The organism is Neisseria sp. 19428wB4_WF04, assembly GCF_015235335.1.
Taxonomy (GTDB): Bacteria; Pseudomonadota; Gammaproteobacteria; order Burkholderiales; family Neisseriaceae; genus Neisseria; species Neisseria musculi.
In genome coordinates, this window is the sequence record NZ_JADGLG010000013.1 from 1 (window position 1) to 50,047 (window position 50,047).

Here is a 50,047-nt window from a genome sequence, read left to right on the forward strand (position 1 = left end):
GTTTGCCGACCGACACAACCATATCAACGGCATTGAGAATTTTTGGAATCAGGCGAAACGTGTCTTGCGCAAATACAACGGAATCGACCGAAAATCTTTTCCTCTGTTCTTGAAAGAATGTGAGTTTCGTTTTAACTTCGGGACACCAAAGCAGCAGTTAAAAACTTTGCGGCTTTGGTGTGGTGTTTAGGGCTAATCTACTTCAGCCCCTAAATTTTTCTGCCGTATCGGCCGTGCCGCCGTAATGAACCCGTGATGTGATACGGGCTTTTGTCGGGCGGAATACTCCGAGGGCGGAATCGGTAGGGTCGGTTGCGGGCTTTTCAGACGGCCTATTGCCCAAATCGGCAGTTTCTCCTGGCGGGCAGATAAATTATTTTTATCTTTTGCAGTTGCCGGCGCGGAATCATGCTGAATGTGGGTGATTTTTTACCCCCGCGCCAACAGCAAAACAGTGGTTGCCCCGCCAATCAACCCGTCCGTTTGATACGGGATACAGATATTTCGCGGTGATTATGGTGAATTTGCAGAGGTTCTGTATATGGAAACAGGCCGTCTGAACATGCCTGCTGTCATCGGCTTGCGCAAATGTGCTGCGGCGGTGCAGTTACCAACGTAAAATGGCCTTTTTGGGTGTTTTCGGATTCTGCAAAGGGCAATCTGCTGTTTTCCTTTACCGTGCCGCAACGTTTTCCACTCCGTTTTATTGCTATGAATTTGTCTAAACCTATTGCTGCTCTGTTGCTTGTGCTGCCGCTCGGTTTTCTTGCCGTGATGGTGGTTGCGCCTTTGTTTGCCTTGGCGTTTTATGAAGGCGGCGCGGCGGCATGGCAGGTGCTGCAGGACGGATACATACAGTGGCGTATCGGCTGGACCACGCTTCAGGCGGCGGCTACCTGCGCGTTGGTGCTGCCGGCTGGGGTGTCGGCGGCTTGGGTTTTGGCGCGGCTGGAGTTTCGCGGGCGGCTTTGGATTCTGCGCCTGCTGATGCTGCCGTTTGTGATGCCTACGCTGGTGGCCGGCATGGGCGTGCTGGCGTTGTTCGGCCCGCACGGCCTGTTGTGGGCGGGCTGGGAAGACACGCCCTATCTGCTGCTTTACGGCAATGTATTTTTCAATCTGCCCGTGCTGGTGCGCGCGGCGTATCAGGGGTTGGTGCAGGTGCCTGCGGCGCGGCTGTACACGGCGCAGACTTTGGGTGCAAACACATGGCAGCGTTTTTGGCATGTCGAACGCCCCGTGTTGCAGCCGTGGCTGGCAGGCGGCGTGTGTTTGGTGTTTTTATATTGTTTTTCGGGTTTCGGGCTGGCACTGCTGCTGGGCGGCAGCCGTTATGCCACGGTAGAAGTGGAAATCTACCAACTGATTGCCTATGAGCTCGATATGGCGCAGGCTTCGGTGTTGGTGTGGCTGGTGTTGGCGGTTACTGCGCTGGCGGGGGTGCTGTATGCGCGTTTCAGCCGCCTGACTGCTTCGGGCCGCACCATCCGGCCGCTGCCGCCCTCTCCGCCGCGCACGCCGGCTGCCAAAGCCCTGCTGGCAGGTTCGCTGCTGCTTTTGGCCGTCTGCTGCGCCCTGCCGCTGGTGGCCGTGTGGTGGCGGGCAGCGCAGGCAGGGGATGCCTGGCAGGTGTGGCGGCAGGCCGACACGCTGCACGCGTTGTGGAACACTTTGCGCTTCACTTTCGGCGCAATGTTGTCGGCCTTGCTGCTGGGCGTGCTGCACGCGGCTTTGGCCCGCCGCGCCGCATGGGTGCGCACGCTGACGTTTCTGCCGTTTATGGTGTCGCCCGTGTGCGTGGCCTTCGGGCTGCTGCTGCTTTACCCCGAATGGACGGCATCGCTGCCGCTGTTGGTGGCCGCTTATGCCCTGCTGGCCTATCCCTTTATCGCCAAAGACCTGCTCGCTGCGTGGGACGCACTGCCCGCCGGTTATGCCGCCGCCGCCCGCAGCTTGGGCGCCACGCCGTTTCAGACGGCCTTAACCGTTACCGCTCCGCTGCTGCTGCCCGCTTTAAGGCGAGGGCTGGCTTTGGCCGCTGCCACCTGTGTGGGCGAATTTGCCGCCACTCTGTTTCTGTCGCGCCCCGAATGGCAAACGCTCACCACCCTGATTTACCGCTATCTCGGTACGGCGGGCGCAGAAAACCACGACAGCGCGATGGTACTCACGGCGGGGCTGATGTTGTCGGCTTTGCTGGTGTTTGTATTGCTGGATGCCGCCGATAAACAGGAGAAGGCCGTCTGAAAACCACGCAGCCGGAGGACTTGGCAAAATGCGTTTTCATCCTGAATTGATTTATGTTCCGTCATACCCGGGCTTGACGCGGGTATCTGATATTTCTTTTGAAACGAAAAGATGCTCGGGTCAAGCCCGAGCATGGCGCAGAGGTTTTAAGATGCTGAAAGGGATTTTGCAAAGATCTCAGGCGACAAGTTGACTTGAAAGGCAAAGGCCGTCTGAAAGCTGTTTCAGACGACCCCCAACGGTTTTTGGCATTATTGAACCCGCGCCCCTCCGCTGCACACGGCGGCGGCAGGATCCGTGCCGAACAGCGCGCTGATGTCGGTTTCGTCAAACACATAGCGGGCGCTGCAGAAATCGCAGTCGATTTCCACGCTGCCTTGTTCTTCCAAAACCGAGCCGACTTCTTCGCCGCCCAGCATCAGCAGCATATCGCTGACCTTGCCGCGCGAGCAGGTGCAGGCAAATTCGATGGGCTCGGCATCAAACACGCGCGGCGGGGTTTGGTGGAACAGGCGGTAAAGCAGGCTGTGCGCGTCTAACTGCACCAGCTCTTTTGCGCTCACGGTTTGCACGAGCGTGCCAACGTGTTCCCAAGATTCGGGATCGGGGGCGGACTCGGGCAGACGCTGCACCAGCAGGCCGCCGCAGGCTTCATCGGAAGCGGCCAGCGTGATGTAGGTGTCGAGCTGTTCCGAGCGTTTCATATAGTTCATCAGCATTTGCGCAATGCCCTCGCCCTCGAGCGGCACCACCCCCTGCCACGGTTCGCCCTCTTGCGGTTGCAGGGTAATCGCAAAAATGCCGTTTCCGCCCAGCAGGCTGTGCAGGTTTTCATCATTGTTTATGGCCGACTGCGTGTCCCATCGGGCAGTGGCGCGGCAGGTGCCGGCAGATGTGGCTTCCACCACCAGCATTTTCAGGCGGCCCTGCCCCTGCACCTGCATAATCAGCGTGCCTTCGGTTTTCAGGTTGCTCGAAAGCAGCGCACCGGCAGCCAGCAGCTCGCCCAAGGCGCGGCGGATGGCGGTAGGGTAGCGTTTCTGGCCGGCGATGTGCCGCCACACGCCCTCCAGGCGCACGTGCTGGCCGCGTACGGCCATATTGTCGAAAATAAAACGGGTGCGGCAATCGGCGCTGCGGGCAGTTGCGGCAGAGGGTAGGGTTGTCATGAAAACGTTTCCTGATCGGTTTTTCAGATGGCCCCAATATGGTTACAGGCCGTCTGAAATCAAGACCGGTGTTCGAACATGCGCCCCCGCCCGGTGAAGCCGCACGTTTTTGCTGCGGGTGCTGCACTTTGCGTATCGGACGGCATTGCCCGGCCTTATCGGAAATATGCAGATTCACGGTTATGCTAAAATAGCGGCCTTTAAAAATAACCGGCCGCCACCGGCCGGTTGCAAAAATTGAGAAACTGAAAGGAAAATCATGGCCGGCCACAGCAAATGGGCGAATATCCAACACCGTAAAAGCCGTCAGGATGCCAAACGCGGCAAAATCTTCACGCGCTTGATCAAAGAAATCACCGTTGCCGCCAGAATGGGCGGCGGCGACCCTGCATCCAACCCGCGCTTGCGCTTGGCGGTGGACAAGGCCACCGGCAACAATATGCCCAAAGACAACATCCAACGCGCCATCGACAAAGGCACCGGCAATCTGGAAGGCGTGGAATACACCGAGCTGCGCTACGAGGGCTACGGTATCGGCGGTGCCGCGCTGATGGTGGACTGCCTCACCGACAACAAAACCCGTACCGTGGCCGATGTGCGCCATGCTTTCAACAAAAACGGCGGCAACCTCGGCACAGACGGCTGCGTGGCCTTCAATTTCGTGCATCAGGGCTATCTGCTGTTTGCGCCGGAAACAGACGAAGATGCGCTGATGGAAGCTGCGCTGGAAGCCGGTGCGCAAGACGTGGTGACCAACGATGACGGCTCCATCGAAGTCATCACCGCCCCCAACGATTGGGCGGGCGTGAAAGCCGCGCTCGAAGGGGCAGGATTCCAATCGGAAGACGGCGACGTTACCATGCGCGCGCAAAACGAAACCGAGCTGAGCGGCGAAGATGCCGATAAAATGCAGAAGCTCATCGATGCGCTCGAAGATTTGGACGATGTGCAAAACGTTTACACTTCTGCCGTGTTGAATTTCGAATAAGCGGGCAGGCCTGCCGTTGTTTTTACAGACAAGGCCGTCTGAAAGGTTCAGACGGCCTTGAAAGCGCATCATATAACCATACTGTTTTTTCAACGTATCCGACATCATGATTTACCCCAAAACCTACGATGTAATCGTGGTCGGCGGCGGCCATGCCGGCACCGAAGCCGCGCTGGCTGCCGCCCGCATGGGCGCGCAAACCCTGCTGCTCACCCACAATATCGAAACCCTCGGCCAAATGTCGTGCAACCCCTCTGTCGGCGGCATCGGCAAAGGCCATTTGGTGCGCGAAGTCGATGCGCTGGGCGGCGCAATGGCGCTGGCTGCCGATAAGAGCGGCATCCAGTTCCGCCGCCTTAACGCCAGCAAAGGCGCGGCGGTGCGCGCCACCCGCGTGCAGGCCGACCGCATTCTCTATAAAGCGGCCATACGCGGTATGCTCGAAAACCAGCCGAATCTCGAAATTTTCCAACAGTCGGTGGAAGACATCACGCTGGAGGGCAGCCGCGCAGCGGGCGTGAAAACCGAGATGGGCGTGGAATTCAAAGCCCGCGCGGTGGTATTGACCGCCGGCACGTTTCTGGCCGGCAAAATCCATATCGGCCTGCAAAACTATGCCGGCGGCCGCGCCGGCGACCCTGCCGCGCAGGGGTTGTCGGGCCGTCTGAAAGAGCTTAGCCTGCCGCAGGGCCGTCTGAAAACCGGCACGCCGCCGCGCATAGACGGGCGCACCATCGATTTCTCACAACTCGCCGAACAGCCCGGTGATACGCCTGTGCCGGTGTTTTCCGTGCGCGGCAGCGCTGCCATGCATCCGCGCCAGGTTTCCTGCTGGATTACCCACACCAATCTGCACACCCACGAGATTATCCGCTCGGGTTTCAGCCGCAGCCCGATGTTTACCGGCAAAATCGAAGGCGCCGGGCCGCGTTACTGCCCCTCGATAGAAGACAAAATCAACCGCTTTGCCGATAAAGAAAGCCACCAGATTTTTCTCGAGCCCGAAGGGCTCGCCACTCACGAATACTACCCCAACGGCATCTCCACCAGCCTGCCGTTCGACATCCAACTGGCGCTGGTGCGCAGCATGAAAGGCTTGGAAAAAGCCCATATCCTGCGCCCCGGCTACGCCATCGAATACGATTATTTCGACCCGCGCAACCTCAAAGCCAGCCTGGAAACCAAAACCGTTGCCGGCCTGTTTTTCGCCGGCCAGATCAACGGCACCACCGGCTACGAAGAAGCGGCGGCACAAGGCCTGCTGGCCGGCGCAAACGCCGTGCAGTATGTGCGCGAACAAGAGCCGCTGCTGCTGCAGCGCGGGCAGGCTTATTTGGGCGTGTTGGTGGACGATTTGATTACCCAAGGCGTAAACGAGCCTTACCGCATGTTTACCAGCCGCGCCGAATACCGCCTGCAGTTGCGCGAAGACAATGCCGATATGCGGCTCACGGAAACCGGCCGCCGCCTCGGGCTGGTTTGCGAAGCCCAGTGGCGGGCGTTTAACGAAAAGCGCGAACAGCTCGAGCGCGAAATCCAGCGGCTGAAAAACACATGGTACACGCCGCAGAAACTGCCCGAAAGCGAGCAGCTGCGCGTGTTCGGCCAAACACTGTCGCGCGAGGCCAGCCTGCACGATCTGCTGCGCCGCCCCAATATCGGTTACGCCGATCTGATGACGCTGGCGGGCGCGCGGCCGTCTGAAAACCTGGCCGCCGATGTAGCGGAGCAGGTGGAAATCCAAGTGAAATACCAGGGCTATATCGACCGCCAAAACGAAGAAATCGGCAGCCGCAAAGATTTGGAGCAGCTCAGGCTGCCCGCACATATCGACTACGGCAAAGTGAAAGGCCTCTCGGCAGAAGTGCAGCAGAAGCTCAACCTGCACCGCCCCGAAACCGTGGGGCAGGCCGGCCGCATTTCCGGCGTAACCCCCGCAGCGGTGGCATTATTGATGGTGCATTTGAAGCGCGGTTTTAAAGACGCAGAATAAGGAGTCCGAAAGGGGGGAGCGAACGGTTGAAACCGGCATCAGGCAGGGAAAACCGGAACCGGATGGCTGTGGCGGATTCATAGGTTAGGCATCAGGCAGGCTGCAGGCCGGCATTTAAGATGCAGCCGAACTGTAACGGAGCAGGTGGTTTGCGGCAATAGGGCAGTGCTGCTGTGTTTCCAAGCCTTTATCAACCGTCAGGCCGTCTGAATGTTTTCAGACGGCCTGACGGTTTGTCAAACCAACCGCGCATCAGCGTTTCATCTCGGCCTGAATGGCGCGGATGCTGGCTTCGCGGTCGCGGATTTCCTGCTGCAGGCGTGAGGTTTTGGCTTTGTCGCCTTTTTTCTTGGCAATGCTCAACTGGGCGTTGGCGCGCACCAGTGCGGCTTGCTCGTTGCGGATTTCGTTTTGCAGAATCTGATGGCGCGAAAGCTGCTGTTTGGCAGGGGCGGCTGTAATGTGCGGCACCACAATCGGTTTGCGCGGCGTCTGCTTTTTCGCTTTATTGTTGCGGATTTTCACCTGCAGCGAAGGCGAAGCGGCTTCGGCAGTGTTGGTAACGGTGGTGTCGCGCGCGGAAGGCGCGATTTTGATGTCGTGGGCAGGCTGCTCGGATTCCCAAGCGTTTTCGGATTGGCCGGGGAGCGCGATGCTGCCGGCGGGCAGGGTTACGGTGCCGTCCATCTGCGAGAGTGTGCAGCCGGCATTGAGCCGTATGGTGGAGTAAACGGCGCGGCCGCCGTCTTTGCAGATATAGGTTGCCGCCTGCGCGGGAAGGGCGGCCGATGCAGTGAAAACTGCGGCGATGCAGCAGAGAAACGGTTTCATGTAATGTGTTGTGATGGAATACGGAAACAGCAGGGTGCGGATTATAACCATATTGTCTGTAAAAGTGTTTTATGGCCGGTTGGCGGCCAACAAACGGCGGCAATTCCGCTCTGAGCGGTTTGATCCGCCTCTATAGTGATGTAAAGTTTTCACAATCAGGCGCACGGGCCGTCTGAAACATTCGGCGGAGAAGGGCAACACTATGTGTTCGGCAGGGGGCAAAATTGAGGGCGCAACCGGCAATCATCAGGAAAATATTGTTCAGACGGCCTTTATTGCAGGGAAATGCCGCCGCCGGCCAGGGTTGCCGCGCCCAAAATGCAGAAAAGGGCGCAGGCAGACAGGCGCACGGCTTTGGGAGGGATTTTTTTCATCAGTGTTTCGCCCAGATACACCGCCGGCAGGCTGGCGAGCATCAGGCCGAGTGTGCTGCCTGCCACCACCCCGAACATTTCTTGGTATCGGGCAGCCAAAAGCACGGTGGCAATCTGCGTTTTATCACCGATTTCGGCCAGAAAAAACAGCGCCGCAGTGGCGCCGAACGCGCCGTATTTCAGCCAGCGGTTGTCGGGGCCGCCGGGAGGGTCGGGCAAAAGCAGCCACAGGCCGACCGCAATAAAGCTCAGGCCGACAATCCATTTCATCACTTCGGGCGGCACGGTTTGTGCCAGCCACACGCCGAACACGGCAGAAACGGCATGGTTGAGCAGGGTTGCGGTGAAAATGCCCGCCGCAATCGCGTTTTTGCGGGCGAAACGGGCGGCGAGAAACAAGGCCAGCAGTTGGGTTTTATCGCCGATTTCGGCGATGGCCACGCCTAGGGCAGAAGAGAAAAAGGCTTCCATTGAAACACCCCAAACCGTTGCGGGCAGACCGAAAGCACGGCAAACACCGCCCGCGCGGGGGTTTGCGTGCCTTAAGTCTTGCCTGTCTCCGGTTGCGGGCGGAGATACCGCTGCCACGCCTGCAAGGCAATTGTGTTGACAGCGGTTCCGGCCGCCTGAACGGGCCGGATGGCTACTCCCTTAAGGGATGGCGCAGGCGGCAGGCGCTTGCGCAGTGCGGATTATAAGGCGGCCTGCCCGGAGGCTCAAGGCTGAAAAACCCTGCCTGCCGCAAGGTTACAGACCGTCTGAAACCTTTCAGACGGCCTTTTCCTTTATAATCCCCTCTGTTTTTTCTATTTTTCAGACGGCCTGAATATCATGATTCCAACCCTGCTTCTCGTTGATGGTTCTTCCTATCTCTACCGCGCTTTTCACGCGATGGCCCCCTTAACCGCACCTGACGGCACGCCCACCGGCGCGCTCTACGGCGTGCTCAATATGCTGCGCCGCCTGCGCGCCGATTATGCGCACGACTATTGCGCGGTGGTGTTTGATGCTAAAGGAAAAAACTTCCGCCACCAAATGTTTCCCGACTACAAAGCCACCCGCCCGCCGATGCCCGATGAGTTGCGCCCGCAGGCGGAAATGCTGCCGGAAATGGTGCGGCTGATGGGCTGGCCGGTGCTGGTGGTACCCGATGTGGAAGCCGATGATGTTATCGGCACCTTGGCCAAACAGGGAGAAGCAGCGGGCTGGAAGGTGGTGGTGTCCACCGGTGATAAAGATATGGCGCAGTTGGTGGGCGGACACGTTACGCTGGTGAACACCATGAGCAACGAAACGCTGGATATTGACGGCGTAAAAGCCAAATTCGGTGTGCACCCGGGCCAAATCACCGACTATCTCGCGCTGATGGGCGACAAGGTGGACAACGTGCCGGGGGTGGAGAAATGCGGCCCGAAAACGGCGGCGAAATGGCTGGAGCAATACGGAACGCTCGAAAACGTGATGGCGCACGCGGGCGAAATCAAAGGCAAGGTGGGCGAAAACCTGCAAGCCGCGCTGCCGCAACTGCCCTTGTCTTACCGGCTGGTTACCATCAAAACCGATGTCGATCTGCACGCCGAGCTTTCAGACGGCCTCGAAAGCCTGCGCCGCCGCCCGCCGCAATGGGCGCAGCTGGCGGTGGAATTCAAACGCCTGAATTTCCGCAGCTGGCTGAAAGAAGCCCAAGAGCGTATGCACGAAGGCAGCGGAGATTTGTTGGACACCGCCCATATCGGCGGACAGGCAGCGTTGGCGGCTGAGAGGCCGTCTGAAAACCTTTCAGACGGCTTGCCGCAAACTGCCCCCGCGCCTGCCGTGTTGGATTACCAAGCGGTTACCGCCGAAGCCCAGTTCGCCGCCCTGCTGGACAGATTATCCCAAGCCGAAGCCATCGGCATCGACACCGAAACCACCTCGCTCAACCCGATGGATGCGCGGCTGGTGGGCGTCAGCATCGCTTTTGCGCCGGGCGATGCGGTGTATATCCCGCTCGGGCACAGCCCCACCGCTGCGCCAGAGCAACTTGATTTAAATAATGTTTTAGGCCGTCTGAAACCGCATTTGGAGAATGCCGCGCTCAAAAAAACCGGTCAAAACCTTAAATACGACCAACATATTTTCGCCAACTACGGCATTACCTTGAACGGCATTGCCGGCGATGCCATGCTCGCCTCTTATATTCTCGAAAGCCATTTGGGGCACGGCCTCGATGAATTGGCCTCCCGCTGGCTCGGCTTGCCCACCATCACTTATGAATCGCTGTGCGGCAAAGGCGCGAAGCAGATTTCTTTTGCCGATGTGGCGTTGGAGCAGGCCGCCGAATATGCCGCCCAAGATGCCGATTTCGCCCTGCGCATCGAAAGCTGGCTCAAAGCGCGCATGGATGCCGAACAGCTTGAAATGTATGAAAATATGGAGCTGCCGGTGGCGCAGGTGTTGTTTGAGATGGAGCGCAACGGCGTATTGATCGACCCGGGCGAACTCGCCCGCCAAAGCCGCGAACTCGGCAGCGGACTGTTGCAGCTCGAGCAGCAGGCCTACCAAATCGCCGGCCAGCCTTTCAACCTCAACTCGCCCAAACAATTGCAGGAAATTCTGTTTCACACCATGGGCATTCCCACCAAAGGGCTGAAAAAAACCGCTTCCGGCGGCATTTCCACCAACGAGGCCGTACTCGAACAGCTCGCGCCCGACTACCCGCTGCCGAAAATCATTCTGCAAAACCGCGGCCTGGCCAAACTCAAATCCACCTACACCGACAAACTGCCTGAAATGATTAACCCGCAAACCGGCCGCGTACACACCACTTATGCCCAGGCCGTTGCCATCACCGGCCGGCTCGCCAGCAGCAACCCCAACCTGCAAAACATTCCCATCCGCACTGCCGAAGGCCGCCGCGTGCGCCGCGCTTTCACCGTCCCCGCCGGCAGCGTAATCGTATCCGCCGACTATTCGCAAATCGAACTGCGCATCATGGCGCACCTCTCCGGCGACAAAACCCTGCTGGCCGCCTTTCAAAACGGCGAAGATGTACACCGCCGCACCGCCGCCGAAGTGTTCGGTGTGGCTCACGAAAGCGTCAGCAGCGAGCAGCGCCGCTACGCCAAAACCATCAACTTCGGCCTGATCTACGGCATGGGGCAATACGGGCTGGCTAAATCGCTGGGCATCGATAATCTCTCTGCCAAAAACTTTATCGACCGCTACTTCGCCCGCTACCCCGGCGTGGCCGACTATATGCAGCGCACCAAAGAGCAGGCCGCCGCGCAGGGCTATGTAGAAACCCTGTTCGGCCGCCGCCTCTACCTGCCCGACATCCGCGCCGCCAACGCCAACCAGCGCGCCGGCGCCGAACGCGCTGCCATCAACGCCCCCATGCAGGGCACCGCCTCCGACCTCATCAAACGCGCCATGATAAACGTGCGCAACTGGCTCGTTTCAGACGGCCTGCAAAGCCGCCTGATTATGCAGGTGCACGATGAGTTGGTGCTAGAAGTGCCCGAAGCGGAATTGGAATTGGTGAAGCAGAAACTGCCCGAAATCATGGCTGACGTGGCAGACGGCCGGCTAAACGTGCCGCTGGCCGCCGAAGTGGGCGTGGGAGAGAATTGGGAAGAGGCGCATTGATTTGAGATTGTCTAAGAGCAGCTGGAGAATTTTATAGATACATAACAACTGATATAAAAATTAATCATCTTAATATCAAAGAGAAATCCATGGCAAAACTGAGAAAAAACCTTTCTAGAAATATTTTTAGAACTAAGAAAGTGGCCCTTAACCGAAAATCAGTTAAGATTTATTGTTATGATGGGAATAAAAATATACTGACCGATATAGTTCAAATAGTTTCGTTAAGTACGATTTTTGGAATGGTATTGGGCGGCATTATTTCATTTCTTTATCTCAATACCATAGGATTTCGCAGCATATTCGCTGAAATTATCAACCAGCCGTCAAGCTTAACTGCTGTTATTTTTGTGTTTGGAATATTTATATTGCTGGTATTTACCAGTTTTGCGGCTCCTTGCTTTATCTTTAATTTTTGGGATGATTTTAAAGAAGCAGCATTAATATTGAATTTTATGAAAAGCCGATGGTATAAAGCTCCATTACTGTTTTGGTCGCTGGTGCCGCCATTGGTATTTATATAATATTTGTTATTTCAATATGGATAAGCGATTCTTTCCCTAAGGTTTTTTTAAAATATATGATATTTATAACAATGATATTGTCAATTGTTATTCCCTTATATTTTTTAAAATCCATTTCTAAATCTTTTTGGAAGGAATGGAAAATTTGTCTCTTATTTATACCGCTTCTCTTTATTATCTCTGCTTTTATGGCACTTTACCCATTATTAATTTTTATTTTATTAATAAGCTGGATGCCTGAAAGTAATTTTCAGCTTTTTTATCTCTGTGCAGTTGGGTTGTTATTAATTTTAAATCTATGGTTGGTTGCAAATTTTGCAACCAACCATACGAAAGTACGGCAATATAAGCATTACGTGATTCCAACCGGCTGTACGCTGTTTTTATTTGTATTCACTTTGTTTTTTGTGCCTTTTCACAATAACTTTTTAGCATATACTCTCAATGTCGTTAGATTTGTCGAGCTGCCTCAAAATGCTTCCTGGTATCTGTTGCATAATAACTTTCAAAAAAATGATGGTTCTCAAGAGAGTAGTGGAATTGGGCCTAAAGATTTGCAACGTTTGAAACAGATATTCGAGGCACCCAACCGCTGTGCCATAGCTGAGTATAGAAATAATGCACTCTATGGTTATATGGCTTGGAATTTAGGCAGCACCAAAGTTTTTTGTCCTGTTGAAGTAAGTAACATAACTAAAAAAGAAACTGAACATAAAAAATTATCCGAGCTGTCTGAGAAGTGTTTAGTAATAAACTCTCAATTCCTCCAACCTATATCAAAAAACTATATTTGTATAAATTAGACAGTTGGAAAATAGCCTAACATCAGTACATATGGCAAAATTAGCCTGTCTGTATAGTGTGTGCGTACAAATGGCACGCACTCCACAGAAGAAGCAAGGCGAATATAGTTAAAAACCAATATTTTTTTAAACTTTAATCAAATTCAAATCTCTCAGGCCGTCTGAAAGCTGTTTTTCAGACGGCTTTCTGACAAAACCAAAACCCGTTCTCTTTAATTTTCTTTAAACTGAGGCTCAGCAACGCGGTAACGGAAATAAAGTGGATTGGCTATGAGATACAGTGAGGCAGAGACGGATGTGGCGGAATACGGATATCTGCAATGCTTTCAGGCAGTTTTTTTAGGGATTGGAGCCTTAAGGCCGTGGCCGTTTTGCGGTTTCGGTCAATGCTAAAATTGTGGTTCTGCATATTGCAAATCCCGAAAAAATCCTGTTTTTAAATTTAAGCGGAATGTTATGAACCCTGTTTTTATTGTGTTGCCGGTTTTGCTGTTACTGATGTTCGGCTTGGGCTTGTCGTTCAAGCCTGCGGATTTTGCGGTGCCGGTGAGGCAGCCGAAGGCGGTGTTGGCGGGGGTATCGGCGCAGATTGTGCTGTTGCCGCTGCTGGCCGGGCTGGTGGTGTGGCTGTTTCGGCCTGAGCCTTATCTGATGGTGGGGCTGGTGCTGATTGCCTGCTCGCCGGGCGGCTCGTCATCGAATATTTTCACGGCATTGGCCAAAGGCGATGTGCCGCTTTCGATTGTGCTTACGGTGGCAAGCAGCATTATCACGGTGTTTACCATTCCGCCGGTGCTGCTGTATGCGCTGGATGCGGCAGGGTTGGGCGGTGCGGCGGTGAAGTTGCCGGTGGGGCAGCTTTTGGTGCAGAACGTGGTGTTGGTGCTGCTGCCGCTGCTTTTGGGTATGGTGGTGCGCTATGCCCGGCCTGATTTCGCGCAAAAGGCGAAAAAGGGTTTGGATAAGGCGGCGTTTCCGGCGTTGGTGGTGTTGGCGGCGGTGTTTTTTGCGGCGAACCGGCAGATTATCGTGCAGCATTTTGCCGCGCTGGCGGGCATGGTGTCGCTGTTGATTGTGGCGGCGATGGGGCTGGGCGGGCTGTTGGCGGCAGGGTTGGGGCTGCCGGGCAGGCAGCGGCGCACGATTGTGATTGAGGTGGGGATGCAGAATGCGGCGCAGGCGATTGCCGTTGCCGGCAGCCCGTTTGTGTTAAACAATGAGGCGTTTGCGCTGCCGGCGGTGATCTATGCGCTGATGATGAATGTGGTTCTGACGGCTTATCTGGGGCTTTGCCGGCTGGTGAAAGGGTAGCGGAGCGGTATGGTGTTTCTGCATACTTTGGCCGTCTGAAAATGCAGCCGTTTTTATCAAGGCCGGGATCTGCAAAATTTAAAAACATCGCAAGAAGTTTGTTGCCACATTTCTGCTTGGGCGGTAATGCGGTAGATAAGCCTTTCAGACGGCCTAAGGTGGGCTTATCCGGGTATCGGGCTGCAAGAATGGAAGCGGGTCGGGGCGTATGTGGTGAACCTGTTTATTCTGTTGCGGCGTTCTATCTGGGGCTTTGCCGGCTGGTGAAAGGGTAGTGGAGCGGTATGGTGGTTCTGCATATTTCGGCCGTCTGAAAATGCAGCCGTTTATTTATAGAGGCCGAAATCATTTAAAAATATTCAAGTGATTTGCCGTTATTTCCGACTGCACGGGAATAACGGCAAATAAGCTTTTCAGACGGCCTTAAGGTGTTTTTGCAAAGGCATCAGAGTGCAAGAATATGAGCCGGGCGTACCGTATAGGGTGAGCCCGCTTTATTTGCGTTGCAGCATTACTGCGCCGGGTTCGAGAGAACGGTTTTGCCGGCCACCCAAGCGGCAGCAGAGCCGGTTTGTATTGTCTGTATGGTTTTCGGTTTGTTGCCTTGTGCCGCGAAAATGAAAGGGAGCCGCTATCAGAAACGTGTAAGACAGGCAAAAGCCAAACTGCCTGCATTGTCAGCCCCGGAACACCGGAACCAGCTCGAAACGGCTCAGCAGTTGTGCGGCAATATTGGCTGCGCCAAACAGCAGCACCCAGGCAATCAGCAACCTGCCGCCGCCGATGCGGTAGCTTGCCGGTTTGGGAAACTTACGGCGGGCGCGCCACAGCAGCAGCGCGGGCGTGAACGCCGTCCACACGGTGGCGGCCAGCCCCACATAGCCGATAACGGTTACAAAGCCCGTGGGGTAAAGCAGGCAGCAGACCAGCGGCGGCAGAAAGGTGAGCGCGGCGGTTTTGGCGCGCCCCGGGGCATTGTCGCCCCATTTGAACATATCGGCCAGAAAATCAAACAGGCCGAGGGTAACGCCCAGAAACGAAGTGGCAATGGCCATATAGGCAAACCACGACAGCGCGGTTTCCATGCTGCCCGTGTCGGTAAAGCGCGAAAGCTCCGCAATCAGCACCGATACCTGCCCTTCTGCTTCAATCACCGGCGCAAAGGCATGACGCGGCAGGTTGCCGTGTACCGCCAACTGCCACAGCACATACACTGCCAGCGCAATCAGGGTGCCTGCTTTGAGCGCACGCGCCACTTTGGGCGCATCGCCGTTGAAATATTTCAGCAGGCTCGACACATTGCCGTGAAAGCCGAACGAGGCCAGGCACACCGGCAGCGCGGCGGCGGCATAAATCCAGTAGCGCGTGTTTTCGGCGGCCTGAGTGTCGAATAAAACCGGCAGTTTCACATCGCCCAAGAGACCGCCCGTTGCCCAGAAAAACGTTAATATCATGCCGCCGATTAAAATGCCGGTGATTCTGTCTACCAGCCGCGTGGAGAGCCACACGCAAAGTGCCAGCGCGGCAAAAAACACCAGTTGCCCCGCCGCCGCGCCCACGCTTTCTCCCGCCAGCTGCGACAAACCTTTGGTGGTCAGGTCGCCGCCCACAAAAATATAGGCATAGGTGAGCAGGTAAAGCACAAACGCCACAGCCAGATTATTGACCGTGTTCCAGCTTTTGCCGAGCAAATCTTTCACCATGGTGTCGAAGCTGGCACCGTGGGGATAGTGTGTGTTTACTTCGAGCAGCATCAGGCCGGAGGCAAGCATGGAAAACCAGGTGTAAACCAGCACCGCCAGCGAGCCGGCAAACCAAATGCCGGCGGTGGCCGTGGGGTTGGCAAACATACCTGCACCGATCACCGTGCCGGTGATAATCAGCGCGCCGCCTATCAGCGTTGGGGGTTTGGCAGACATAGTTTTATGTTCCTGTTTACAGAATTTTTCAATTATGCAGAAAAATGCGGCGGCAAACAATCACCGCAGGCTGGGCGAGGTGGTCTGCGGGCTGTGATGCAGCGGCTTTTACCCTGAGCGGTTTTATCGGGCAGACGGGCGGCCGTTTCGGCAGGCTGCGCCCATCAGGCCTGCGGCCGTCTGAAAGCATTGCAGCGGTGGCGGATGCGGTGGAAGCCCTCCGAAAAAACCAGCCGGGGATACGCCGTCTGAAAAAGCGGCAAACTGATGCGGCGTACCTGCAAGGGCGGCGGCAAATCTGTGTTGAAAAATATACAAACTGATGATTGTTCAGGAAAAATCCGGTGCGGGCGTTGTGCCTGAAAATCCAAGCGGGGCAGTTTTGCCGCCCGGTTTTGCCATCGCCGAAAGCCACTGTTTGCTTGGTGTTGCAGGGTTCCCTTTACAGGCACCGCTATCGTGAGCCGCTTAATCTCCGTTGCTGCGCCTTGATTCAAAAGGGAACGGTTTTGCCGGCCACCCGAGCAGCAGAGTCGGCTCCGTATGGTTTGCAGCCTGTTGCCTTGTGCCGGAATATAGGGAGGATTCGCAATATAGGCCGTCTGAACGGCAGGCAGTTTTGTTTAGGGGTATAATACCGCCGTTTGGCAGGAGTGCGCCCGCCAAACCGGACAATGCCTGATACTGCGTCTGCCCAAGGCATGACAAAACTTCTACCCATATCAGGAGTTTTACCATGAGCGAACCGAGCAAAGCCCCCACACCCGACCACGCCGAATACAATGCTTATTTTCCCTCCCCTTACTCCCTGAGCCGCTACACCGCGCCGAAAACCGATTTTGCCGGCCTTCGGTTCGACCAACCCTACACCGGCGGCAAATACAGGGTTTTGATGATAGGCACCGATGAGCGTTATCTGCAAATGCAGAACGGCAAACTGTTTTCCACCGGCAACCACCCTGTAGAAACCCTGCTGCCGATGCTGCACATTCACGAAGCGGGCTTTGAAATCGATGTGTGCACCCTTTCGGGCAATTCGGTCAAATTCGAAATGTGGGCGATGCCCCAAGAAGACGAAGCGGTGCAGAAGATTTTTGCAACCTATCTGCCCAAATTCCAAAAGCCGCTGAAACTGGCCGATGTGCTGGAGCGCGCCACCGCCTCCGATTCGCCCTATATCGGTGTGTTGATACCCGGCGGACACGGCGCGTTTACCGCCATCCCCCACAGCCGCGAAGTGGCGCAGGTTCTCAACTGGGCCGTGGCGCAGCAGCGCAGCATCATCACACTCTGCCACGGCCCCGCCGCGCTGGTTGCCGCTGCCGAACACGGCGCGTTTCCCTTTGCCGGCTACAATCTGGCCGTGTTCCCCGATGCGCTTGACGAAGGCGCCAATATCGACATCGGTTATATGCCCGGCCGCCTGCCGTGGCTGGTGGCCGAGCGTTTGCAGCAGCTGGGCATGAACGTGGTCAACAGCGGCATCAGCGGCGAAGTATGCCGCGACCGTGAGCTGCTCACCGGCGACAGCTCGCTGGCAGCCAACAACTTGGGCATACTGGCCGCCGATGTATTGCTGCAAGCCGCAGCAGAGTTGGGCTGAGCCGTCTGATGCAGGCCGAGGCCTTTGCAAAATCTTGAGGCCGTCTGAAAACAGAAATACCGCATTCCCGCGCAAACAGAAGTCCGAATAAAAATATTGGCGAAGCAAATCATTGGATGCCGAAGGCCGGGGTTTCCGGCTGCGCGGGAATGAAGGCAAATAACGCGCTGGCGGTATTTTTAAATTTTGCAAATACCTCAGGCTGTTAGGTTTGACTGTCGGAGAATACCGTTTAAATTATGAGAGCCGTTATCCAGAAAGTTACCCGTGCCGCCGTAGATGTGGTAAACGGTAGCGGGCGCGAAACCGTAGGCAGTATCGGACACGGCCTGGTGGTGCTGCTTGGCGTAGGCCGCAGCGACACCGAGGGCGATGCCCGCTACATTGCCGATAAAACCGCCAACCTGCGCATTTTTGAAGACGGTGCGGGCAAATTGAACCTTTCATTGAAAGACACCGGCGGTGCGGTTTTGCTGGTGTCGCAATTCACGCTTTATGCCGATGCCCGCAACGGCAGACGGCCGTCTTTTTCGGAAGCCGCCCCGCCGCAGCAGGCCGGCGCACTCTACGGGCAGGTGGCCGCCATGTTGCGAAGACACGGCATTGCGGTGGAAACCGGCCGCTTTCAAACCCATATGCAGGTAGATTTGTGCAACAACGGGCCGGTAACACTGCTGCTGGATTCTCAAAAAATGTTTTAACGGCTGCCATATACTTGCCGGTAACACTGCTGCTTTTACCGCAACCGGCCGAAACCTCAAGCGCGTTTCTTGCTTCAACGCCATACTCGGGCTTGGTTCCAAGTTTCTTTTTATAGAGAAAAGGCTATTCAGGCGCAACCCGATTATGGCAGCGGCAAGCATCTTTTCAGACGGCAGGGGCGGGTTCTGCCCCTAAGGTCTGCTGCCGTCTGAATACCCCTGCCGCCGTTCCCGGCAAGCGCAGGCCTGTATTTTAAAACCAACCGATATCGTCATGCCGGCTGCCTTGAATCATGACGGCACCAACCCGCGCTGCGGTATGGTTTTCGTATGGTTCCCGGTCTGCCTTGTGTTGGCTGGAGTGGCAGGCGGTATAAAAACATCAGGCCGTCTGAACATGGTTCAGACGGCCTGATGCTGCCCCGCAGCCATCAATCGGCCAGCAGGCTTTCGTCCAGCGTTAAGTCTTCACTTTTGTTTACGCCTACCTTGCGCTCGATCACGTTGCGGGCGATAGCCTGCGCCTCGGCCAGCGAGTGCATTCGATAAGTGCCGCATTGGTATTCGTTCAACTCGGGGATTTCGTTCTGATTCTGCACGTTTAACACGTCCTGCATCGAAGCGAGCCACGCATCGGCCACACGGGCTTCGTCGGGCATACCGATTAAGCTCATATAAAAGCCGGTGCGGCAGCCCATCGGCGAAATATCGATAATTTCCACACCGGCGCCGTTCAGGTGTTCACGCATGAAACCGGCAAACAGATGTTCCAGCGTGTGTATGCCTTTTTCGGGCAGGATTTCCCGATTGGGCACACAAAAGCGCAGATCATAAACGGTAATATCATCGCCTTTGGGCGTGCGCATGGTTTTGGCCACCCGCACCGCAGGCGCGTGCATACGGGTATGGTCCACTTTAAAACTGTCGAGCAGCGGCATCATCGTTCCTTTGGAAAATTGCAGCAAACCCGAATCATAGCATTTTTCGGCAGCAGGCCGTCTGAAAACAAACGCTGCGTTTGTTTGGGCTTCGTGTAAATTTTTCTGCGTTTGTTTCGCAGCACTACCATCGGTGGAGAAGGACGGGCGGCCGGAGAGGTATAGGGCAGCCCGCTGGCAGTGGAGGTCATTGCTTTGGAAAAAGACCAAGTGTGTATCTGGTGCCGGAAACCCATCCGGCGGTATTGTGCAGGAGTTGCCGGGTGCGGCCAACCAAGTAAAAGAAGCTTCCGAAAAGGCGTACTTGGCCGACCCTGTGTGCGGAGCATTTTCGCAACCGTGCGCTAGGCAGTGGTTGCCGGGCCGCCGGGCTGCGCTATCTGTGCTACGTCAAAAACGTAATGCCCCGCTTTTGGTATGATGCTTGTGCTTTATCTGTATCTCTACTGACACTATCAAGAGAAAAACCTGCACCGGCAGCCGGTGCGGGGCTTCCTAAGGAGCGCAGAATGCAAAATACCATGCAGCCCGTAGGCCGAAGCTGCGGCGACCAGTCTGATGCACAGCGTTATTTTACAGTTTGGCGCTGGCATTTCTATGCGGGCGTATTCGTTACACCTTTTTTAATTTTGTTGGCACTCACCGGCTTGGGCATGATTTTTACCGCCAATATTTACGGCAAAGACGGCGAAAGGATGAAGGTTGCCGTTCAGACGGTTGCCAAGCCGTTGTCGCAACAGGCGCAGGCAGCGCTGGACGCCGTTGACAAGGCACAGGGTATGGTGGTGCAGTATATTGCTCCGCGTGCCGCTGATACAGTAGCCGTTTTCCGTGTTAATGACGGCAGCGGCAAAGCCACGATGGTGGCAGTCGATCCCTACACCGCCGAAGTGGCCGCCGCTTATCCGCGCAACAAGGGTTTTTATTACCTGATGGACAATATCCACAGTGATATGCTGTTGGGCGGTGTTGGCGACTATATTTTGGAAACTGCAGCGGCACTCACGGTTCTGCTGGTTATCAGCGGCTGGTGGTTGTGGTACCAGAAGCAGGGCAGTCTGCCGAGGATGCTGGTTTCGCCGTTCGGCAAAAAACGTTCGTGGTGGCGCAGCCTGCACGGTTCGGTTGGGACGTGGATCAGCTTGATGCTGCTGGTGTTTTGTGTGTCGGGCATGGCTTGGGCAGGGATTTGGGGCGGTAAGGCGGTGCAGGCGTGGAATCAGTTTCCGGCCGGAAAATGGGGTGTGGTACCCGATCCTGAGTCTGTTGTGCCTGTACATGGGGATCTCAATGACGGCGAAACCAAAGAAATCCCTTGGGTTCTTGAGCTGACCCCTATGCCGCAGTCGGGCACAACGGTAGGAGTGGGAGGTATTGCGCCCGGCCTGCCGCCAACGCTGGATACGGTGGACCGCTTCGCCCGTGAAAGCGGATTTCAAGGCCGCTACCACCTGTATTTCCCCAAAGGCAAAACCGGTGTGTGGACGCTCAACCGTGATTCGATGAGTTACGACAGCCCCAGCCCCACGGCCGACCGGACCGTACACATCGACCGCTACAGCGGCAAAGTGTTGGCCGACATCCGCTTTAACGATTACAGCGCGTTCGGCAAATTTATGGCCGCCGGCGTTGCTTTTCATATGGGGACGATGGGTTGGTGGAGCGTGGTACTCAACATGGTGTTTTGCCTGGCGGTGGTGGGTATGTGCGTCAGCGGCTGGATAATGTGGTGGCAGCGCCGCCCCAAAAATGCCGCAGGGCTGTTGCCGCCGCCGCAGAAAAACGTTGCCGCTCCCAAGACGCTGCTTGTTGTTTTGCTGGTATCGGCGGTGGTTTTCCCCACTGCTGCTGCCGCTGTTGCTGCGGTTTGGCTGCTGGACAGACTATTGCTGGTGTGCCTGCCTAGGATGGCGGCTTATTTGAAATAGCGGCTCTGCATTCTGCCTGTTTGCCGCCGGCCTGCATCGTTTGTGCTGTTTGACTGCCTGTCGGAGGAGGGAGTATTTCAGCTGAGTGGGGCTGTTTGATTTTTTAAGGCAGAAAGCTGGCGGTACAGCCATGTTTGATTCGCGGCCGTCTGAAAAAGTTTCAGACGGCCTTTATGAGTTTCATTCATCAACCCATGCAAATTTAGCGTTTGCCATACGGCGTAAAAACAGTCAATATCCAGCATTGACAAATTGTTCCACCGAATATTTCCGCAAAGGATACCTTATGAATACTTTTCACCTCTCAGGCTATCCGCGCATCGGCGCGAAGCGCGAACTGAAATTTGCCGTAGAAGCCTTTTGGAAAGGCGCGAAAACCGAAGCCGAAGTCGAGGCCGTTGCCGCCGAAATCCGCCGCGCCAACTGGGCTGCCCAAAAAGCCGCCGGTGCCGATTTGGTGCCCGTGGGCGATTTTTCTTTTTACGACCATGTGCTCGATTTGCTGTGTACACTGGGCGCGGTTCCGAAACGCTTCGGTTTCGATGCCGCCGGGCTGACCCTGTCCGAATATTTCCAACTGGCGCGCGGCAACGCCACCCAGTTTGCGATGGAAATGACCAAATGGTTCGACACCAACTACCACTACATCGTGCCTGAATGGCACGCCGACACCGAATTTTCGGTTAATGCGGGCCGTTTGATTGGCCAAATCAAAGAAGCCAAAGCGCAGGGCTACGACATCAAGCCCACGCTCATCGGCCCCATCACCCTGCTGTGGCTGGGTAAATCCAAAGACGAAGGCTTCAAACGCCTGAGCCTCTTGCCCAAACTGCTGCCGGTTTACGCCCAACTGTTGCGCGAGCTGGCCGCCGAAGGGGTGGACTGGATTCAGATCGATGAGCCGATTCTGGCGGTGGATGCCGATCAAAACTGGCTGAACGCCTTTGCCGACACCTATAAAGAACTGGCAAACACCGGCGTGCGCATCATCATCGGCACCTATTTCGCTTCTGTGGCCGAACATCTCAACCTGCTGAAAAACCTGCCGGTTCACGGCGTACACATCGATGCCGTGCGCGCCCCCGAGCAACTTGCGGTGTTTGCCGATGCCTGGCCGGAAAACAAAGTGCTGTCGGTCGGCCTGATAGACGGGCGCAACGTATGGCGCGCCAATCTGAGCAAAGTCATCGACACCCTCAAACCCGTTGCCGGCAAACTGGGCAACAACCTGTGGATCGCGCCCTCCTGCTCGCTGCTGCACAGCCCGCAAGATTTGGCCGTTGAAGAAAAACTCGATGCCGAAATCAAATCGTGGATGGCGTTTGCCGCGCAAAAACTGGTTGAGCTGGGCGTGGTGAAACAAGCCCTGGCCCACGGCAAAGACAGTGTGAAAGAAGCCGTTTCCGCTTCCGATGCCGCCGCTGCCGACCGCGCCACCAACAAAAAAATCCACAACGAAGCCGTGCAAAAACGCGTGGCAGGTCTGCCCGAAGGCGCCGACCGGCGCAAATCACCGTTTGCCGAGCGCATCAAAGCCCAACAGGCTTGGATGAACCTGCCCGTGCTGCCCACCACCACCATCGGCTCTTTCCCGCAAACCGCCGAAATCCGCCAAGCGCGCGCCGCCTTCAAAAAAGGTGGGTTGAGCGCCGCCGATTACGATGCCGCGATGAAAAAAGAAATCGCCTACTGCGTGGAAGTGCAGGAAAAACTGGAATTGGACGTGCCCGTGCACGGCGAAGCCGAGCGTAACGACATGGTGGAATACTTCGGCGAGCAACTGGCGGGCTACTGCTTCACCCAGTTCGGCTGGGTGCAGAGCTACGGCAGCCGCTGCGTGAAACCGCCGATCATTTTCGGCGATGTTTCCCGCCCAGAGCCGATGACCGTTTACTGGTCTTCTTATGCGCAAACGCTGACCAAACGCCCGATGAAAGGCATGCTTACCGGCCCGGTTACCATGTTCAAATGGTCGTTTGTGCGCGATGATGTGCCGCTGAGCCTGGTGGCCAAACAAATCGCGCTGGCCTTGAATGATGAAGTGTTGGACTTGGAAAAAGCCGGCATCAAAGTGATTCAGATTGACGAGCCTGCCATCCGCGAAGCCATGCCGCTGAAAAAAGCGCAATGGAGCGAATACCTGGCTTGGGCCTGCGAATCTTTCCGCCTGTCGTCCAGCGGTGCCGAAGACAGCACCCAAATCCACACCCATATGTGTTACTCGGAGTTTAACGATATTCTGCCGGCCATTGCCTCTATGGATGCCGATGTGATCACCATCGAAACTTCGCGCTCCGATATGGAACTGCTGACCGCGTTCGGCGATTTCAAATACCCCAACGACATCGGTCCGGGCGTGTACGACATCCACAGCCCGCGCGTACCGACCGCTGCCGAAATCGAGCATCTGCTGCGCAAAGCGATGGAAGTGGTGCCAGTGGAGCGTTTGTGGGTCAATCCCGACTGCGGCCTGAAAACCCGGGGCTGGAAAGAAACCGCCGAGCAATTGGAAGTGATGATGGCCGTTACCAAAAAACTGCGCGCCGAGCTGGCGGCCGAATAATGCCGGGCCTTTGAAATAGAGAAACAAAGGCCGTCTGAAACTGAGCTCTGTGATCAACAGAGCTCAGTTTTTTATTGTGGAAAAGGGCTGTAGAGAATTCCGGCATTGTTTTCAGACGGCCTGAACCCCTGTACGATTTCGTAAAGATTGCGGCTTGAATAAGCTGCCGGCGGCCTTATATTAAAGCCCTGTCGAAATAACCAACCGCAAAGGATTCACCCAAATGAGCGAACAAAACCAAACCGTAGAAAACAGCGAAGCTGCAGAAATGCTGCAAACAGAGCAGGAAGAAGTGCAGGAGCAGCCTTCTTACGAAGATTTGGCAGCCAAAATCACAGAGCTGGAAGGTATGTTGAAAGATGAACAACTGCGCGGTTTGGCCAACGAGCAGAATCTGCGCCGCCGCCATACCGAGGAAATCCAAGCCGCACACAAATACGCCGGCCAGAAATTCGCTACCGAAATGCTCACGGTGAAAGACTATCTGGAAATGGCGCTGCTCGACCAGAGCGGCAATTTCGATGCGCTGAAAACGGGCGTGCAGATGACATTGAACGAATTAAACAAAGCCTTCGAGCATACCCAAATCACCGAAATCAACCCGCAGCCGGGCGACAAACTCGACCCCCACCTCCACCAAGCCATGCAGGTGGTGGAAAGCGGTCAAGAACCCAATACCGTTGTCGGCGTGATGAAAAAAGGCTACCGGCTGGCCGACCGCGTATTGCGTCCCGCCATGGTAACCGTGGCCGAAGGCGGTGAGGGCGGCAACTGAAAGCACCGTTTCAGCCGTTTTGCAGGCAGCAACTTCAGACGGCCTTAAGGGTTGGGGCATCAATGGCCGTCTGAAAGCAAAGCGTAAGGACGGGCTTGTGGATAAGTAAATCAAATAATTGAATTAAAAATAATTATTTCGTCAAAAAATTTAAGTGTGCATACTTGAAAAGTGAAAAACACACCTTATTTACCAACCCGACAGGGCAGAGGCCCGGATAGAATTTCAGAAATCATTTAAGGAGCAATAACACAATGGCAAAAGTAATCGGTATCGACTTAGGTACAACCAACTCATGCTTGGCTATTTCAGAAAGCGGCCAAACCAAAGTGATTGAAAATGCCGAAGGCGCGCGCACCACGCCTTCCGTTATCGCCTATTTGGACGGCGGCGAAATTTTGGTCGGCGCACCGGCCAAACGTCAGGCCGTAACCAATGCAAAAAACACCATTTATGCGGTAAAACGCCTGATCGGCCACAAATTCGAAGACAAAGAAATTCAGAAAGACATCGACCTGATGCCTTTCGACATTGTGAAAGCCGCCAACGGCGATGCCTGGGTGAAAGCGCAGGGCAAAGAGCTGTCGCCCCCGCAGGTTTCCGCCGAAGTGCTGCGCAAAATGAAACAGGCCGCCGAAGCCTATTTGGGCGAGCCGGTAACCGAAGCCGTGATTACCGTGCCGGCCTATTTTAACGACAGCCAGCGCCAAGCCACCAAAGACGCGGGCCGTATCGCCGGCTTGGACGTAAAACGCATCATCAACGAGCCGACCGCCGCCGCCCTGGCTTTCGGTATGGATAAAAACACCAAAGGCGACCGCAAAATCGCCGTGTATGATTTGGGCGGCGGCACCTTCGATATTTCGATCATTGAAATTGCCGATATTGACGGCGAAAAACAGTTTGAAGTGCTGGCCACCAACGGCGACACCTTCTTGGGCGGCGAAGATTTCGATCAACGCCTGATCGACTACATCATCGCCGAGTTCAAAAAAGAACAGGGCATCGACCTGAAAAACGATGTGATGGCGCTGCAACGCCTGAAAGAAGCCGCCGAAAAAGCCAAAATCGAGCTTTCCAGCAGCCAGCAAACCGAAATCAACCTGCCCTACATCACCATGGATGCCGCAGGCCCGAAACACTTGGCGATGAAAATCACCCGTGCCAAATTCGAAAGCCTGGTGGAAGATTTAATCGAACGCTCCATCGAGCCGTGCAAAGTGGCCGTTAAAGATGCGGGCTTGAGCGTGGGCGATATCGATGATGTGATTTTGGTGGGCGGCCAAAGCCGTATGCCCAAAGTGCAGGAAGCCGTTAAAGCTTTCTTCGGCAAAGAGCCGCGCAAAGACGTGAACCCCGATGAAGCCGTGGCGCTCGGTGCCGCGATTCAGGGCGAAGTGTTGGGCGGCGGCCGCAGCGATGTATTGCTGCTCGATGTAACCCCGCTGTCGCTCGGTATCGAAACCATGGGCGGTGTGATGACCAAGCTCATCAGCAAAAACACCACCATTCCGACCAAAGCATCGCAAGTGTTCTCAACCGCCGAAGACAACCAAAGCGCCGTTACCATCCATGTGCTGCAAGGCGAGCGCGAGCGCGCCTCGGCCAACAAATCGCTGGGCAATTTCAATTTGGGCGACATCGCACCGGCACCGCGCGGTATGCCGCAGATCGAAGTAACCTTCGATATCGATGCCAACGGTATCCTGCATGTGTCGGCCAAAGACAAAGGCACCGGCAAAGAAGCCAAAATCACTATTCAGGGTTCTTCAGGTTTGAGCGAGGAAGAAATCGAACGCATGGTGAAAGATGCCGAAGCCAATGCCGAGGAGGATAAAAAACTGACCGAACTGGTGGCTTCGCGCAACCAAACCGAAGCACTGATTCACTCCGTGAAAAAATCACTGGACGAATACGGCGACAAACTTGATGCCGGTGAAAAAACCAAAATCGAAGACGCTTTGAAAGCCGCCGAAGAAGCCGTGAAGGGCGAAGACAAAGCCGATATCGATGCCAAGGCCGAAGCCTTGGGCGCCGCCAGCCAAAAACTGGGGGAATTGGTTTATGCCCAAGCCCAAGCCGAAGCCAATAATGCCGGCGCGGAGCAGGCGGCAGGCAGCGCAGCCAACGGCAACGATGATGTGGTGGATGCCGAGTTTGAAGAAGTAAAAGACAAGAAAGACTAGTCTTAACGGCCGGTAGGCAGGGGCGCTTGAAAAAGCGCCCTTTCTGCGTTTCGGGCTCCAGGTTTGCGCCCCGTAACCTTTGCGCAACCCACTCAGGCCGTCTGAAAATATTTGTCGCCGTTATCCTGCCTGCGCGGGGCAGCTTTGCAGGCCTGCATAACCGATAACGGGTTTTCATCATTTCAGACGGCTTTTTCAGACGGCGCCGGTGAATTTGGCAAAGGCTTTGCGCAGAATCTCTGCCGTTTCTTTTCCGGGAAAAAGCTACCCGGGCCAAGCCCGGGTAGGGTAAGTGGCGCGAAACGGTAAAGCTCATTTTTTCGGCTTCATCACCACCATATGCCGTTCGGCATCGAGCATGGGCACATGGAGTTTTTCTACTTTCACCACTGCCACCGAGGCAGGGATATGCTCCAACTCCTCATAAGGATACACGCCTTTCATGGCCGCCCAATAACCGTTTTCGTTCAAAAGGTGTTTGGTGAGCGAAATAAAATCAGCCAGCTCGGCAAACGCACGGCTGGTAACCACGTCCACCTTTTTATCGTGTACCGCTTCCACGCGGCCGGCGGCAACGGTTATATTATCCAGCCCCAGCTCAATAACGGCCTGTTGCAGAAAGGAAGTTTTTTTGGTGTTGGAATCCAGCAGGGTAATCTGCAGATCGGGTCGGCAGACGGCAGTGGGAATGCCGGGCATACCGCCGCCGGAGCCGACATCCATCAATGTTTTTGCGTCTTTCACAAACGGCAGCAGGGTCAGGCTGTCGAGAATGTGGTGGCTGATAATCGATGATTCATCGCGCAGGGCGGTCAGATTGTAGGTGGTGTTCCACTTGGTGAGTAGGGCAACGTATTCGAGCAGCAGCAATTGTTGGGATGGGGTGAGTGTGAGGCCGAGTGCCTGCAAGCCTTCTTGCAGTTGTTGTTTGTTATTCATCGTGCGCGTTCCTTTGGGCTTGAATCCGCCTGCGGCAAACCGGTGTGCAGCGCAGCAGATAAGGTTACAGTTTTTTGATTGGCCGTAATCTTATCGGAAAACGGGCGTTTGCGTAAATTGCCTGCACAGTTTCAAGCCGTCTGAAAACAGATTTGCGGCGATGCCCGGCTGCGTTTTAGCCTTCCAGAAACTGCGTTTTCAGGCGGCCTTTTCGGTTCGAATGTTAAGCGGGCAGGCATGGGCGGCGGAATGATTCATCTGCTTGGAATGCTGTTTGGCGGCGGCGTTTGGTTTTACGGCATACGGAATCTATCCTGAAAAAAGTGTATCTATATGTTTATATCATTGAATAAATTTAAAATTTTTTTACTGCTTAAAATGGTTGCCCGTTCGAACTTTTCTTTTTCTCTGCTTTCTCACTGATACATGTTTCACAACATGGTGTTTTTTTACCAACTTCAAAAAAGGATATACAGATGAAAAAGTTTATCGTACTCGTATCGGCTGTCATGATGTCTGCCGCCGTAACAGCCGCTCCGGCGGATAAGGCCGACAAAAAAGTGGAAGACAAAGTGAGCACGGCCAAAACCGCTAAGTCTGCTAAAACCAAAGCTTCCACCGAAACGGCCGGCACCGGCGCAGCCGCTGCTACTTTTGATGCCTCGGGTGTGAAATCCGCCAGCGGCATTCAGTAAGCCGTTAAGTTTCGGAATAACAGCCGCCGTTAAGACGGTGTGCCGGTTATTCTGAAACTTTAAATCAGGTTTGATGCAACACCTGCCCCAAATGGGCGGGTGTTTTTTCATTACAAACGGTTGCGGATTCATCATCGGGGAAACCGATATTTTTATGCACAGGCAACGCCCGTTCACATCGAAGCAATCTAAGATGGCGCCTTCAAACAGAGCAAACCGGAATAACGGTTAGTCTGATATTTTGGTTCCATAACCTTTTTCTGAAAGCGCAAACCCGTTATGAAGCAACTGATTAAGACCGCTTCACTGTTGATGATTTCAGCCGGCCCGGCTGCAATGCCGCTGGCTGCGCAGGCGGTTCGGCCGCATAAATCTGCCGAACCGCACAAAGCAGAGCAATCCAAACCCGAGCTGCGCAAAGCAAAACGGGCAGAGCGGCCGAAGCCGCCCCAAAAAGCCAAGCCAAACCAAAATGTGAAAAAAGCCAAACAACCGCCCGTGCAGCACAAACCGGCACCGCGCCCCGATAAGCGCCGTTAAGGCAGGGTTGCTGGTGAAAGGCCGTCTGAATGTTCAGACGGCCTTGATTGCCGGCGGTTTGCGGCGGGCCGGAATCTTTGCAGTTCAGGCATCGGGCAGCCGCCACATCCATAGGGCTACGGTCAGGCAGAACAATGCCGAGGCGGCGCTCCACCACCATTGGGCGGGAAAGCGGTAAAGCAGCCAGCCGCACGAAAGCATCATCATCGCAAAGGCCAGGTATTTGGCACGGCGGGGTATGGCACGGCGCGTTTCCCAATTTTTCACCATAGAGCCGAAAATGCGGTGGTGGTGCAGCCAGTGGTGGAAGCGCGGCGAAGCGCGCGCCCAGCAGGCGGCGGCGAGTATAACGAACGGTGTGGTGGGCAGCACGGGCAGAAAAATGCCGATAATGCCCAGTAGCAGGGCAATTGCGCCGAGCAGCCAAAAAAATGAGCGTAATATCATGTTTTCCCTATTTTTATATGGTGGATTTCATGGCTTCGACACCGGGCAGCAAGCCCTAAGGCAGTACAAGCGGCAGATAAAACCGCTTTCTTTGAGCCAAAGTGCAGCAAAGCTGCAGCGGAATGGGGCAAATTCACTTATGGTGCGGGCCGCGCGGAATCTGCAAATCGTCCCAACCCTGCTGCCCTATTTGCTCCAGCAGCGCCATGTTGCGCCCGAAAATGGCTTCGGCATCGGGAAACGCTTCGGCGGCTTTGCTGATGCTGCTTTCGCGTATCAGGTGCAGCGTAGGGTAGGGCGAGCGGTTGGTGTAGTTGGTGATGTCGCCGGCTTCGGTGCCCTCAAAGCGGAAGTCGGGGTGGAACGGCGCAATTTGGACAACGCCCTCCAAATGATTGTCGGCAACGGCCCGGTCGGCTGAATCGAGCATATCGTTAAACACCAGAAAATCACCAAACAAACCGGGGCAGACCAGCAGCGTGGTTTCGATTTTGTCGGGCGGCGTGCTGCCGATGAGTTGCAGCTCGCGGTCTAAGTCTTCTAAAAAGCCGTCCAGGTGTTTGGCGCGGCTGACGCTTATCCGCACCAGGCCTTTCACATAAGGCGCTTTGGCAAAAGGGCATAAGTTCAGGCCGATAACGGCTTTTTCGAGCCACAGGCGGGTGTGGGCAATAACGGTTTCGTTGCAGGCAGGCATGGTTGAGTGTTTGATTAAAAACAGCCTGCAATCATAAGGTTTTTTGCTGCCGGTGTGAACGGGCGTTAAAGCAAAACAGGCCGTCTGAACGCTTTCAGACGGCCTGTCGGTGTGATTGGCTGATGATTGTGGTGCCGTTTAATCCTGCTGCAAATGCCCCAGCGGCAGCGCGGTGGTGTTTTTGATTTCTTTCAGTACAAAGCTCGATTTGGCATCTTGCACGCCCGGATGCGAGAGCAGGGTGTCGAGCACGAAATGCGAAAACGCATTCATATCGGTGAAAAAGGCATGGAGCAGATAATCGGTTTCGCCGGTGAGTGCAAAGCAGCTGAGCACTTCGGGCCAGCTTTGTACGGCGGCGGAGAAATCATTGCGGGCTTCTACCGCTTTATCAATCGACACGCGGATAAACGCCTGCAGGCCGAGCTTTACCGATGCGGGCGAGAGCAGCGCGGCGTATTGGCGGATGATACCGGCGTCTTCCAACTGCTTCAAACGGCGCAGGCAGGGAGAGGGCGACAGCGCCACGCGTTCGGAGAGTTCCACATTGGTCAGGCGGCCGTTTTTCTGCAGCACCTGTAGGATTTTGAGATCGGTTTTGTCTAAATTGATTTGCGCCATGCCGGCCCTTTCTTCTTATCGCAGTGGTTGTGTCGGAGTTTCCGCTTGAAATACGGCTTTAATATAAGATAATTCAACTTAACGCACAATAGTTTAAAAAATATATTATTTTAAAATAATCTGTGAGAATATCTGCTGTTTCATACGGCATTATTGTTTTAGGCCGTCTGAATAAAAACGGCGCGGCTGCTTTATCGAAGCAATGTAAACAATGCCCTTGCCCCGCAGCGGGATTAACGCCATAATCCAAAAAGTGTGCAGGAGAGTGTTGCGGCCGGTGATGCCGCAGCCGCCGAAGGCGCAGACACCCTTAAATCGCTCAGGCAAAAGGACTGTGCACATTATCGCAACATCTGGAGAGCGGCGCGGCTGCGCCCACCGAAGGGGCGAAGGCCGTCTGAAAGTGTTCAGGCGTGTGCGGGCAGTTTTCAGACGGCCTGCCGCCGAAAATCTCAGGTCGAAGGACAGATAGGGCCGCGCGCATAACCCATGCCGCAGTTCAATCTATGGAGAAACCCGATGACCGCCCTCAAAACCACCCCTTTCCACCAAGCCCATCAAGATGCCGGCGGCAAATTAATCGATTTCGCCGGCTGGGAGCTGCCGATTCACTACGGCTCGCAAATCCAAGAACACGAAGCCGTGCGCACCGATGCCGGTATGTTTGACGTATCGCATATGCTGGTTACCGATGTAACCGGAGAGCAGGCCAAAGCCTTTTTCCGCAAACTGATTGCCAACGATGTGGCCAAGCTCGGTTTTGTGGGCAAGGCACTGTATTCGGCCATGCTCAACGACAACGGCGGCGTTATCGATGATTTGATCGTTTACCGCACCAACGAAGCCGAAACCCAATACCGCATCGTATCTAACGGCGCCACCCGTGAGAAAGATTCCGCCCAGTTTGCCAAAATCGGCCAAGCGTTCGGCATCACGCTGACCCCCCGCTGCGATTTGGCCATGCTGGCCGTGCAAGGCCCCAAAGCCGTTGAGAAGCTCTTGAAAGTGAAGCCCGAATGGGCCCAAACCGTGAACAACCTTGCCGTTTTCCAGGGCGCCGATTTGGGCGGCGACTGGTTTGTCGCCCGCACCGGCTACACCGGCGAAGAGGGTGTGGAAGTGATTCTGCCCGGCAGCGAAGCCGGTGCCTTTTTCGCTACCCTGCGCGAAGCCGGCGTGCAGCCCTGCGGCCTCGGCGCACGCGACACCCTGCGCATGGAGGCGGGCATGAACCTTTACGGCAACGATATGGACGACAACACCAGCCCGCTCGAAGCCGGCATGGGCTGGACGGTGGATTTGAAAGACGAAAGCCGCGATTTTGTCGGCAAAACCGCGTTGCTGGCTTTGAAAGAAAAAGGCGTTGCCGTGAAACAGGTCGGCCTGTTGCTGGATAAAGGCGGCGTGTTGCGCGACCATATGGAAGTGATTACCGATGCCGGCAAAGGCATCACCACCAGCGGTGTGTTTTCGCCCAGCCTGAAACAGTCCATCGCCATCGCCCGTGTGCCGAAAAACTTCAACGGCGAAGCAGCCAAAGTGCTGGTGCGCGGCAAAGAAGTGAACGTGCGGGTGTTGAAGCTGCCGTTTGTGCGCAACGGCAAAAAGCAGTTCGAATAACCAAAAGCAGGCTTTCAGACGGCCTTCGATTGAGTCGGGCCGTCTGAAAAAAGCGGCCGGGCAAATTTTTCAGACGGCCTTTGACGGCCAATCCACTTGATTTTAAATTGATTTCCGATGCCGAACCGCAGACAGTATGGCAAAGCACCGCAACGCCGTAACGGAAACAGAGTGGTTCACTGCATCTTGCGTTTAATCATAGAAGCCGTGGCTGTGAAAATGACACCTGTGCGTTAAGGTTTTCTACCGCAGGCAGTTTGAAACACGGGGCGGGAATGCAAATTTCCCGCCCTTGTTTTACAATAAGCGGTCAAGCTGTTTCAGACGGCCGAACCTGCGGCGTGTTCAAACCGCAGGCCTGCGGTTCTGCACAATCCGCCTGCGGCCGTCTGAACAGGCGTTTTGCGCGGCATCGGCCTTATCGGCAAAGCAGATAGGTTTCAATCAATATAGTGGAAGAATGATGATGTATAAAAAATTATTGCTGCCTATTGTGTCGTTTATGCTCGTTCTGACGGGCTGCGATGCCAAAGATATCTGCCTCGACCAAGGCGGCAGGTATAATGAAGCCACCAAGCAGTGCGAAAAATAACGGCTTGTTCAAACCTTTCCAACCAGGAGAATCAAACCATGAGCAATATTCCCGCCGAATTGAAATATGTGTCCAGCCACGAATGGCTGCGTTTGGAAACCGACGGCACGGTAACCGTGGGCATCACCGAACACGCGCAAGAGTTGCTGGGCGACATCGTGTTTGTGGAGCTGCCCGAAGTGGGCGCCGATCTGGCTGCCGAAGAGCAGGCGGGCGTGGTGGAATCGGTGAAGGCCGCTTCCGATGTGTACGCGCCGATTGCGGGCGAAGTCGTGGCCGTGAACGATGCGCTGGCCGATGCGCCCGAAACCGCCAACAGCGAGCCTTACGGCGCGGGCTGGTTTTTCAAAATAAAACCCGCTAATGCCGCCGATTTGGACGGCCTGCTGAGTGCCGAGCAATACGCCGCAGAAATCGGTTAAACCTGTCGGCCGTCTGAAACTTTTGCTGTGGAAATTTTTTCAGACGGCCTTTCCACGCCGTTTCAGAAACTGCATGATACTCGGGCTCGATTCGGGTATCTTTTTATTTTGACAAGATATTTTCGGGTGGGTAGCAATCGGGCAATACCGCACGCCGTTGCATATCGCAAACCCGCTTCATTTCCGGCATCTGGCAGCATGGGCAGCACACCATCGGTTCTGCTGCCGGCGGCGGCCGGCAAAGCCGTTTTCTTCGGGCTGTGCCGCAACGGAAATAAAGCGCTTCGATACCACCTTTGCGAAAGACCGTCTGAAACCATGAAAACCCTCGGCATTATCGGCGGCATGAGCCCCGAGAGCACCGTATCGTATTATCAGATTATCAACCGCGAAGCCAACTGCCGTTTGGGCGGCAACAGCAGCGCCGATATATTGATGCACAGCGTGAACTTTGAAACCATTGCCGCCATGCAGCGCGCGGGCGACTGGCAGGGAGCGGGCGAAATGCTGGCGCAGAGTGCGCGCAGGCTGGAAAACATGGGGGCGCAGGCGCTGGTGTTGGCCACCAACACCATGCACAAAGTTGCGCCCGCCATCGAAGCGGCAGTGGAGATTCCGCTGATTCATGTGGTGGATGCAACGGCTGCGGCCGTTGGGGCGGCGGGGCTGCGAAAAGTGGCACTGTTGGGCACGCGCTTTACCATGAGCGATGGTTTTTATACCGACCGTCTGCGCAGATCGGGCATCACAACCGTGGTGCCGTCTGAAAGCGGGCAACACGAAATCCACCGCGTGATTTTTGAAGAATTGTGCCGCAACCGTTTTACCGAAGCGGCAAAACGTGATTATCTGCGCGTGATCGGGGAGCTGCAGAACGAAGGCGCGCAAGGCGTGATTTTCGGCTGCACCGAAATCGGCCTGCTGCTGAAACCGCAAGACTGCCCGCTGCCGGTGTTTGACAGCGCCGAAATCCATGCGCTGGCAGCGGCAGAGTTTGCTTTGCATGAAGATTGAAGCGTTGCAAGCCGTTTTCTGCCTAAATCTGAGTGATGCCCGGGCTTGAACCGGGCATCTTTTTTCAATGGCTTTCGGGAAAACGAGATGCCCGTTTCAAGCTCGGATATGGCGGTATTGAAGCGTTTCAGACGGCCGAAGGCGTTTTGACAGAGGTTTCGGGCTGTTGCTTTGGGAAACACGCAATAAACCGCACCCCTCGGGCAGCCGGCCTCGGGGCGGCGGCTTTTTATAGCGGCGTACACAGGCAGAGGCAGGTTGCAAAAGAGGCAGTGCCTGCAGGGGTAGGGCGCAAAGCAGGCAGCCGGAGGGTTTTTCTTAGGCGGGGCGGCAGTGTGCAGGCGGGCTCCGTGGGATACCCACGGAACAAAACATATCAGGGAGCAGAGTGCAGGCATTACAGGTGCAGCCAATCCGCTTTATTTCCGTTACGGCGTTTTGTCGTATTGTCTGCCGCCTGCCCCTTGTGCCGAAAATAAAGTGGATGCATTAGAGCGACCAAGGTGTAGAAAAGCTGCGGAGTGAGTGGATTCGTGGTGCCGCCGCGATGGGGCGGGGTGGAAATGAAAAGGGCCGAACCCTGCTTAACACGGGATTCAGCCCTGAGAAGGCAGCCGCTTGCTCAAACTGCTTGAACCGGGGTTGGTTCGTTGCCGTTTATTTTCGGAGCGGCTTGGGGGCTACTAATCAGCCATCGCCATCAGGCCCGCATTGCCGCCGGCGGCGGTGGTGTTGGTGCTGCACGAAATTTCTTCAAACACTTGGTAAATATCCAAGCCGTTTTCAGACGGCAGCACTTTAATCAACGCGCCTTCCGAGGCGGCCAGCGACTGTTTGTATTCTGCCGGCAGCAGGGAAAGTGCGGCCACATGGCGGATACCGCTCTGCTCGGGGCACGTGTGTATTTCCAGCAGGCCGCCGAGCGGTTCGGCATAGGCGGCCAGCGGGTGGTCGGGCTCGATCACCGCGCGGATGCCGTTGGCCGCCAGCGCAATCAGCGCGGCAAATGCCTGCTCCAGGCTGCCGCCGTAGAGCCACACCCGTGCCGGCGCGCGCCAGCCCAGGGTGTTGCGCTCGCCGGTGGGGCCGGGCAGCACCACTTCTGCCCGGCGCAGGGTCAGCACTCTGGCGGTGCCCAGCCCGGCGGCCAGCTTCAGTTTGGATTCTTGCGGCAGCGGCAGGCTGTGCAGCAGGTTTTCCAACTGCTTGAGTGCGGCTTCATCGGCTTGGCCGATGCGGCTCAAATGCGGCACTTTCCATTGTTGCAGGCGGGTGAGGCGCTGCAGGTAGAACGGGCCGCCCGCTTTGGGGCCGGTGCCGGAAAGGCCGTGGCCGCCGAAAGGCTGCACGCCCACCACCGCGCCCACGATATTGCGGTTGATATACACATTGCCCGCTTCGATACGGCCTTTGATGCGTTCTACGGCGCCATCGATGCGGCTGTGGATGCCGTGGGTGAGGGCGTAGCCTTTGCTGTTGATCTGATTGATTAAATCATCGAGATTTTCAGGCCGGTAACGGATAACGTGCAGCACGGGGCCGAACACTTCGCGCTGCAATTCGTTGAGATTGTCCAGCTCAAACAGCGTGGGCGGCACAAACGTGCCGTTGCCGGCGTTTTCAGACGGCCTGATTTGGTGGCAGGCGCGTGCGCGGGCTTTCATGGCGTCGATATGTGCCGACAGATTGGCTTGCGCTTCGGCATCAATCACGGGGCCGATGTCGGTGTCCAGCCCGCGCGGATTGCCCACGCGCAATTCGTTCATTGCACCTTTAATCATGCCCACCATGCGCTCGGCGGCTTCTTCCTGCACACACAGAATGCGCAGTGCCGAGCAGCGCTGGCCGGCCGAGTCGAAAGCAGAGTTGAGCACATCGGCGCACACTTGCTCGGTCAGCGCGGTGCTGTCGGCAATCATGGCGTTTTGGCCGCCGGTTTCGGCAATCAGCACGGGATTGTCGCTGCGTTTGGCCAAAGTTTGGTTAATCAGGCGCGCCACTTCGGTGGAGCCGGTGAAAATCACGCCGTTGATGCGCGCATCTTGGGTGAGTGCCGCGCCGACATCGCCCGCGCCCAACACCAGTTGCAGGGCTTCGGGCGGCACGCCGGCTTCGTGCAGCAGGCGCACGGCATAATGGGCAATCAGGCCGGTTTGCTCGGCAGGCTTGGCCACTACGGTATTGCCTGCCGCCAGCGCCGCCGCCACTTCGCCCACGAAAATCGCCAGCGGGAAGTTCCACGGGCTGATGGCTGCCACCGTGCCCAAAGGTTCGGCATCTTGAGGCAGGGTGTGCTCGGCTTCATCGGCATAATAGCGGCAGAAATCCACCGCTTCGCGCACTTCGGCAACGGCGTTGTTCAGCGTTTTGCCCGCTTCGCGCACGGCCAGCATCATCAGCGCGGCGGTATGTTCTTCGAGCAGGCCGGCAAAACGGCGCAGGCAGGCGGCGCGCTTGGCGGCGGGCGTGCTGCCCCAAAGGCTTTGTGCGGCCACGGCGGCACCAACGGCTTCCTGCACCAGCGCGGCATCGGCAAACGATACGCTGCCGACAATATCGCTGTGGTCGGCGGGATTATGCACGGGGCGGGCGGGCTGCATTTCGCGGCTTCGGCCGTTGATTAAAGAGGCCGTCTGAAAACTTTGGCCGGCAGCTTCGTTCATTGAGGTTTGTAATTGCTGCAACACGTTTTCATTGCTCAAATCCACACCGAGGGAATTCAGACGGCCGGCGCCGTAAAGCTCGCGCGGCATCGGCAGCGCGCTGTGGCGGCGCACCCCCTGCTCGGCGATGGTGTCGAGCGGGCTGCGGATTAATGTTTCGATGCTGATTTTTTCATCAACGATTTGGTTTACGAAAGACGAGTTGGCGCCGTTTTCGAGCAGGCGGCGCACCAGATAGGCCAGCAGGGTTTCGTGTGTGCCCACCGGCGCGTAAATGCGCACGCGGCGGCCGAGGTTTTGCGCGCCGACCACTTGGTCGTAGAGCGTTTCGCCCATGCCGTGCAGGCATTGGAATTCGAATTCTTTACCTTCGCCCATTTGGTAAACCGCCGCCAGCGTGTAGGCGTTGTGGGTGGCAAACTGCGGAAACACCGCGTCTTGCGCTTCAAGCAGTTTGCGCGCACAGGCCAGATAGGAAATATCGGTGTGCAGTTTGCGGGTGTAAACGGGATAGCCGTTCAGGCCGTCTGTTTGCGCCCATTTGATTTCGCTGTCCCAATACGCGCCTTTTACCAGGCGTATCATCAGCCTTTGCTGGTTGCGCCGCGCCAAGTCCACCAGATAATCAATCACAAACGGGCAGCGTTTCTGATAAGCCTGCACCACAAAGCCGATGCCGTTAAACCCTGCCAAATCGGGGTCGGATACCAGCGCCTCCATCAAATCGAGCGACAATTCCAGCCGGTTGGCTTCTTCGGCATCGATGTTCAGGCCGATATTGTAAGATTTCGCCAGCATAAACAATTGTTTGAGCTTGGGCAGCAGCTCGCTCATCACACGCTTGTGCTGTGCGCGCACATAGCGCGGATGGATGGCGGAAAGCTTCACTGAAATGCCGTTGCCTTCATACACGCCCGCGTTTTGCGCATCTTTGCCGATGGCGTGGATGGCGTTCGCGTAATCCTGATAATAACGCTCGGCATCGGCCTGCGTCATTGCCGCCTCGCCCAGCATATCGAATGAAAAACGGTAGCCCGATTTTTCACGCTCTTTGCCGTTTTGCAGCGCCTCTTCTATGGTTTGCCCGGTAACAAACTGCCTGCCCAGCATACGCATGGCGTAATCCACGCCTTTGCGGATGAGCGGTTCGCCGCCCTTGCCCAGCATACGGGTTAATGCTGCGCCCAAACCCTGCCGGCCGGCGGGGGCGGTGAGTTTGCCGGTAATCAGCAGACCCCATGCGGCGGCGTTCACGAATAGCGAGGGGCTGTTGTTGAGATGGCTTTTCCAATCGCCGTCTGAAAGTTTGTCTTGTATCAGCTTGTTGCGGGTGGCGTTGTCGGGAATGCGCAGCAGCGCCTCGGCCAGGCACATCAGCGCCACGCCCTCTTCGCTGGAAAGCGAAAATTCGTGCATCAGCGCATCTACGCCGCTGGCTTTTTTGCGGTTTTCGCGCACTTGGGTAACGAGACGGCGCGCCAGTTGCGAAGCGCCGTTTTGCTCGGCGGCACTCATTTGCGCGCGCTGGAGCATATCCTGCACCGCTTCGGTTTCATCGCGGCGGTAGGCTTGGGTAACGGCTTGGCGCAGAGCGGTTTGCTGCGGATGGGCAAAGTGAAACATATTTTTCTCCGTTGTTTTTGTTTCAGACGGCCTTTGCTTCAGAGTGTGCAGTCATCATGCTTGCGAAGCGGTTTTTTGAGGGAAAATCGGCAGATGCAGGGCAAAAAGCACAGCAAGATTGAACTGTCTTGCGCGCATTTTTAACGCGGCAGATGAGGATTTTGACCAAAAATACCGCCGCAATGCTTCCTGACCACACGCTCTAAAGGCCGTCTGAAAAAGCGGTAGGCAAAATGATGATTATCTTGAATCAACAGTTTACCAAAGCTTACAAAAAGACGGTAGCAGGATAACCAACCCCGTCATCACAAAAAGCCTGTCTGCGGGGCGTTGGCAGACAGGTCGGATGGTGCGTTCGAAAGTATTGCCGCCGTTTCCGCCCGGCGCAAACAACGGCGGGTGCGTATTTTCAGACGGCCGCCAATGCCTGCCGGAAGTGGCGGCGCATTGCGCATCTGGGCCTTTTACGCCGTTTATGGTTCGCTCTTCACTGCTTTGAGCACCACTTTGCCGTTATCGTTGAACCATTCCAACTGCGTGCCGCTGATGCGGTAGGTTCGGTGTGTGCCGACAGCGGTGCCGAGGCGGCTGTCGATTTCCATATGCTGCCCGTCCGCGCAGGCTTTCAGGGTACTGGCGGCATCTGAAAAAATCAGGCGGTTGCCGCTTTGGCGGTAGCGTCCGAAAAGCCTGTTGCAGCCGCCGTCGGTGTGGAAATACCCGTCTGCCAGCAAGGTGATGCTTACCCCTTCGGGCATGGCGGCGGAATCGGCCTCCTGCACCTGCCATTTGCCTGCCAGGCCGGCAGAAGGGGCGGCAGAAGGGGCGGCAACGCAGGCCGCCGGCAGCAAAGCTGCAAATAAAGTAAGGGGTTTCATTGGGCAGTCCTTTCTCATATCGGTCAGATTCTACCAGCGCAAGAGCCGGAAATTCAAACCATGCGGGGCGCGCCAATCATTAACCGCTTGTTTGTTCTTTCGGTTCAAGCAGATTTCAGACCGCCTGAAGTCTGAACATGATATTCGGTTTGACTTTGCAAACCGCGCAGGGCTCTTCTGTCTGATTATTCCAGCGCGGCCACGGTAATCTTAGAGAGGCCGTCTGAAAAGCCTTTGGCATAGCGGTAGGGAATCAGGCCGCTTACTTTACCGTTTTGCACCACGGCCTCATAGGCGCACACCAGTCGCTCATCAGGCAAAACGTTCAGCGAGTAATCGGCGTTGAGCAGCGGCGAAATGCGGCTGAACAAACGCCACAGCACGCGGCTGCCGTCCGGCAGGCCGAAGGCCGCCTGAAAACGGGTGTTGCCTTCGTTGCAGCCCACATGGAAACGGTTGTAGTCGGACGGGGCATGGCCGGGAAACGGCACCGCGCCGGAAAAACCGAAAATACGGTCGTGCGCACACAGGCTTTGGCGGGCATAAGGCCACACGTTTTCACGCAAAAACAATTGGTCGGCGAAATGGCGTGAAGCCGGCGGCACGGCCAGAAAGGCTTCGATTCTGCCGCGCATATCGGGCACGCTGCCTGCCACGGCGCCCCACAGCCCGGCCAATATCAGCTCGGTGTGGGTGCCGGCATCGCGCAGGGTGTGAAACAGCTTGCCGCTGCTTATCCATTCGCGCACCGCGCGGGCTTCGCGCTGCGAAACCACCGAATCGGCATCGCGGAAAACCACCCGCGCGGCTTCGGGGTCGTCCATCGCCAGAAACCGCCACATCGCGCCCGGCCAGTTTTCCACGCTGCCGCGCACCCGCACAATTTCGGCACCGTTGGCCTGCAACCGCTGAACCGCAGTTTCAGGCACGCTGCCATCGATATAGAAGCGGCACGTCCAGCCCGGGTAGATTTCGCCGGCCAATTCGGTGTTCATCACCGCCGGTTCAATGTATTCTGAGCCCGCACCGAACAGCGAAAACGCAATGATGTTTTTGCCGCCGGGGCGTTCACGGGTTTGCGGCGGCGCAATCTGCGCGGCAATGCTTTTATCGCGAAGCTGCAAGGCCTGCAGGCCGTAGGTGCGGCAGTTTTCCCAATCGCCGAGCGCACCGTAGGCATGGGCAAGCGCATCGAGCGAATTGATATGCTGCGGGTTGCGCTGCAGGGCTTTTTCGGCATAGCCGATGCCCTCCTGCCACAGGCCGCCTTTCACGGCTGCGGTGGCAGCATCGCTCAGCGGTGCAACGGCTTTGGGAATCAAAGCGTGGGCTTTGACGGCTTCGCACACGGCTTCACGGTAGCGTCCGGCGGCCATATGCTGTTTGAACTCGGCAGAAATCCGATCGAGCTGCTGCTGTGTTTTCTGCAGTTTGGGCGGCAGCGGTCTGCTCATATGTTTTCCCTTTTTCAGACGGCCCATCGGCCTTTATCGAAAACCATCATGATAATGCAGCCGGTGCGGCAGGCGGCAGGCCGTCTGAAAAATCGCTTTAAAACGGCTCTGCGTCTGTTGCGGCGGGATAACCCCCTGCTTTTGCGCCCGCTTTGCAGGTTTTTATCCGTATGGAAATTTATGTGCGCAAACCCGCCTTAGAATAAATGCTCGCTTGGCTTTCCGGCCGTTCCGCCATACCGCCCGAAACCCGGATATTTGCATTGAAAACGGTCTTTTTTTGATATTTTGCTGGACATTTAACAGCAAGTTGGTAAAAATAGCCAAATATCTTTTTTTATTACCGCCTGTAAAACGGTGCCGTATTCTTGCGGCGCAATGCGGTGGTTTGCGCCCGTTGGGCGGTTTACAGTGAGTGGATTAAGTTTGGGCTGAAACGAAGGCGGGCCGCAGACAGTGCAGCAGGGCGGGGCAACGCTGTATCAGTTGGAATTTCATCTACCGTCATGAGCAAAAGGAATCACGATGGACTTACGCAAGCTGAAAAAATTAATCGACCTGGTTGAAGAATCGGGTATTGCCGAAATCGAAGTAACCGAAGGCGAAGAAAAAGTGCGCATCACCCGCTCCACTGCGCAACAGGCTGTTTATGCCGCTCCAGTGCCCGTGGTGCACCATGCCGCGCCCGCTGCCGCCCCGGCTCCCGTTGCCGCCGCCCCTGCCGCGCAGGCTCCCGCCGCACGCGATTTGTCGGCCGCGCAGAAATCCCCGATGGTCGGCACGTTTTACCGCGCCCCCAGCCCGTCTTCCCCGCCGTTTGTAGAGGTCGGCCAAAGCGTCAAAGCCGGTGAAACCCTGTGCATCATTGAGGCGATGAAGCTGATGAACGAAATCGAAGCCGAGAAATCCGGCGTTGTCAAAGAAATTCTGGTTGAAAACGGCCAGCCCGTAGAATACGGCGAGCCGCTGTTTATCATCGAATAATCTTTTCAGACGGCCTTTGGTTGCGTTGGAGGCCGTCTGAAACCCCCGCCGTATTCAGAATCGGGCCGCGTGCTTGAAACCTCTTCTGAAAGTATCCCTATGCTGAAAAAAGTATTGATTGCCAACCGCGGCGAAATCGCGCTCCGTGTGTTACGTGCCTGCCGCGAAATGGGCATTGCCACCGTTGCCGTGCATTCCGAAGCCGATAAAGACAGCCTGCACGTGAAATTGGCCGATGAATCTGTGTGCATCGGCCCGCCGCCTTCGCCGCAGAGCTATCTCAATATCCCCGCCCTAATCGCCGCTGCCGAAGTCACCGGAGCCGATGCCGTGCATCCGGGTTACGGATTTTTAGCCGAAAATGCCGATTTTGCCGAGCAGGTGGAGCAGTCGGGCTTTGTGTTTATCGGCCCCAGGCCTGCCACTATCCGCCTGATGGGCGATAAAGTGTCGGCCAAACACGCTATGATTGAGGCGGGTGTGCCCTGTGTGCCGGGATCTGAGGGTGCGCTGCCGGACAACGATGCCGAAATCGTCAAAATTGCCGAACAAGTGGGCTTTCCTGTGATTATCAAAGCATCGGGCGGCGGCGGCGGGCGCGGTATGCGTGTGGTCGAGAAAAAAGAAGACCTGCTCAAAGCGGTGGAAATGACCAAAACCGAAGCCGGCATGGCCTTCGGCAACCCCATGGTTTACATGGAACGCTATCTGCAAAAACCGCGCCACATCGAAATTCAGGTGTTGGCCGATGAACACGGCAACGCCGTTTATCTGGGCGAGCGCGACTGCTCCATGCAGCGGCGCCACCAAAAAGTTATTGAAGAAGCCCCCGCCCCCGGCATCACCGACAAAGAGCGCAAAAAAATCGGCGAAGCCTGCGTGGCCGCCTGCAAGCGCATCGGCTACCGCGGTGCGGGCACATTTGAATTTCTGTATGAAAACGGCGAATTTTTCTTTATCGAGATGAACACCCGCGTGCAGGTGGAGCACCCCGTTACCGAGCTGATCACCGGCATCGACATCGTGCAGGAACAAATCCGCGTTGCCGGCGGCCTGCCCCTGCAATATAGTCAGAAAGACATCGTGCTGGAAGGGCACGCATTCGAGTGCCGCATTAATGCCGAAGACCCCTACAACTTCATTCCCAGCCCCGGCCTGATTGAAAGCTGCCATCTGCCCGGCGGTTTGGGCATACGCGTGGACAGCCATATTTATCAGGGCTACCGCATTCCGCCCAACTACGACAGCTTAATCGGCAAAATCTGTGTTCACGGCAAAACCCGCCAGCAGGCTATGGCCAAAATGCGGGTGGCGCTGGCCGAGCTGGCGGTTACGGGCATCAAAACCAACGCCCCGCTGCACCATGATTTGTTTAACGACCACGACTTCCAAGAAGGCGGGGTGAGCATTCACTATTTGGAGCATTGGCTGGAAGCCAAAAAAGTCAAATAACAATGCAGAGCGGCAAACACCAACCGCCCGTTTTGAACGGCTCCCAAAAGCCGGACAGGTTAACCAAGCGGTTGGCAAGGACTGAATCCTACACTCCACTCAACAGGATTCAGTCCTTTTCATTTCAATTTAATCTTATTATTGCTTGCGGCGGCGATAACCGTCTGCTTTGAAACCATCACAGCGCCTGCCCGGTTGAAAGAGAGCGGTTGTGCAGACTGCTGCAGCGGCAACTAGCGCGCTTTTGTAATGTTTGTATATCCTGAAGCCTGCCGTTTTGCCTTGTTTTATCGCTTGGAAATGTTTCAGACGGCCTCAGGGCAGGTATGGCGCAGCTGAACCATAATAAATATTGTCCGCAGCCGCTGCCCTGTGTTGAAAACGAAGTGGCTTTATCCCCGAGGGGCAAAGCCAGAAATGCTATAGAGAACCGGGGATTCGCCGTGTCAAACGTCTAATTCATCGCTCAGATAAACTTTACCGCCTTTATCGTGCGGCATCATCAGATTCATCAGCAGCGCGGCGGTGCCGCCCATGCAGATGGGGTTTTGAAACAGCTCTTTCACGGGCAGCAGGGCAAACACCTCGGGCTTGAAGCTCACACCCAGGCCCAAACCGATGGAAGTGGCGGCAATCACGGCTTCACGGCGGTCGATGCCGTTGGTCATGATAATGCGCACACCGGCGATGGCAATCAGGCCGAACATCAGCACCATCGCGCCGCCGATAACCGGGCTGGGAATGGTGGTAAACGCGCGGCCCACCACGGGAAACAGCCCCAGCAGCACCAAAATGGCCGCAATATATTTGCCCACATGGCGCGAAGCCACGCCGGTCATCTGAATCACACCGTTGTTTTGGGCGAAAGTGGTGAGCGGCAGTGACCCCAGCGCGGTGGCAATCACCGACACCAAACCATCGGCAAACACACCGCCGCGCAGGCGTTTTTGAAATTCACCGCCTTCATAGTCTTCGCCGGACACCATCGCCGTGGCGGTTAAATCGCCTACCGCTTCAAAGATGCTCAGCAGATACACCAGGCCGGCCACCAGAAACGGAACAAATTGAAAATCAAAGCCGTATTTGAACGGCACAGGCACGGTAAATAGCGGCAGGTTTTCCAACACCGAAAAATCCACCATGCCCAAAAACAGCGCCACCACATAGCCCGAAACCATGCCCACGGCAATGCCGCTCATGCGCAGCAGCGGATTTTTCAGGCTGTTGAAAAACAGCACCACCGCCAACACAAACGCTGCCAACGCAATATTCTGCCAAGCGCCGAAGGTGCCGTTGCCCATGGCTGCATAGCCGCCGCCGAATTCGGTGATGGCCACGCTGATCAGGCTCAAGCCGATCATCATTACCACCACACCGCTCACGGTGGGGGTGATGACTTTTTTCAGGTAGGGCAGCAGCCATGCCGAGCCGGCCACCAAAAACGCGCCCACAAACGCCACGCCGAGCAGCGCGGAGAGCATGGCGTGTTCGTCCAAGCCCTGCTCCTTCATGCCCAAGCCCAGTGAAATCATCACGCCCACAAACGAAAAATTGACCGACTGAATCGACAACATGCCCGAGCCGACAGGCCCGAGGCGGTTCACCTGCAGATAAGTGCCGATGCCCGAGGCCACCATCGCCATCGACACCAAATAAGCCGTCATTTCCGGCGGCAGTTTCAGCGCACCGCCCACAATCAGCGCCGGCGTAATCATCGGCACGAAAATCGCCAACAGGTGGGTGGTTGCGCTTAAGAGTGCGTTGGCGAAGGGAGGTTTGTCTTCCAGGCGGTAAACCAAGTCGGGGGCATCGCTTTTGCGGGGAGGGGCTGACATCGTATATTCCTTGTGTAACCGAACGATAAAATTTGTAAGCGCAGATTGTAAACAATCCAAGTGCCGACTTCAATTTCAAAGCGGCGGCTCCCGTTGGGAAAAACATGCCCTCCAGCATAACCGCATAAAAACCGGGCCGTCTGAAAAGCCGCCGAAACGTTTTCAGACGGCCTGAAAAACCTTTGCAAACCTTTGCAGGGCACGCATAATCAGCATTTCCCATCTATTTCAAAGTAGGCTACAATCGCCCGTTAACGGATTCACGGGCTTCGCTGAAACGTTGCCGCACCCCGGCGCAAAGAGAAGATTCTGCAGGCCGCGCAGGCGGCAGATTGAAGCGGCCGCATATTGTTTCTGCTGTTTTCGGCCTGTTGCGCGGTGTTGAAAATGAACCCGTTACACTTTAACCGAATGTTCGAGAAATAAGGTTTTACCATGTTAAAAGGCAGTTTGGTTGCCCTGGTTACCCCCATGAATGAAGACGGCAGCATCAATTACGGCGGGCTGCGCACCTTAATCGACTGGCACATCGAAAACGGAACCGACGGCATCGTGGCCGTAGGCACCACCGGCGAGAGCGCCACCCTGCCGGTTGCAGAACACTTGGCCGTGGTGGAAGCCGCCGTCAAATATGCCGGCAAACGCGTGCCCGTGATTGCCGGAGCCGGTGCCAACAACACCGAAGAAGCCATCGAGCTTTCCAGAGGTGCCGAGCGTTTGGGAGCCGACTATACCCTGTCGGTCGTTCCCTATTACAACAAACCCTCGCAGGAAGGCATTTACCGCCATTTCAAAGCCATCGCCGAAGCCTGCAGCATTCCCATGATTGTTTACAACGTGCCCGGCCGCACGGTGGTGGATATGGGCAACGAAACCATACTGCGCCTGGCCGAAATTCCCAATATCGTAGGCGTGAAAGAAGCCAGCGGCGACATCGCCCGCGAAACCGACTTGATCAACCGTGTGCCGGAAGGCTTTGCAGTATATTCGGGCGACGACCCCACAGGTTTGGCGTTTATGCTTTGCGGCGGAGACGGCGTGATTTCGGTGGCCGCCAACGTTGCCCCCAAACTGTTTGCCGATATGTGCCGCGAAGCCATTGCCGGCAATACCACCGCCGCGCGTGCGCTGAATAAAAAGCTCATTCCCGTGTATGACGTGATGTTCTGCGAACCCAGCCCCGCCGCCCCCAAATGGGCGTTGTCTGCAATGGGATTGTGCCAACCCCATGTGCGCCTGCCGATTGTTGAACTTTCTTCAGACGGCCAAGCCAAAGTACACAGCGCGCTGAAAAGCGCCCAACTGATTTAACCGGAGGAATCCCGCGAATGAACCGCATCAAAACGGCAATATCCCTGATTGCTTTGGCCGGCCTGGCCGCCTGCTCGGGCAGCAGAGAGCAGCCCAAATTCGATTATCAAACCCAAAACCGCAAAGTGGTGAACCTTGAAGTTCCGCCCGATTTAACCAACCCCGACCAAGGCAATCTGTATCAGATTCCTGCCGGCTCGGGTGCCGTGCGCGCCAGCGATATAGCGCGCCGCAGCGGCGCACAGCAGCCTGCCGGCCAAGCCGTGCTGCAGGGTGTGAAAGGCGTGCGCCTCGAGCGCGACGGCAGCCAGCGCTGGCTGGTAGTGGAAGGTAAGCAGCCTGCCGAAATCTGGCCGCTGCTGAAAGTGTTTTGGCAGGAAAACGGCTTTGAAATCAAATTGGAAGAGCCCGCCATCGGTCAAATGGAAACCGAATGGGCGGAAAACCGCGCCAAAATCGCCGGCGACGGCCTGCGCCGCCTGTTTGAAAAAGTGGGCTTGGGCGGCATTTATTCCACCAGCGAGCGCGACAAATTCATTATCCGTGTAGAACACGGCCGCAACGGCACCACCGACATCTTCTTCGCCCATAAAGGTATGCAGGAGGTGTATGGCGACAAAAACAAAGACACCACCATGTGGCAGCCGCGTCCCAACGATCCCAACCTTGAAGCGGCCTTTCTCGCCCGCTTTATGCAGTATTTGGGCATAGATGCCCGGCAGGCCGAAAACGCCTTGGGCAACAGCGTTGCCCCCGCAGCACGCAGCGGCGGCGATTTGGCTTCCGTCAGCGGTGATACCGTTTTGGTAAGCGGCGACCACAACCGCAACTGGCGCCGCATCGCGCTGGCGCTCGACCGCATCGGCCTGACCGTGCTCGGTCAAAATGCCGAACGCCACGCATTTTTGGTGCAGCCCGCGCCGCAGGAAGGCACGGCAGTTTCTGCCAAAAAAACCGGTTTTTTCAAACGCCTGTTCGGTAAAGGCGAAACCCAAGCTGCCTCGGCTGCGGCCGCCCGCCCCGAGCTGATTGTGTATGCAGAGCCGTTAAACAACGGCACCCGCATCCGCCTGCTCAACCGCGACGGCAGCGCCTACCGGGGCAGCGATGCTTCTGCATGGTTGGGCCGTCTGCACACCGAATTGCGCTGATAACCACGCTTGCCGCCTAAATAGCAACGGCAAAGAATCAGGCCGTCTGAACAATATTTTTCAGACGGCCTGATTCTTTGCCGGCTCAATGGTTTTGGCGGCGTGGCAGCATCCGCCAACGGCATTCGGCAGGACAAACAAAACGGGCAGCGTGTGCCTCAACCATTACAATAGCGTAGAGCAGATGCAGCAAACCACGTCCCGCTGCCGTTCCAACCCCCCACCTTATTATTTGATTTCATAGGGAAACTCACTTTATTTGAAAATAACAACATAATGGTGGCGAAAGGCCGTCTGAAAAATATTGTTCAGACGGCCTGATTCTTTCAAATTAAAGCATCTGCGTCATACTCGGGCTTGACCCGAGTATCTTTTTGTTGTGAGAGAAATAACAGATACTCGGGTCAAGCCCGAGTATAACGGCAGTTGGGTATGAGGGCAGTTGGGTATGGGTATAAGGGAAGTTGGAGATTAGTATGACGACAATTGGTTATTTCAGAGGGCCTAAATAAGCTTTGAAAAGCCTCTGCCTGTTGTTTGTACAAAATATCCGTTTATTTCAGCAACATTTCCTGCAACAATTTCATTCCCCACTGCCAGCCGTTCAGATGCCCGTTCAGACGGCCGGGTTGCGGAGCGGCCAGCAGGCGCGCGCCCCAAAGCTGCGCCTGCTGCTGCGCCCATTGCTGAGGGCATTCACGGTCGTTTCTGCCGATAACCAGCGCGCTGGGGCAGTGGCAGCGCACCCGTTGCAGGGTGTGGTCGGCATCATCGGGAAACGCATCTTGGCGGGGCGACACCAATATCATGTTTTTTATCCGCTTCTGCATATTCACATCGGCCAGATAAAGCCATGACAGCCAGCCCGAAATGCCCGCTCCGTGGGCAACGGCGGCAATATTGCGGCTGTGGATGCTGCCCACTGCCGCGCCCACGGCCTGCTGCCATTCGGCGATAGGCCGGCTGCGCGAAACCGCTGCCGTGCGCACGGTGGGGTAGCTCAGCGCCCAGCGGTCTATCCACATTTCGGCTTCATCGGCATCGCGTACCAGCAACAGGGTTAAGTCTTCGAGCTCGTGGCTTTGCATGGTTTACCCGCCGCAGGCTTTCAGGTTGGAGCGGGCGTGTTGCCGCCTGCGTTTGTAGCTTTCGCGATAGACATACGGCGCGGCAAAGCCGCCGGCATCGGCCATATGCCCGGCCAAAGATTGCCGCGGGCGGCGGCAGGCTGCCGGGCTGCCGGCGTTGTTGCGGCTCGCGGCCAAACCGCTGCGTGTGTGCATCTGCCCGGTGATGCGCAGGAAGCTGCCGCAGTGGTTTGGATATGGCTGTTTGATTTTGGCGGCACCGGAGTAATGCCGGCTGCGGCAGGCCGTCTGAAAGCAGCGCCCGGTTTGGGCGGCGGCTTCAAAGCGGCTGCGGTTGGGGTGGCCGTCTGAAGTGTAGGGGTTTTGGCTGCGGCAGGTTTGTGCGCAAACGGGCGGAGCGGCGGCAACGGGCAGGGCGGCAAAAAAAGTGTTCATGGCTGGCTCATGGGTTTAAAAGGGCTTTCAGACGGCCTCTTAATCTTGCCAATCGGGCGGGTTCGGGCTTCAAGCCAAACCCGCGCCAACAGCATTGTTTTCATATTAGGGCGTGTAGTCATATTCCACCACCAGCGGCGCGTGGTCGGAAAATTTCTCGTCTTTATAAACATGGGCGCAAACGGCTTTGGCCGCCAGATCTGGCGTTACCATATGATAATCGATGCGCCACCCCACATTGTTGGCATAGGCCTGCCCGCGGTTGCTCCACCAGGTGTAGCCCGGCTCTTCGGGGTAGAGTGTGCGCCACATATCTACCCAGCCTAAATCGTTGATAACTTTGCCGATCCAAGCGCGCTCTTCGGGCAGGAAGCCCGAGTTTTTCTGGTTGCCTTTCCAGTTTTTCAGGTCGATGTTTTGGTGGGCGATGTTCCAGTCGCCGCACACCACAATGCTGCGCCCGACCGCTTTCATCTCGGCCAGCATGGGGTAGAAAGCATCGAGAAAGCGGTATTTGAGTGCCTGCCGCTCCGGCGCGCTGGTGCCTGAAGGCAGGTAGAGTGAAATCACGCTCAGATTGCCGAAATCGGCGCGCACGAAACGGCCTTCGCGGTCGAATTCTTCGATGCCCATGCCGTATTGCACGCTGTCGGGCTTCTGTTTGCTGTATATTGCCACGCCGCTGTAGCCGCGCTTTTCGGCGCAATGCCACACGCCGTACATACCGTGCGGGTTTTTCATATCTTCCGACAAATCAGGCTCTTGGGCTTTGAGCTCCTGCACGCACACCATATCCGCGCCCGAGGCGGCGATATATTCGAGAAAACCTTTTTTATAGGCAGAGCGGATGCCGTTTACATTGGCAGAAATAATTTTCAGCATGATAGGGTTTGAGGTGTGTTGGATAAAGCGCGATTGTAGCCCAATTTCCGGCCGTCTGAAAAAAGAAAAGGGGCTGACGTAGATTAGCAGTCATGATAGGCTGCCAAAATGAAGATAACCCACTGTAAGTTAAAGAAGAGTCTGCAAAGAAAACTGCTTGAATATTTTGTATTGGAAGTAACCGCACGTTCTGCTGCCGATATCTTAGGTATTCAGCCCAATAC

The 50,047-nt window shown here is 56.0% G+C and carries 41 protein-coding genes, 2 pseudogenes and 1 riboswitch; of the genes and pseudogenes, 26 read left to right on the plus strand and 17 right to left on the minus strand.

Going from position 1 to position 50,047, the window contains the following annotated elements:
• Both IR141_RS04620 and IR141_RS04625 read left to right on the plus strand, forming a co-directional pair.
• Positions 1 to 190, plus strand: a pseudogene (locus IR141_RS04620) (IS1595 family transposase); the annotation flags it as partial.
• A gap of 521 nt (positions 191 to 711) precedes the next feature.
• Positions 712 to 2,247, plus strand: coding sequence for an iron ABC transporter permease (locus tag IR141_RS04625; protein ID WP_135034494.1), 1,536 nt, complete (start codon positions 712 to 714; stop codon positions 2,245 to 2,247).
• A 251-nt stretch (positions 2,248 to 2,498) separates the two neighbouring features.
• Here the strand turns inward: IR141_RS04625 and hslO are convergent, their stop codons facing one another.
• Complete coding sequence (hslO, locus tag IR141_RS04630; protein ID WP_135034495.1) at positions 2,499 to 3,416, minus strand: Hsp33 family molecular chaperone HslO; 918 nt, start codon at positions 3,414 to 3,416, stop codon at positions 2,499 to 2,501.
• 259 nt (positions 3,417 to 3,675) lie between these two features.
• On the opposite strand from hslO, the gene IR141_RS04635 reads away from it, so the two are divergent.
• Both IR141_RS04635 and mnmG read left to right on the plus strand, forming a co-directional pair.
• Complete coding sequence (locus IR141_RS04635) at positions 3,676 to 4,404, plus strand: YebC/PmpR family DNA-binding transcriptional regulator (protein WP_135034496.1); 729 nt, start codon at positions 3,676 to 3,678, stop codon at positions 4,402 to 4,404.
• Positions 4,405 to 4,510: 106 nt separating this feature from the next.
• On the plus strand, positions 4,511 to 6,397 hold the full coding sequence (gene mnmG, locus IR141_RS04640; RefSeq protein ID WP_135034497.1) for a tRNA uridine-5-carboxymethylaminomethyl(34) synthesis enzyme MnmG: 1,887 nt from the start codon (positions 4,511 to 4,513) through the stop codon (positions 6,395 to 6,397).
• Between the two features lie 252 nt (positions 6,398 to 6,649).
• Here the strand turns inward: mnmG and IR141_RS04645 are convergent, their stop codons facing one another.
• Both IR141_RS04645 and IR141_RS04650 read right to left on the minus strand, forming a co-directional pair.
• A complete protein-coding gene (locus tag IR141_RS04645; RefSeq protein WP_228068162.1) occupies positions 6,650 to 7,279 on the minus strand; it encodes a hypothetical protein in 630 nt (209 codons plus the stop codon).
• A 221-nt stretch (positions 7,280 to 7,500) separates the two neighbouring features.
• The gene (locus IR141_RS04650) at positions 7,501 to 8,073 is read right to left on the minus strand and encodes a TMEM165/GDT1 family protein (RefSeq protein WP_135034498.1); all 573 of its coding nucleotides are present in this window, start codon (positions 8,071 to 8,073) and stop codon (positions 7,501 to 7,503) included.
• Positions 8,074 to 8,433: 360 nt separating this feature from the next.
• On the opposite strand from IR141_RS04650, the gene polA reads away from it, so the two are divergent.
• The 4 genes from polA (at position 8,434) to IR141_RS04670 (ending at position 13,867) form a co-directional block, all read left to right on the plus strand.
• Entirely contained in the window at positions 8,434 to 11,229 is a 2,796-nt protein-coding gene (gene polA, locus IR141_RS04655; RefSeq protein WP_135034499.1) for a DNA polymerase I, read from the plus strand.
• An 89-nt stretch (positions 11,230 to 11,318) separates the two neighbouring features.
• Complete coding sequence (locus IR141_RS04660) at positions 11,319 to 11,753, plus strand: hypothetical protein (RefSeq protein WP_135034500.1); 435 nt, start codon at positions 11,319 to 11,321, stop codon at positions 11,751 to 11,753.
• Positions 11,720 to 12,556: a hypothetical protein gene (locus IR141_RS04665; RefSeq protein ID WP_135034501.1), complete on the plus strand. Its 837-nt coding sequence runs from the start codon at positions 11,720 to 11,722 to the stop codon at positions 12,554 to 12,556. Before IR141_RS04660 ends, IR141_RS04665 begins: the two co-directional genes overlap by 34 nt.
• A gap of 456 nt (positions 12,557 to 13,012) precedes the next feature.
• Positions 13,013 to 13,867 (plus strand): bile acid:sodium symporter family protein, encoded by an 855-nt coding sequence (locus IR141_RS04670; protein ID WP_135034502.1) that lies wholly within the window; start codon positions 13,013 to 13,015, stop codon positions 13,865 to 13,867.
• A 677-nt stretch (positions 13,868 to 14,544) separates the two neighbouring features.
• Here the strand turns inward: IR141_RS04670 and IR141_RS04675 are convergent.
• A complete protein-coding gene (locus tag IR141_RS04675; protein ID WP_135034503.1) occupies positions 14,545 to 15,786 on the minus strand; it encodes an aromatic amino acid transporter in 1,242 nt (413 codons plus the stop codon).
• 44 nt (positions 15,787 to 15,830) lie between these two features.
• On the opposite strand from IR141_RS04675, the gene IR141_RS04680 reads away from it, so the two are divergent.
• The 4 genes from IR141_RS04680 (at position 15,831) to IR141_RS04695 (ending at position 18,505) form a co-directional block, all read left to right on the plus strand.
• A complete protein-coding gene (locus IR141_RS04680) occupies positions 15,831 to 16,109 on the plus strand; it encodes a hypothetical protein (protein WP_135034504.1) in 279 nt (92 codons plus the stop codon).
• 413 nt (positions 16,110 to 16,522) lie between these two features.
• Positions 16,523 to 17,389: a glyoxalase III HchA gene (gene hchA, locus IR141_RS04685; protein ID WP_135034505.1), complete on the plus strand. Its 867-nt coding sequence runs from the start codon at positions 16,523 to 16,525 to the stop codon at positions 17,387 to 17,389.
• A gap of 239 nt (positions 17,390 to 17,628) precedes the next feature.
• On the plus strand, positions 17,629 to 18,090 hold the full coding sequence (gene dtd, locus IR141_RS04690) for a D-aminoacyl-tRNA deacylase (protein WP_135034506.1): 462 nt from the start codon (positions 17,629 to 17,631) through the stop codon (positions 18,088 to 18,090).
• A 274-nt stretch (positions 18,091 to 18,364) separates the two neighbouring features.
• Complete coding sequence (locus IR141_RS04695; protein ID WP_167743047.1) at positions 18,365 to 18,505, plus strand: hypothetical protein; 141 nt, start codon at positions 18,365 to 18,367, stop codon at positions 18,503 to 18,505.
• Between the two features lie 16 nt (positions 18,506 to 18,521).
• Here IR141_RS04695 and luxS read toward each other — a convergent pair whose 3' ends face one another.
• A complete protein-coding gene (gene luxS, locus IR141_RS04700) occupies positions 18,522 to 19,028 on the minus strand; it encodes an S-ribosylhomocysteine lyase (protein WP_135033308.1) in 507 nt (168 codons plus the stop codon).
• A gap of 521 nt (positions 19,029 to 19,549) precedes the next feature.
• On the opposite strand from luxS, the gene IR141_RS04705 reads away from it, so the two are divergent.
• From IR141_RS04705 to dnaK, 4 genes are all read left to right on the plus strand, one after another.
• Entirely contained in the window at positions 19,550 to 20,956 is a 1,407-nt protein-coding gene (locus tag IR141_RS04705; protein ID WP_135034530.1) for a PepSY domain-containing protein, read from the plus strand.
• Between the two features lie 286 nt (positions 20,957 to 21,242).
• Positions 21,243 to 23,519 (plus strand): 5-methyltetrahydropteroyltriglutamate--homocysteine S-methyltransferase, encoded by a 2,277-nt coding sequence (gene metE / locus IR141_RS04710; RefSeq protein ID WP_135034507.1) that lies wholly within the window; start codon positions 21,243 to 21,245, stop codon positions 23,517 to 23,519.
• 223 nt (positions 23,520 to 23,742) lie between these two features.
• Positions 23,743 to 24,294: a nucleotide exchange factor GrpE gene (grpE, locus tag IR141_RS04715; protein ID WP_135034508.1), complete on the plus strand. Its 552-nt coding sequence runs from the start codon at positions 23,743 to 23,745 to the stop codon at positions 24,292 to 24,294.
• 254 nt (positions 24,295 to 24,548) lie between these two features.
• On the plus strand, positions 24,549 to 26,480 hold the full coding sequence (dnaK, locus tag IR141_RS04720; RefSeq protein ID WP_135034509.1) for a molecular chaperone DnaK: 1,932 nt from the start codon (positions 24,549 to 24,551) through the stop codon (positions 26,478 to 26,480).
• Positions 26,481 to 26,792: 312 nt separating this feature from the next.
• On the opposite strand, the gene rsmG is transcribed toward dnaK, so the two are convergent.
• Positions 26,793 to 27,419 carry a 16S rRNA (guanine(527)-N(7))-methyltransferase RsmG gene (gene rsmG, locus IR141_RS04725; protein WP_135034510.1) on the minus strand — a complete coding sequence of 209 codons (627 nt, stop codon included), beginning with the start codon at positions 27,417 to 27,419 and terminating at the stop codon, positions 26,793 to 26,795.
• A 476-nt stretch (positions 27,420 to 27,895) separates the two neighbouring features.
• Between rsmG and IR141_RS04730 the strand changes: the two genes are divergently transcribed.
• Positions 27,896 to 28,114: a hypothetical protein gene (locus IR141_RS04730; protein WP_135034511.1), complete on the plus strand. Its 219-nt coding sequence runs from the start codon at positions 27,896 to 27,898 to the stop codon at positions 28,112 to 28,114.
• Between the two features lie 279 nt (positions 28,115 to 28,393).
• Positions 28,394 to 28,654 carry a hypothetical protein gene (locus tag IR141_RS04735; RefSeq protein ID WP_135034512.1) on the plus strand — a complete coding sequence of 87 codons (261 nt, stop codon included), beginning with the start codon at positions 28,394 to 28,396 and terminating at the stop codon, positions 28,652 to 28,654.
• Between the two features lie 84 nt (positions 28,655 to 28,738).
• Here the strand turns inward: IR141_RS04735 and IR141_RS04740 are convergent, their stop codons facing one another.
• The 4 genes from IR141_RS04740 to IR141_RS04755 all read right to left on the minus strand — a co-directional run bounded on the left by IR141_RS04740 (position 28,739) and on the right by IR141_RS04755 (position 30,903).
• The gene (locus IR141_RS04740) at positions 28,739 to 29,101 is read right to left on the minus strand and encodes a YbaN family protein (protein ID WP_135034513.1); all 363 of its coding nucleotides are present in this window, start codon (positions 29,099 to 29,101) and stop codon (positions 28,739 to 28,741) included.
• Between the two features lie 133 nt (positions 29,102 to 29,234).
• On the minus strand, positions 29,235 to 29,798 hold the full coding sequence (locus tag IR141_RS04745; RefSeq protein ID WP_135034514.1) for a DUF1415 domain-containing protein: 564 nt from the start codon (positions 29,796 to 29,798) through the stop codon (positions 29,235 to 29,237).
• Between the two features lie 138 nt (positions 29,799 to 29,936).
• Entirely contained in the window at positions 29,937 to 30,419 is a 483-nt protein-coding gene (locus IR141_RS04750; RefSeq protein WP_135034515.1) for an Lrp/AsnC family transcriptional regulator, read from the minus strand.
• A gap of 248 nt (positions 30,420 to 30,667) precedes the next feature.
• A riboswitch (glycine riboswitch) is annotated at positions 30,668 to 30,764 on the plus strand.
• Entirely contained in the window at positions 30,739 to 30,903 is a 165-nt protein-coding gene (locus tag IR141_RS04755) for a hypothetical protein (RefSeq protein WP_167743049.1), read from the minus strand. Its footprint overlaps the riboswitch before it by 26 nt.
• Positions 30,904 to 30,938: 35 nt before the next feature.
• Here IR141_RS04755 and gcvT point away from each other — a divergent pair, with 35 nt between their 5' ends.
• The 3 genes from gcvT to IR141_RS04770 all read left to right on the plus strand — a co-directional run bounded on the left by gcvT (position 30,939) and on the right by IR141_RS04770 (position 34,067).
• Positions 30,939 to 32,039: a glycine cleavage system aminomethyltransferase GcvT gene (gcvT, locus tag IR141_RS04760; protein WP_135034516.1), complete on the plus strand. Its 1,101-nt coding sequence runs from the start codon at positions 30,939 to 30,941 to the stop codon at positions 32,037 to 32,039.
• Positions 32,040 to 32,669: 630 nt separating this feature from the next.
• Positions 32,670 to 33,053, plus strand: a complete 384-nt coding sequence (gene gcvH, locus IR141_RS04765; RefSeq protein ID WP_135034517.1) for a glycine cleavage system protein GcvH — start codon at positions 32,670 to 32,672, stop codon at positions 33,051 to 33,053.
• Between the two features lie 318 nt (positions 33,054 to 33,371).
• Positions 33,372 to 34,067, plus strand: coding sequence for an aspartate/glutamate racemase family protein (locus IR141_RS04770; protein WP_135034531.1), 696 nt, complete (start codon positions 33,372 to 33,374; stop codon positions 34,065 to 34,067).
• 683 nt (positions 34,068 to 34,750) lie between these two features.
• Here IR141_RS04770 and putA read toward each other — a convergent pair.
• The 3 genes from putA to IR141_RS04785 form a co-directional block, all read right to left on the minus strand.
• Entirely contained in the window at positions 34,751 to 38,353 is a 3,603-nt protein-coding gene (putA, locus tag IR141_RS04775; RefSeq protein WP_135034518.1) for a bifunctional proline dehydrogenase/L-glutamate gamma-semialdehyde dehydrogenase PutA, read from the minus strand.
• Between the two features lie 473 nt (positions 38,354 to 38,826).
• Positions 38,827 to 39,231 (minus strand): META domain-containing protein, encoded by a 405-nt coding sequence (locus tag IR141_RS04780; RefSeq protein ID WP_167743051.1) that lies wholly within the window; start codon positions 39,229 to 39,231, stop codon positions 38,827 to 38,829.
• A 185-nt stretch (positions 39,232 to 39,416) separates the two neighbouring features.
• Complete coding sequence (locus tag IR141_RS04785; protein ID WP_194198377.1) at positions 39,417 to 40,685, minus strand: M48 family metallopeptidase; 1,269 nt, start codon at positions 40,683 to 40,685, stop codon at positions 39,417 to 39,419.
• Between the two features lie 525 nt (positions 40,686 to 41,210).
• On the opposite strand from IR141_RS04785, the gene accB reads away from it, so the two are divergent.
• Together accB and accC are read left to right on the plus strand one after the other, a co-directional pair.
• Entirely contained in the window at positions 41,211 to 41,669 is a 459-nt protein-coding gene (gene accB, locus IR141_RS04790; RefSeq protein ID WP_135034521.1) for an acetyl-CoA carboxylase biotin carboxyl carrier protein, read from the plus strand.
• A gap of 99 nt (positions 41,670 to 41,768) precedes the next feature.
• Positions 41,769 to 43,121, plus strand: coding sequence for an acetyl-CoA carboxylase biotin carboxylase subunit (gene accC / locus IR141_RS04795; RefSeq protein WP_135034522.1), 1,353 nt, complete (start codon positions 41,769 to 41,771; stop codon positions 43,119 to 43,121).
• Between the two features lie 446 nt (positions 43,122 to 43,567).
• Here accC and IR141_RS04800 read toward each other — a convergent pair whose 3' ends face one another.
• Positions 43,568 to 44,956 (minus strand): nucleobase:cation symporter-2 family protein, encoded by a 1,389-nt coding sequence (locus IR141_RS04800; RefSeq protein WP_135034523.1) that lies wholly within the window; start codon positions 44,954 to 44,956, stop codon positions 43,568 to 43,570.
• A gap of 435 nt (positions 44,957 to 45,391) precedes the next feature.
• Here IR141_RS04800 and dapA point away from each other — a divergent pair, with 435 nt between their 5' ends.
• Positions 45,392 to 46,267: a 4-hydroxy-tetrahydrodipicolinate synthase gene (gene dapA, locus IR141_RS04805; protein WP_135034524.1), complete on the plus strand. Its 876-nt coding sequence runs from the start codon at positions 45,392 to 45,394 to the stop codon at positions 46,265 to 46,267.
• 17 nt (positions 46,268 to 46,284) lie between these two features.
• A complete protein-coding gene (gene bamC, locus IR141_RS04810) occupies positions 46,285 to 47,418 on the plus strand; it encodes an outer membrane protein assembly factor BamC (protein WP_135034525.1) in 1,134 nt (377 codons plus the stop codon).
• A 554-nt stretch (positions 47,419 to 47,972) separates the two neighbouring features.
• Here bamC and IR141_RS04815 read toward each other — a convergent pair.
• The 3 genes from IR141_RS04815 to IR141_RS04825 form a co-directional block, all read right to left on the minus strand.
• Positions 47,973 to 48,506: an alpha/beta hydrolase gene (locus IR141_RS04815; RefSeq protein WP_135034526.1), complete on the minus strand. Its 534-nt coding sequence runs from the start codon at positions 48,504 to 48,506 to the stop codon at positions 47,973 to 47,975.
• Between the two features lie 3 nt (positions 48,507 to 48,509).
• Complete coding sequence (locus IR141_RS04820) at positions 48,510 to 48,941, minus strand: hypothetical protein (RefSeq protein WP_135034527.1); 432 nt, start codon at positions 48,939 to 48,941, stop codon at positions 48,510 to 48,512.
• A 105-nt stretch (positions 48,942 to 49,046) separates the two neighbouring features.
• Entirely contained in the window at positions 49,047 to 49,823 is a 777-nt protein-coding gene (locus IR141_RS04825) for an exodeoxyribonuclease III (protein ID WP_135034528.1), read from the minus strand.
• Between the two features lie 108 nt (positions 49,824 to 49,931).
• On the opposite strand from IR141_RS04825, the pseudogene IR141_RS04830 reads away from it, so the two are divergent.
• A pseudogene (locus IR141_RS04830) lies at positions 49,932 to 50,047 on the plus strand (IS1595 family transposase); the annotation flags it as partial.

What these genes read in the sequence shown, in the direction of transcription:
- IR141_RS04625 (WP_135034494.1), top strand. Translation starts at nt 712, where the DNA reads ATGAATTTGTCTAAACCTATTGCTGCTCTGTTGCTTGTGCTGCCGCTC.
- hslO (WP_135034495.1), bottom strand. Translation starts at nt 3,416, where the DNA reads ATGACAACCCTACCCTCTGCCGCAACTGCCCGCAGCGCCGATTGCCGC.
- IR141_RS04635 (WP_135034496.1), top strand. Translation starts at nt 3,676, where the DNA reads ATGGCCGGCCACAGCAAATGGGCGAATATCCAACACCGTAAAAGCCGT.
- mnmG (WP_135034497.1), top strand. Translation starts at nt 4,511, where the DNA reads ATGATTTACCCCAAAACCTACGATGTAATCGTGGTCGGCGGCGGCCAT.
- IR141_RS04645 (WP_228068162.1), bottom strand. Translation starts at nt 7,279, where the DNA reads ATGGTTATAATCCGCACCCTGCTGTTTCCGTATTCCATCACAACACAT.
- IR141_RS04650 (WP_135034498.1), bottom strand. Translation starts at nt 8,073, where the DNA reads ATGGAAGCCTTTTTCTCTTCTGCCCTAGGCGTGGCCATCGCCGAAATC.
- polA (WP_135034499.1), top strand. Translation starts at nt 8,434, where the DNA reads ATGATTCCAACCCTGCTTCTCGTTGATGGTTCTTCCTATCTCTACCGC.
- IR141_RS04660 (WP_135034500.1), top strand. Translation starts at nt 11,319, where the DNA reads ATGGCAAAACTGAGAAAAAACCTTTCTAGAAATATTTTTAGAACTAAG.
- IR141_RS04670 (WP_135034502.1), top strand. Translation starts at nt 13,013, where the DNA reads ATGAACCCTGTTTTTATTGTGTTGCCGGTTTTGCTGTTACTGATGTTC.
- IR141_RS04675 (WP_135034503.1), bottom strand. Translation starts at nt 15,786, where the DNA reads ATGTCTGCCAAACCCCCAACGCTGATAGGCGGCGCGCTGATTATCACC.
- IR141_RS04680 (WP_135034504.1), top strand. Translation starts at nt 15,831, where the DNA reads ATGCGGCGGCAAACAATCACCGCAGGCTGGGCGAGGTGGTCTGCGGGC.
- hchA (WP_135034505.1), top strand. Translation starts at nt 16,523, where the DNA reads ATGAGCGAACCGAGCAAAGCCCCCACACCCGACCACGCCGAATACAAT.
- dtd (WP_135034506.1), top strand. Translation starts at nt 17,629, where the DNA reads ATGAGAGCCGTTATCCAGAAAGTTACCCGTGCCGCCGTAGATGTGGTA.
- IR141_RS04695 (WP_167743047.1), top strand. Translation starts at nt 18,365, where the DNA reads ATGCCGGCTGCCTTGAATCATGACGGCACCAACCCGCGCTGCGGTATG.
- luxS (WP_135033308.1), bottom strand. Translation starts at nt 19,028, where the DNA reads ATGCCGCTGCTCGACAGTTTTAAAGTGGACCATACCCGTATGCACGCG.
- IR141_RS04705 (WP_135034530.1), top strand. Translation starts at nt 19,550, where the DNA reads ATGCAGCCCGTAGGCCGAAGCTGCGGCGACCAGTCTGATGCACAGCGT.
- metE (WP_135034507.1), top strand. Translation starts at nt 21,243, where the DNA reads ATGAATACTTTTCACCTCTCAGGCTATCCGCGCATCGGCGCGAAGCGC.
- grpE (WP_135034508.1), top strand. Translation starts at nt 23,743, where the DNA reads ATGAGCGAACAAAACCAAACCGTAGAAAACAGCGAAGCTGCAGAAATG.
- dnaK (WP_135034509.1), top strand. Translation starts at nt 24,549, where the DNA reads ATGGCAAAAGTAATCGGTATCGACTTAGGTACAACCAACTCATGCTTG.
- rsmG (WP_135034510.1), bottom strand. Translation starts at nt 27,419, where the DNA reads ATGAATAACAAACAACAACTGCAAGAAGGCTTGCAGGCACTCGGCCTC.
- IR141_RS04730 (WP_135034511.1), top strand. Translation starts at nt 27,896, where the DNA reads ATGAAAAAGTTTATCGTACTCGTATCGGCTGTCATGATGTCTGCCGCC.
- IR141_RS04735 (WP_135034512.1), top strand. Translation starts at nt 28,394, where the DNA reads ATGAAGCAACTGATTAAGACCGCTTCACTGTTGATGATTTCAGCCGGC.
- IR141_RS04740 (WP_135034513.1), bottom strand. Translation starts at nt 29,101, where the DNA reads ATGATATTACGCTCATTTTTTTGGCTGCTCGGCGCAATTGCCCTGCTA.
- IR141_RS04745 (WP_135034514.1), bottom strand. Translation starts at nt 29,798, where the DNA reads ATGCCTGCCTGCAACGAAACCGTTATTGCCCACACCCGCCTGTGGCTC.
- IR141_RS04750 (WP_135034515.1), bottom strand. Translation starts at nt 30,419, where the DNA reads ATGGCGCAAATCAATTTAGACAAAACCGATCTCAAAATCCTACAGGTG.
- IR141_RS04755 (WP_167743049.1), bottom strand. Translation starts at nt 30,903, where the DNA reads ATGCGCGCGGCCCTATCTGTCCTTCGACCTGAGATTTTCGGCGGCAGG.
- gcvT (WP_135034516.1), top strand. Translation starts at nt 30,939, where the DNA reads ATGACCGCCCTCAAAACCACCCCTTTCCACCAAGCCCATCAAGATGCC.
- gcvH (WP_135034517.1), top strand. Translation starts at nt 32,670, where the DNA reads ATGAGCAATATTCCCGCCGAATTGAAATATGTGTCCAGCCACGAATGG.
- IR141_RS04770 (WP_135034531.1), top strand. Translation starts at nt 33,372, where the DNA reads ATGAAAACCCTCGGCATTATCGGCGGCATGAGCCCCGAGAGCACCGTA.
- putA (WP_135034518.1), bottom strand. Translation starts at nt 38,353, where the DNA reads ATGTTTCACTTTGCCCATCCGCAGCAAACCGCTCTGCGCCAAGCCGTT.
- IR141_RS04780 (WP_167743051.1), bottom strand. Translation starts at nt 39,231, where the DNA reads ATGAAACCCCTTACTTTATTTGCAGCTTTGCTGCCGGCGGCCTGCGTT.
- IR141_RS04785 (WP_194198377.1), bottom strand. Translation starts at nt 40,685, where the DNA reads ATGAGCAGACCGCTGCCGCCCAAACTGCAGAAAACACAGCAGCAGCTC.
- accB (WP_135034521.1), top strand. Translation starts at nt 41,211, where the DNA reads ATGGACTTACGCAAGCTGAAAAAATTAATCGACCTGGTTGAAGAATCG.
- accC (WP_135034522.1), top strand. Translation starts at nt 41,769, where the DNA reads ATGCTGAAAAAAGTATTGATTGCCAACCGCGGCGAAATCGCGCTCCGT.
- IR141_RS04800 (WP_135034523.1), bottom strand. Translation starts at nt 44,956, where the DNA reads ATGTCAGCCCCTCCCCGCAAAAGCGATGCCCCCGACTTGGTTTACCGC.
- dapA (WP_135034524.1), top strand. Translation starts at nt 45,392, where the DNA reads ATGTTAAAAGGCAGTTTGGTTGCCCTGGTTACCCCCATGAATGAAGAC.
- bamC (WP_135034525.1), top strand. Translation starts at nt 46,285, where the DNA reads ATGAACCGCATCAAAACGGCAATATCCCTGATTGCTTTGGCCGGCCTG.
- IR141_RS04815 (WP_135034526.1), bottom strand. Translation starts at nt 48,506, where the DNA reads ATGCAAAGCCACGAGCTCGAAGACTTAACCCTGTTGCTGGTACGCGAT.
- IR141_RS04820 (WP_135034527.1), bottom strand. Translation starts at nt 48,941, where the DNA reads ATGAACACTTTTTTTGCCGCCCTGCCCGTTGCCGCCGCTCCGCCCGTT.
- IR141_RS04825 (WP_135034528.1), bottom strand. Translation starts at nt 49,823, where the DNA reads ATGCTGAAAATTATTTCTGCCAATGTAAACGGCATCCGCTCTGCCTAT.